The following is a 56,976-nucleotide window of genomic DNA, read 5'->3' on the forward strand; positions in this document are numbered from 1 at the left end:
CACGCCGCCGGACTTCGGATCGATCACGAACCAGGCGACGCCCGACCCATGGCTGCCGTCCCCCAGCAGCACGTCGGTATCCAGCGTGCCCCACAGCTTGCCGTTGGCGAAGCTGACCTGCTGCATGCGCGAGTCGTTGACCGCGAGCGCGCGTGGCGTGGAGTAGACGATGTTCGGGTAACCCAGGTAGGTCGGCGCACATCCGGTCAGCGCGAAGCAGTCGCGCAGCGGTGCGTCGCCGGGCTTCTGCTGCGCGAGGCTGGTGGGCACCGCGTAGGTCTGCACGCCCACCGCCGACACGTCCAGCGTCAGCGACATGGGTGCACTGTCGATCGCGCTGGTGTGGGACACGGACCACAGCCAGATGGTGTTCGACGTGCCTTCGTCGTAGAACACTGCGTCGGAGCTCAGGAGGTACTCGGTGCCGCCATGCGCGCCGGCGTACTGCCCGCCGGTGGAAATGGCCGGCCACACCGTGAACGCCGGTGCCGGCACGCTGGGGTCGCCGGCGTTGAACAGCACCACGTTGGGCGAGGGATCACCCGCCACCAGTGCGCGCTTGGAGATCGCATAGATCTGCGCGCCGTAGAAGCCCGGGCCGAACAGCGCGAACTCGTTGGTGGTCAGGAAGATCGCGTTGGCATCCGCGCCGATGTGCGGATAGTCGCCCAGGCAGAAGCCGGCCGTGCAACCGTGGTCCGGCGTGCCGTCGCTGCCGTTGTTCTGCACCGGCAACTGGTAGACCGTCCAGGCCCCGGTCGGATCGGCCGTCTGGCTGACCGCGATGTCCAGGTGGTTGGTGCCGGAGAGCGCCGAACTGGTGCCGACCCGGTCGAGCGTCAGCACGACGTGGAACCAGCGGCGGGTATCGGCGTCGTAGTAGCACGTCGGGTCGGTGATGCTCGGGCCATAGGCGCCGGTGGTGCGATTGATCGCTGCCGGGTAACCGTAGAAAGTGTTCAGGTCGACCGGACCGACCAGCTGGTTGCCCGCGCGGTCGTAGATCGCAAGCACGTCGTTCACGCTCTCGACGACGAAGCCGTTGCCCGCGCACAGCCCCTGGTCCGGCGGCTCCACGGAAAACTGGTTGCCGCCGTTGGCATAGCGCTGGTCGTGGAAGTTCAGGCCCTCGAAACCACCCTTCAGCTCGGGGTGCGACTTGGCGCGCGTGCCGTGGCCCATGGTGTTGAGGCCATTGTGGTGGCCGCGGCTGATGGTGCGGTTGACCACCGGCTGGTCGCCCAGGTCGTCCTCGCCATCGCCCGAATCGGCGTCGCCCGCCGCCATCGCCGGATCCTGCTCCAGGCTCGTGAGCGGCGCGCCGCCCACGGGGGTGGTGTGGGGTACGGTGGTGCTGCCCTTCTGCAACTTCAGCGTGACGGGGGTTGCCCCCATCGCGCAGGTGGCAAACGTCATCGCCGCGAGGGCGATGAGCAGTCGAGTCTTCATAAACGGTCTCCTTCCATCCGTGAATCGGTTGGCTGACCGCGTCCCCCTGTGAGCGCCGCCGTCGATCAGGCCGACGAGCGTCCACGCAAGTACGCATACGGGGTATGCGCGCGCGCCACGATACGCTCGGGCATCGCGCTATGCCACAGGATTTATGGAAGAGTCCGCCAGCACGACACGCCTTAAACCCACCGCTCCCGGGCCGGGGGCGATCGGCTGAAGCCCACCTAGGTCCGGTGCCCGGCGCCCCCTCGTCATGCCCCGCGTGATCGCCCAGCGCAAGCCCGGCGCCGCCGGCGGCCAGGCCGCCCAACCCCAACCGCCTCCTTTGCCGGGGGCGTCCCTGCCGGCGCCTTCGCCGCGCCCTTGGCCGGCGAAGGTCGGGTCGGCCCCTGTTTCGGCAGCGCCAGTCCGCCAGGGATGGGCGGGAGGTCCAGCGCATGCCGGATGAATCATGCAGCGCGACCACCAGCTCCGCCGTATGCACCGGCCGTCCGGCCGCCAATTCGTTGGCGGCGCGGGCGGCCAGCCGGACCTGCTCGTCGGTGCCCAGCAGCAAAATGTCCGAGAGCGCCGCCTCGACCGCATCGCGGATGCGCCGCGAGCAATCCGAGCCGGCGCCCTCCTCCTGCGCCGCCTCGCCGCGCTGGCGCAGGTGGCGAAGGTGCGTGGGGTCGACCGCCAGGTCGCCGGTGAACGAACCGCCCAGGGTCTTGTACGCAGCCATCAACGTGCGTAGCCGCTCGTTGATCTGCCGGTTCTCCCGCTGCTGCCGACGCTGCACCGCCTGCATCGTGAGCAGGCGCATGCCCACGCCCAGCAGCGTGACCAGCACCAGGCCGAACAAGGTCGGCCACAGCGCGTGCCAGGAGCCGAAATCGAGATTGCGCACGCCACCGCTCCGGAGGGTGGGCGTCAGCATGGCAACGCGCATGCAGGCAAGGCGTCATGGCAGCGCCCGTAACGGCATGGACCACGGCATCGCACGGGCGGACGGCGGACGCCTGGCATACGGCCATCGCCACTGCCGCTTTCACGACGGCCCCACAACCGTCTGCCTAGTGTCCATGCCGTTGCCCGCGGGGAGGCCGCGGTCAGGGTTTGGCTGGAGGCAGGGGTTCTCCGGCTCCGAGGTTTCCTGAGACAGGACAGCGCCATCCGGCGCTGTCGTCGCTTGACGCGCCGAACGCCCGGCGCCCACCACCGGAGGACCACCGCATGACACACCGCTACGCGATCAAGGCGCTGCTCGGCGCTTCCATCGCCCTTGCCCTGTCCCTCTCCGCCCATGCCGCCACGCCATCGGGACCGGCCGGCGTGCGCTACGACGTCAGCAACCTCGCGCCCGGCGGCCAGTACGACCGCTTCATCGTCACTTACCGCGACGGCAGCACCGAGCGCAGCAACCACGCGGCGCTGTTGCAAAACGTGGGCGCGGCGCTCAGCCGGGCAGGCCTGGACCGCGCCACTGCGGCCGGCGGGCGGAGCGCGGGCGTGCAGGCCGCCTACCAGCGCAAGCTCGCCACCGGTGCGGACCTGGTGCGCACCTCGCGCAAACTCGACAGCAGCGAAGCGGCCACCCTGATCCGCCAGATCGCGGCCGACCCCGCGGTGGCCTTCGTGGCGCCGGACGTCATGCTGCACCGCGTGCGCGACATCCAGGCGCCGGCCAACCTCGCGCCGGCCACGTTCAACCCGAGCGACACCTACTACCCGTTCTACCAGTGGAACCTTAAGGCCCCCGACGGCAGCATTACCGTGTTCGGCGACGCCAACCATGGCGGCACGCGCGTCAACGACGCCTGGGACCTCTCCGACGGCAAGGGCGTGACCATCGCCGTGCTCGACACCGGCATCACCCGCCACGTCGACGTCAACACCAGCCTGGCCGACCAGGGCTACGACTTCATCACCGACGCCTTCGTCTCCGGCCGCGCCACCGACGACCGCGTGCCGGGCGGCTGGGACCTGGGCGACTGGACCACCACCGAACCATGGCTGTCGGCCTGCACCAACGAGAACAACCCGCCGGAAGCAAGCTCCTGGCACGGCACGCACGTGGCCAGCACGGCCGGCGCCGAGATCACCGACAACGCCCTGGGCATGGCCGGCATCGCCTTCCACGCCCGCGTGCTTCCGGTGCGCGTGCTCGGCCACTGCGGCGGTTACACCAGCGACATCGCCGACGCGATCGTCTGGGCCGCCGGCGGCAAAGTGGACGGCGTGCCGCGCAACCGGCATCCGGCGCAGGTGATCAACCTGAGCCTGGGCGGCGAAGGCCGCTGCAACCCGAGCGACGTGACCGCCAAGGCGGTGGCCAAGGCGAATTCGCTCGGCGCCGTGGTGGTGGTCTCGGCCGGCAACAGCGGCGACGACGCGGCCAAGTACACCCCGGCCGGCTGCCCGGGCGTGATCACCGTTGCGGCCACCGGCATCACCAGCCAGCGCGCGTACTACTCCAACTACGGGCACGCGGTGGAAATCGCCGCGCCGGGCGGCGGCGTCTATCAGGACGACGATCCGAACACCGGCGTGATCTCCTACGACGGCTTCATCTGGCAGGCGCTCAACAACGGCGATACCACGCCGGTGCCCGAGGGCACCACCTACGGTGGCTTCGCCGGCACCTCGCAGGCGGCCCCGCACGTCACCGGGACGGTGGCGCTGATGCAGGCCGCACGCAAGGAACTGTGCCTGCCGCCGCTCAAGCCCAGGCAGGTCCTCAAGCTGCTGCAGAAGACCGCCTACGAGCCGATGGTCCGGCCCAAGGGCAAGTACTCCATCGGCGCCGGCATCCTCGATTCGGCCGCCGCGGTGGAGGCGGCCGTGCAGTTCGATCCGCACAAGTAGGCAAGCCTGCTCCCCGGAGAGAGGGGGCTGCGGCCCAGGAACCAGAGCCTGCCGCAACCGGCCCCCCTCTCGCCGCCGGGGAGAGGGCTGGGGTGAGGGGCCAAGGCTTGCGGCAAACCACAGCGACCCTCGCAACGATCTTCAGCTCTCCCCACCAGGACAGAAAAAGGCGGGCACCGCCCGCCTTCGCCTCGCATCCGGACACCTGGCCTCAGGAGTGCACAGCCGCCTGCGCAGCAGGCTTCACTCCAGCCCGGGCGAGCATGCCCCGCGCCAGGAACAGCTCCACCCGCTCCAGCGGAATGCGATCGCCCGCATCACCCCCGTAGTACGCCTCGGCAATGTTGCCGTCTTCGTCGATGAGGAAATCGGCCGGCATCAGGTTGGTGGTGTTCAGACCCGCCAGGCCAACGATGCGCAGTCCCTTGATCAGCGTCGGCACGCGCGTGACGATGCCCTTGAGCTTGCGCCACAGCGAACGCTCGATGCCGTAGGTTTCATGCGCGTGCGAACTGGGGTCCGCGATCACGCTGAAGGGCCGCGGCTTGCGCGCAACGAACCGCTGCACCGCCTCCGGCGTGGAACTGAACACGGCCACGATGTCCAGTCCCAGCGTCGACAAGGCCGGGTGGTGGTTGGTCAGCTCGTAGATGCGGAAATTGCAGAACGGACACGCCGCGTCACGGAAGAAGCAAAGCAGCGTGCGCCGCCCCGAGCCGCCGATGTCCACGCGGCGACCGTAGATGTCGACGAAATGCAGCAGCGGCGCCCTGGAAGGTGCGTTCAGTCTCATCGTTGTTCCCCCTGTTCCTGCCTGGTTGGACCTGCAAAGCAGCGTGTGCGCGTCGAGCCAACACCGTCGGATGCCGGGAACCGGCCTCGGGTTGAATCAATCCGCCCACCCGCGCTGAATCCTGCCGGTTACAACTGTAGACCACCTTCCGCCGCGCGCACCCGTCGTCCGGGCATCTGCCCGCGCATTTATGGCGTATAACCGACACACCTTTCCGCACCCCAGGAGCCCCGCCATGAAGTCTCCGCTCAAGCTTGCCGCGCTCGCTCTCGCCGGTACCGCCGTCCTGGCCTCGCCGGCATTCGCCGCACTCAAGGAAGGCACGCAGGCGCCCGACTTCAGCGCGCCCGCCTATCTCGCCGGCAAGGCGTTCACCTTCAATCTCGCCGACGCCCTGAAGAAGGGGCCGGTGGTGGTGTACTTCTTCCCCGCCGCGCACACCTCCGGCTGCAACCTCGAAGCCCACCTGTTCTCGCAGGCCATCGACCAGTTCAAGGCGCTGCACGCCACCGTGATCGGCGTGACCGCCGGCAACACCGACCAGCTCGCCGATTTCTCCAGGGAAACGGAGCATTGCAGCGGCAAGTTTCCGGTCGCCGCCGACGCCGACGCGAAGATCGCCAGGGAGTACGACGCCCTGCTGCCGATGCGCCCCGGCTGGTCGGACCGCACCTCCTACGTGATCGCGCCCTCGGGCAAGATCACCCACGTCTATTCGGACCTCAAGCCGAACAAGCACGTGCAGGAAACGCTCGACGCGGTGAAGGCGCTGGAGAAGTAGCGCCGGCCGACCACCGAAGCGTGAGGGCGGCCCGCGCCGGGCCGCCCGTGACGGGGTCCACAGGGAGGGAAGACCATGCTGCGCTTTGCAAGCCACCTGGCTGGATGGGCGATCGTGCTGCTGCTCGCAGCCTGCGCCGGTGCTCCCGACAGGACGCCTGCCGCCGGGGCGGGCACCGCGCCGCCGAACGCTGACGCCGACGTGCAAGAGGTGATCAGGGGCGTGCAGATGATCCAGCACGGGCAGGTCATGGCGGCGATCGACGGCCCCCTGGACAGCGTGGTCGCCAGGTACGAAGCGGCCTATGCGCATACCGACGCGATCGTCTACAGCGCCCGCGGGCCGTCGGACGCCCTGCTTTACTCGTCCATGGGCGCCACCGCGAAGGCGCGGCAGCCGCAGAAGGTGCTGGTCCTTGGACCGGCCTGGGCGATGGCCTATTGGGCGCGTGGTTTCGCCTACAACGAGATGGCGCGCTACGACGATGCGATCGCCGAGTTGCAGAAGGCGCTCGAGCGCGCGCCGATGGACAGCCAGTACCAGCTGGAGATCGGCTTCGCCTATCAGGGCAAGCACCAGTGGGACGCGTCGCTGGCGCACTACAAGGAGGCCCAGACCGACGCCTCCTTCACCGCTGCGGACGTGCCCGACGCCACCTGCAAGGCCCTGCGCGGCCAGGGCTTTGCACTGACCGAGATGCACCGCTTCGACGAGGCCCGGGCCGCCTACCACGGCTGCCTGGAACTGATCCCGGACGAACCGCGCTCGCTGGCCGAGCTGAAGTACATCGACCAGCAGGCCGGAAGCACGCCGAGGGAAGAGGCGGGCGAGCCCGGCTCGCCATAGCCATGATTCGGTGCGGTCACTCGCCAGCGGCCTGCGATCGGTGGGCTGAGGCGCCGGTCGCGCCCTTCCCATGCTGACGTTCGCCGGCCTGCTGCTCCTGTCCAACCTGCTGGGCGTCGTCGGCCTGATTCTGGGGGCGCGCCTGGCGCGCGTGCTCAAGGCCCGCTACCCGGCGCTGCATGCGAAGGCGCGCGCCGGCAACATGACGTGGTTCATCTTGGGGCTGGGCTCGTGGGCGCAACTGGCGCCCGAGGACCTCGCCAGCGTGCGCAGGATCCAGGGCGTCTGGTTCCTTTGCCAACTCGTCTTTCTGGTTGCCATCGCGAGCGTGATCGTGGGCGAGGCCCACCGCCAGGTCGATGGCTGGCGCGGTCGCCACGACCGCGCCAGCCAGTAACGCTAGGGCGAGTGGCGCCAGCTGTCGAAGTCGATGCGCAGTACCTGCCCCATGCCCGGCGGCAAACCGAAGCCGGCGTTGGAGACGTAAAGCGCACCGTCCGGCCCGAACGTCATCGCCGAGGGCAACACCAGGCCCGTGACCACCGCGCGCCGTGCGCCGGACGGATCGATGCGCACCACCTTTCCGGTGCCTGGCGTGGGAGCCAGGTTCTCCTTGCCGGTGGTGTTCTCCAGCACGTACATGCATCCGTGGTGGAAAGCGATGCCCAGTACGGTCGTCAACCGGTCCGCGGCCGGCCACAGCTGCCCGTTGCGGGTCAGACGCAGCACCTTCTCGGAACCGGCCGCGATCGGGAAGGTGCCCAGGTTGCCGATGAAGAATCGGCCGTGATACGCCAGCGCCGTCGGCACGATATGGCCCTGGGTCGCCGACACGTCGACCACCCGCCGGACCTTGCCATCCAGGCTCACCTTCACCAGCTCGCCGTGGTTGGGTTCGAGCGCGTACAGGTGACCGTCCAGCGCCACCATGCTGTACCAGGTGCCGTCCGGCTCGAAATCCTCCTCTTCGGGGTTCTGCACCGGATGGTTCCGCTGGTAGCGGCTCAAGTTTGCGATCCAGTGGATCGAGCCGTCCGTGTCGACGCGCGCGATGCCGTTGTAGGTGCCCTTCAGGCCGTGCGAGCAGCCGGCCCCGGCGGTGATCGCGTAGAGGGTGTGGCCGATGAAGGCGACGTCCGCCACGCCGCTGACCAGCGCGCCGGTCTCGGCGGTGGTCTGGCTGGACGGGAACTTGTTGGTGATCGTGACGCGGTGCCCGTGGTGGTCGATCCGCGAGATGCGCCCGCCGGTATAGCTGCCGCTGTACGGCCCGACGGCCGGCACCTGCGTGCAGTCCATGGCGGTGGTCATGTGGCTGCCGCCGCGGCCGCCCTCGGCCACGTAGAGGTAGCCGTCGGGCCCGAACTTGAGACCGCGCGGGTTGTTGAGCCCGGCGGCATACACCGACACCTTCGCCGGGTAGCCGGTATGCGTCTGCACCAGGCTGGCGATGTCCCGGATGCCGGGTGGCGCGGTGGTACTCGCGGCGAGCGCCGGCGGAGCGGCGGCCAGGGAAAGGCCGAGCGCCAGTGCGCTGGCCAGCAGTCGATTGCGAGGAGTCATGGGAAGACCCTCCAGGGAGAGTGCGGCAGGATCGGGCGGTGCCGCGTGCGCCTCGCAGGCCGCGGGCCACCGGTGCCCGCGAGCCCTGCCGCCGGCCGTCGCCGGCGTTGCGCGAAGCCGATGCCGATGCCGCGCTCCCGGCCACGCACATGGGGAACTCCACGGTGGTGCGGACCCAAGGTGCCAGGCGCCCTGCGCCCGCCCCCTGTCGGCTCGGCTCGTCGTGTCGCCGCTCCCGCACCCGGGCGGCGATCCTACTGAGGAACGGTAAGCCGCGCGTGACATCCGCGTGGCAAGAGGTGAAGCCGTGCTCGACGTGGTCCGGCAGGCACGAAGACAACGAAGCGGCGCCACTGTGCTCCTCGTGCACGCGCGACAGGTATCGCGCGCCCTGCTCTGTCGTACGCCGCAGGGTCGCTGGTTGGCTCCCGTCGAAGACGGTGACCAGGACAGCGATCACGGCGCAGGCGTTCTCGGCATCATCCGATGGTCAGCTTTTCTTCATTCGTGACGCCGGGGCTGGCCACCGGAGGACACGGCAGGACCGAGATGACCGGCCGGATGCGCGGACCGGCGGCGACCACCCCTTTGCAGCGGAAATCGTTGCACCTCAAGACCCCGGGTGCCGCGGAACGGCCACCCACTCACCGCAACGCCTGTCCGCGTCGCGGAGCGGGACATATGGAAGACAGCCGTTTCCGCGCGGCTCCAGTGGTGGAGTCCGCTCACCCCGATGACACACCCAATTTACCGCCTGCTCCCTAGCGTGGGGTGCTTCCGGCCCAAGCCATGGCCGGGCTCAGAGTGCGGGCCGTCCCCGCATGGCGACCAACCAGGAGGAACGCATGAAACACGCATTGCCCAGGCCGCTGGCCGTGGGAGTGTTCGCAGCGCTCGCGGCAAGTACCGGCGCTTTCGCGCAACAGGCCACGCCCATGCAGTCGCCACCCGCGTCCAGCCAATCGACCGCCGGCGTGACCGGCGAGGATGCCGACAACACACGCCTCAACCGACGCGACCGCAACGACGCCTCGGTCACGCCCACGGACCAGTCCAACAGCTCCTCCGCGGTCGACCTGGTCGCCAGGATCCGCCAGGCCATCGTCGACGACAGCAACCTTTCGGTGAAGGCCCGCAACGTGAAGGTCGTGGCCAACAACGGGATGGTGACCCTGCGCGGGCCAGTGGCCAACGCACAGGAAAAGGCGCGCGTGGAGCAGGATGCCGCCAGCGTGCGCGGCGTGACCCACGTCGACAACCAGCTCGACATCGAAACCGACTCCGACTGAGGAAATCTCCATGTACGCATCCGTGTATTGCACCGTACCCAACCAGGACAAGGCCGAGGCCGTCGTCGACGATCTGAAGGACGCCGGCTTTTCCAGCAACGACATCTCCGTGCTGATGCAGGACCGCCGCGGCACGCGCGATTTCGCCACCGAGCACAACACCAAGGCACCCGAGGGCGCGACCACCGGCGGCGTGATCGGCATGGGCGCCGGCGCCGGCCTCGGCTGGCTGGTCGGCATCGGCACGCTGGCCATCCCGGGGCTGGGGCCTTTCATCGCCGCCGGCCCCATCATGGCCGCGCTTGGCGGCGCGGCAGTCGGCGGTGCGACCGGCGGCATCGTCGGCGCGTTGATCGGCATGGGCATTCCCGAGGTCGAGGCCAAGCATTACGACGAGCGCATCCGTGAGGGCAACGCGCTGATCACCGTGCATACCGAGGACATGGTCGAGCGCGACCGCGCCCGCGCGATCTTCGAGCGCCACGGTGCCACCGACATCGCCACCGGCACGGGTGCAGGACTGGGCTCCGCGGGTCGGGGCACCACCGGCGCCAACCTGCAGAACGGACCGCGCTACTGATCCGCTGAGTCGGCACTCCGGGCCGGGTGCCCTGCCCGGCCCTTTGCCTGCGCGCGGCCGGCGCTCCGCCGGGCGTGGTCGGGGGGCAGCTCGCAGGTGTCCGGCCAACCGAATTTGGCACCGAGCGCGGCATCCCAGTGCGGCGGCGACAGGGCGTACATGCCGGCGCCCGGCGTGACCGTGAGCTCGCCGACATAGACACGGCCTGCGTAGTAGTAGCAATCGACGCGAAGGAACCCGAAGGGAGCGGCGAGCTTCCGGGCGATGTCCATCATCTCGTCCAGCCCGTCCACCACCGGCAGCGGCTTGCCGCTGGACTTGAGGCCGCGGAAGCGGAACGGCGCGGGAGTGCGGTCGGCCAGGTAGAAGTCCTGGGTCATGGCCTCCTGGAAGCGGTCGTGCACGTACTGGATGAACACGAATGGCTCCTCCCCGCCTCCCGGGTTGAGCACGTTGAACTTGTAGTCGTCGGGGGGCTCGCCCGCGGGGCCAAGCAGCGCCTGCTCGAAGAGAATCCGCGGCCTGATCGTCCGGTAGTGCTTTTCCCGCTGCCTCACCGAGAAGTCGGACTTCATCCAGCCGTTGGCGAGGTCGGCGAGCGCGTCGAGGTCTTCGACGTCCTTGTCGAGCACGATCCGCGTCTGCCCGGCGCTGTGGTTGGCCTTCATGACGAAGGTTCGGGGCAAGGCGGCGAACGTCTCCCGCATGACCTTGTCGCACGTGAGATAGACGGGGACCAGGTACTGCTCGCCCACCACGCCGGCGATATAGCTGCGGACCGCCACCTTGTCGGCCAGCTGCGAAAACACCGGCAGCGGATGGCGCATCCGGTAGAAGATCTTTTCCGAGTAGCGTTCCGGTTGCGCAAGACTCCCCACCCGGCCATAGATCTGCAAATACCGGTAGGGGTAGTAGACCGGGTCGGGCATGCGTTTGACGATGGCCCTTCTTATTTTTTTTATGCGAGCGACGAGGCTTGCCATCCAGGGTTTTCCTGTAGGTACCGGCGCGGAACCCAGGGAGCGGGCCGACCGCCGGGAAACACCGTTGCCGTCCAGAAAGTCGACGGCCCAAGGCCGTGAAGCCTGTTTCACCCGCCGTGAAGAGTCCGGCAAGCCGCGCATGGATCAGGCGTTCCTACGTACACACTGTGCGCTGGCACGCAGAATCCGAAGGGACGTCAGTCACCGCCACCCATGCGCGGCTGCCGCCCGGGTTCTCCGGCGTAGCAGCCCAGTACTCGCGTCGCAAGGCGGCAAGCTGCCAGCGCCGGCCCTTTGGCGCAGCCGGCTGGATGCGGAAGGCGCACACGTGCGTCGGCACCAGCGCCAGTCCGCACAACGGCCCGTGCACGGTATCCAGCTTCGGCCGATACATCTGACCCTGTTCGGCACGGAAGGTTTCGTGGCCGCCAGTGCCCTCGTAGTCGTTGGAAGTTACCGCAGCCGTCTACGAGAGGCGGATCGGACCTCGACCGCCTTGCGGCGGTGTAAGGAATGGCCAGGGATGCACGCCCGCCGCGCCCACGAGCGCGTGGGTGAGCGCACGCTCCGCCTTCGCCCTTGGCAACCGTTTGCGGGGGTTATCGGGTGCGCGGCGCGATGATCTCGCTCAGGTAATCCGGCGTGCCTTCGACGCGCACCAGGTGCGGGTACTGCAGGCCACCGTGGTAATCGACCGGCACGGTGCGGTAACCGCCCTGGAACTTCAGCAGCAACTCGATGGGGGCCTTGCCCTGTTTCGCCGCGGCGATCGCGCCCTTGAGCACGTCGGTCGAATAGTCCTTGCCGTTCACGGCGACGAGCGTGGCGCCGGTGCTGACGCCCGCCTGGAAGGCCGGGCCATCCCAGCGCACGTCGTTGACCTGGCCATGGTCGTCCAGCGTCAACCCGATCGACCAGGTGAAGTTGTATAGGTGCCGGGGCGACTGCGGACGGCTGTTGTACTGCTGCTCGTAGTCGCTGGGCTGGTCGGTGTAGACCAGCTTCCAGCCGGTGCCTTGCAGGCCGTCGAGCAGCGGCGGGTCGAGCGTATCGACGTGCGCGTGCAGGAAGCGCGCCCAGTCGTACGGGGCGACGCGGTTCAAGGCCGCGGCCACGTCGTCGAAGGTGTAGGTCCGGGTCACGAAACTGCCGTTGTCGACGCCGAAGAACGCACGCGCGAAATCGTCCAGCGACTTGCGGTCGTGCGTCAGCGCACGCAGCTTGGCGTCGACCTCCAGCCACATCATCTGCCCGGCGCTGTAGTACTCCTCGCTCATCTGCCAGCTGCGATACGGCAGGCCGGTGCGATGCGCGGCGGTCGGGTCGTTGGTGGTGTCCTCCAGGGTGCGCCAGTGGAAGCCTTCACGATTGCGGTCGTAGTTGGCCGCGGTCATGGCCAGCGCGTCGCGGAACTGCTCGGGGGTCCACAGGCCGGCGCGCGCGGTAAGCACGAAACCCCAATACTGGGTCTGCCCCTCGTAGACCCATAGCAGCGAGTCGCCCATCGGCACGTTGAAGCTGGGCGTCCACAGGTCCGCCGGCCGGCGGAACTTGCCATTCCAGGAATGGGTGTACTCGTGCGCGAGCAGGTCGCGTCCCGGCGCGGCCTCCTTCCACGCGGTGAAGTAGTCGGCCTCCAGTCCGTTCTCGCTGGACTGGTGATGTTCCAGCCCATTGCCGCCGAGCTGGTCGGACAGCGAGAACAGGAAGTCGTAATGGTCGTAGTGGTGCGAGCCGAACAGCGTCGTCGCCTCCGCCACCAGCGCGCGATGCGCCTGCAGCTGCCCGGGCGTCATCTCCAGGTACTTGGGCGCATCCGCGACGACATCCAGGTGCACCGGCGCGCCACCCTTCGGCGTGAGGTCGACGCGCTTGAAATACTGGCCCGCATAGATCGGCGAATCGACCAGCGTGTTGAACGGCACCGGCTTGAACGTGGTGGTGTCGCCCGTGGACGACAGCTTCGCCTGGCCGATCGGTTCCAGTGCGCTGCCGAGCTGCCAGCCGTGCGGCAGTGTCACGCTGGGCGCGAAGGTGATGTCGCGCGAAAAGTACCCCGCCGGGTACAGCGCCACCTTGTTCCACTCCAGGTCCAGCATGCGATCTGTCATCTCGTAGCCGCCGTCGCGGCTGGAGAGGTACTGGAAGTCCGCATCGATGCTCGAGACGCCGGCAGGCACGTCCACATGGAACGCGTACACGTCGTATTCGTCCCGGGTCCACTTGAGCGGCTTGCCGCCCGCACTGAGCTTCAGGCCGGCAAGCATGGCGACCGGCCCGCTCGGCGAATGGTCACCGGGGATCCACTCCGGGTAGAGCAGCGTCAGCGCGCCGGCCCGCACCGGCAGGGTTTCGCGGACACGGAAAATGCCCTGCCGCGTGTCGCTCGAATCCACGTGGATCGCCACGGTGCCCGGATAGGGCGTGTCCTGCGGCGGCGGCACGTGGGCACCGGACGATGCCTGGGCGCTGGCCACGCCGGCCGCGAGGGCCATTGTCACGGCGAGGGCGAGGCGCCACGGCCTGCGGCATGCGATGACCGGTGAACCAGCGATTGCGACACGGGACATGGCAAACCTCCGGCAGACGTGTGGACAGCCTGGGAACTTAGCAGCAAACGGAGCCGCAAGTTCCTGCTGGCCAAGGGCGCGACGGCTTGCGTGCCAGCGGATTTGCCTGCGGGCGTGTCGCCAGCCAGAGGTCGCGAAAAGGCGCACGGGCGCTCAAGCGCATCCGCCGGCAGGTCGGGCAAATCGCCCCGGGACAGCGCCTCTACCGGATTTCCTGCAGCGCCGGCTGGGTGAGCGTCTGCTGGTGCGACATCACCCGCGGCTCCGCGAGCGACGGTGGCGAAACCGCCTCGAAGTCGCGGCTGCTTTGCGCCAGCGGCGTTGCAACGGCTCGGAGGATGTCCACGGCAGCGAAGTGCCTGAACGGCGAATCGAGATCCCCCTGCACGGCAAACGCCCGCGTCGCATTCTCGCCCAGCACCACGTGGTCGATGCGGACAAGCCCCTGCGCCTGCGCCGCCGCAGCCAGCGAACCGGCGAGGTTGTTCGAGAGTTCGTCGGGCGTGCGACCGCACTTTGCGTCTATCAGGTGGACCTTTCCCAGCGCCTGGCAGAACAGCGGATGCCCGGGGTGGCTGCGATCGGCCAGGCTCGCGGCTTGCTGCTGGATGGCGTCGCCCAGCGTTTCGAGCGTCTTCGGGCCGGCCAGGCCGTCGTCCTTCAAGCCATGCGCGCGCTGGAACGCCTGGACGGCTTCGCGCGTGCTCGGGCCGAAGGCCCCATCGGACTGCAACGCATGGCCATGCGCATCAGTGATGCCCAACGTGGCAAGGCGGGCCTGGAGAGACACGACCTGCTCCCCATGGGAGCCCTGGCGGAGGACGTGGATCGACTCCCCTCGGCCTATGGCACTCAAAGCCTCCTGCAAATCCGTGTCACGGGCGAAGTCCGCAGGATTGAAGTCTGCGCTCCCCACCTTGGCTTGGGCGCGGTCAAGCGCGCCGGCCCTTTCGGGATCGCTGTAAGCATGGAGGTAGCGGCCGGCCGATACGACGGCGGCGACACCCGCGTATCCACGGTGGTGGCTCGCTATTTCCCTGGCCTTGGCCAGGAGTTCCTCGTAACCGCCGCCGCCCGAAAGGACCTCTCGGAACTCGATCATTTCCGAGGGTCTTTGGTTTGCCGTCTTCGTGAGGAGCGCCAAGGTTTCGAACCGACGGGCTTCGGGAATGTTCCTGCCGACGTCATCCAGCATAACCAGCGCCTGCTGGGCGGCATGACGAACCTGCGGATAGTCGATGTTTCTGTGGATCCATGGCTGTCCCTCGTCGGACCCAGCCCATGCGTTGAAACTGTCACGCGTTCCGGGAGCAATGAAACTCAGCGCACTGTGGCGCCCCTTTCCGTTGCCATGGGTCAAGAGCTGGTCACGAAGCTCCTTGGTGTCCGCAGGAAACTCCAGGTTATGCGCTTTGGCGTACTTGGCTGCCTGTGCGATGAGGGCGTCCACAAAGGTGGACTGGCCAGGTTCAAGCGGCGCGTCTTCCGTTGCACCCAGCGGCCATGTTCCACGCTGCCCCAGGTCCACCTGGATTGCCCCGAGGGAGTAACCGCTGTTGGCGATGACGTTTTCCGCTTTCCCCCAACCCCGGTCGCCTCCTTGCCGCGTGACGCCCGCGATGGACAGCCGATACGAATGGGGGCCGCCTTCGGTAGCGCGACCGACAACAAAATACATGGCGCCCGCGATTGCATCGATGTCGTGCGTATCAGGTCCCTGCATACCGTCATTCCTTTAACGGGTCGGTCAAAAACGCATGTACTAGAGGCCTCTGGCGACCGCCAGGTACTCAGCCAACTGGTCGGCTCGGCGCGTGATCGCAAAAAGCTCGTTTTGCGCCAACTGAAGGTTATCGATGATCTCGTGACCGTAAAGCGCTTCCTCGAACGGCCCCGTGGTGTCCTGCAGCTTGATCCAGGCGCGCTCTGCTTCGACCAGATCCTTCTTCTGGTTTCGATCCAGCGTGCGCAACAAAGCCTGATAGGTCGCGTTAAGCCGTCTGTCCTGACGCTCGCGCTCCTGCGACGTGCAATAGGCTTCATCGATCTCGTTGAAGTTCGCCTTGTCGACGCACGCGTAGAACGCCCCGGAAATACCTTTCGGTGCGTCGCGCCGCACCGGATCACTCGGGCGCTCGGCTGCTGTCGCCGCGCAGGTGCAGGCAAGGAGAGCGAAAGCGATGACGGTCGTCCTGATGCGGTCCATGGCAGCTCCTGGGCTTGGGTACGAAAGCCAAGCTTGCCGCGCACAGGAACGCCTGTCTGTCGGCCGATGACTACGCCTTGCGGCCGGTAGGGCGACCGGCTGCGAGGCGCTTCCCACTTCCGCTCGCTTTCCGCGTCACGCGCACGTGCGCCGCGCGTGGCTTCCGGCACTGCGACGGCGTCGCGCAGCCCGCTACCTTGGCGCTCCCGAACTGCGGAAGCGTGCGATGCGTTGGTGGATGCTCCTTGAGGCCTGGTTGGCGCTGCCGATGGCGGCGATGGCGCAGGCCGCGCCGGCGACGGTGGTCGTGCTCGACACGCTGCACCAGATGCATGCCGAGGTGCCGGTCTACGACAACACGGCGCTCGGCCGCGCCATCGAGCGGCTCAGGCCGGACGTGTTGTGCGTCGAACTTCAGCCGGACGATCTCACCGCGCGGCCGGCGGAGCAGACCAAACAGGAATACCCCGCCGTCATCTACCCGCTCATCGATCGCCGCCATGTCCGCGTCTACGCGATGGAACCGGCCGAGCCGCTATACGACACGCTGCTTGCGCCCTATCGGGCCAACACCGTGGCGTTCAACCGCCAGGAGCCGGAACAGGCCAAGGCCTTCGGCCAATACGTCGATGGACTGTACGCCGTGCTCAAGGCACGCTGGACGTCACCCGCCGCCGTCAACGACGAGGTCACCGACGCCGCGCTGCGCGCCAAGCACGCCCTGCAGGAAGCGTTGATGGGTCCGGCCGAGCGCGCCGGCTGGGAGGCGTGGAACGGGCATTTCCTGGAGGTCATCCAGCGTGCGGCACGGGAAAACCCCGGCCGCCGGATCGTCGTTCTGGTGGGTGCCGAACACGGTTACTGGCTGCGCGGGCATTTGCTGCACGCGCCGGGCGTGGTTCTGCTCGATACCCCCAAGGCGCTCGAAGGCCCTGGCGCGGACTGATCGAGGTGCCCGTCCCAACGGCTCATGACACGGCCGATGAAGGGGAGATCTTGGGGGCAGCGCGCAGCGGATGTGGGCGAGACCGTAGCCGCACGCCAGCGGCTGGCGCGCGGGGCCCTTGCCGCTAGCCGCAGTGGCCGCAGCAGGTGCTTCCACCGCTGATGTGCACCGCCTTGTCCAGCGGCGTCGCCACGCAACCGATGTCCTGCAGCGCGTCCAGGATCTGCGCGCTGCTGGCGCTGGCCACCACCTCCAGGCGACCGCGGGCGGCATCCAGGATGACCCTGGCATGAGGATCCAGCGCGCGGATGGCGGCGGTCAGCGGGGCCGCATCCGGGTGGGCGGTGGACAGTTCGAATTGCATCGTGGACTCCGGTTAAGGTCCCGGCTGCTGCCGGGTCCCGCGCATGGTCGGGACACGCGCGCTTCGCCGCCTTGATCCGGATCAACCGCGCGACACCTGGAACGCGGAGACCCGGTCGGCACGGAGGCGGGCGCACCCTGGCGGGCAGCGCGGCACGGGCCCCGCTGCTCCGCGCGCCCCGGATCCGAATGAGGGACCGCGCGGCACGCCACGACGGCGCCTGTGTGCACTGTGCTGCGGCTGGCTCGAACGTGACAACGGTCCACGCAAGCACGCGTCAACGCGCGATACGGACCACAAGCGCCTGGATCCTCCCGGTCACCGGCCCGGTGCCGAACCGCGCGGTCATGGCGGCGGTGGCCGCGTCGGTGGCTTCTTCCAGCCGCTTCGCGTCGCGGGCGACGATCTCGTTGCGCAGCGGCGTGCCCTGGCAATAGGCCAGGGCCACGATGGTCGGTGTTTCGCCCAGGCTCTGGGCGGTGAGGGTCTCGATCGCGGGCGTTCCGGCGAAGCCGGCCTCAGCCAGGTCACGAGCAATCGCCGACGCGGAGAAATACCCGTGTGGCAGGCGCTGCAGGAAACGCGGCGGGTCGTCCGGGAAAACGCCGGCAACGGCCTCCTGGATGACCCATGCGAAATCGTTGGTCTCGATGCGGTCCCACACGTTGAACAACAGCGTGCCACCGGGCCGCAGCACACGCCTCGCCTCGGCGAAGGCATGCGCCCGGTCGGGAAAGAACATCGCCCCGAACTGGCAGACCACCGCATCGAACGCGGCATCGCCGAAGGGCAACGTCATCGCATCGGCCTGGCGCCAGGCCACGGGCCTGGACGTGCCCTGCTTCCGCGCCACCGCCAGCATGGTCTCGTTCAGATCGGTGGCGACCAGTTGAACCTCCGGCGCCAGGCGCAGGGCCAGCTCGCGCGTCACCACGCCGGTACCCGCCGCCAGCTCCAGCACGCTGGCCACCGGCAGCGATGCCAGCCGGCCGGCGAGGTCCACGGCGTAGGGCGCGAAGATCATGGGTACCAGAAGGCGCTGGTACAGCGTGGCGATGTCCTCGCCGAAGCGCCTGTCGTTCCCGGGCGTCTGCATCGCGTGCGCTCCTGCGGTCACCGGATGCACGAAGCCTACGCCGTTCCGGGACGGGTGACCTAGGCCATCCGCCTGGCCCCGACTACGACTTCAGGCACACGACCCGAAGCGGGCGGTGGGCGACGATGCCATCCTCGCCGCACGCCATCCGCAAGCACCGCACTCACTGGAAGGAACCAGCCATGGGAACAGAACAGGCCATCGCCGACGACGCCATGAAGGCGATGTTCGGGGACGACATCGCCAAGATCCAGACCTCGCCGCTTGGCCAGACGCCCAGGGGCAAGGAGATCGTCAAAGTGCTCAGGAAACTCAACGACGCCGGCAGGATCGCCTACGGCGGGACCCTCGAAGGCGGCAGGGCGGACTGGGACGGGTCCTACATCAGGATCAACAGTGACTTCATAGGGAAGATCATCCAGACCACCGGCGAACTGGTCCACGAAGCCGTGCACGTCCTGGCCCGCCAGAAGCTGCCCGCGCATCGCAAACAGACGCCCGCGGAAATCCAGAAAGAGGAAAAAGAGGCCGAGCGGGCACAGGCGGAAATGTACCTCTGGCTGATGACCACCCAGTTCAAAGGGGCGGCCGAGGATCCCGAAATGGAACGGCGCCTGCGCAACTTCGGCCTGGTAAAGCCCGCCGCCCCCAGCCACAAGCCCAGGCCCACCACGCACAAGCCCAAGGTCATCTGGGTCAACCCCGCCCGGTAGTGGGGGCCCCGGGGGCGCGGCAGCATCGCCCCCGCGGGCGGCGGCGACCGGACGCCCGGCCTATGGCTCGTCTGCCGGCTCCGGCGCCGCGAACGCCTTGCTGTAGTAGCCGGAGGGGTCGAAGCAGCACACCCGTCGCTTGCCCGACGCCAGCATGTCGCAGGCGTCGGCGACGCGCTTGGTGCGGGTGGCGGACTGCTTGGCCGACGTCAGCCAGTGGATCCAGTCCACGCGCGCCAGGGTGGTGGTGCCCTCCCAGGTCGCGCGCGCCCCGGGCGCGTCGTCGAGTGCCTTGCGCAGGTCCGGCGGAAGCTTCGGTTCGGGCTCCCTGGCGACCGGCGCGACCTCCAGCACCACGGTGTCGCCGGCCCTTGCGCCGGCCGCCTTGCACAATGCCGCATCCACCTTGAACCAGTGGCTCAGCCGGCCATCGGGCTCCAGCGTGGCCTGGAACGGCTGGCCGTTGAGCGTGCCCTCGGCCGTCGTCCTGCCCCGTCGCGGGAATTGCGCGCTGGCTTCCTCGGGAAGCACCACGAATGCCCAGGATGCATGGCGCGGCTGCGCCGGGCGCTGCAGCCTCGCCTCGAATCGGTAAGCGCTTTTCTTGCTGGCCATGCCGGTGGGTCCTCGGGGGAATCCAGAGGGTAACTGGCCCGGGCGGCGGGCAGGTAGCTGCCCTCGACTACCCGCGCCAGTTGGCGTGCGTGCGCCAGAACTCCACGCTGCGGCGATACGCTTCGCGCTCCAGCGGCACGCCGGAGCCGCCCTCTTCCACGCCCAGCGCATTGCGCATCATGGTGATCGGTGCCATCGGCGTTTCTTCCGGTTCGGCGGTGTACATGCAGCCGACCACGCCCCAGTCGGCCTGGATGAAGGAACCCTCCTTCGCCAGTTGCTCGCGGCTGTAGAGGATCGGGATGAGATAGCCGGCCACCGGCGGCTCCAGCCCTTCGAACCAGCGCACCAGCACCGGCAGTTCGTCGCGGGTGCGCGCCTCGTAGTCCGAGCGCAGCAGGTGCCGGTTGGCGTCGGTGATCGGCACGGCCAGGCATCGCGTGGACGTCCAGTTGCGATGCACGTGCAGTTTGCAGAACGGCGCATAGCCGTCGAGCACCTTCAGCGGCGGCACCGTGTTGAGATGGTGCTCGAACTGCCCGGGCGTGCAGTCCTGGATGGTGTTGCGGCGCGGGTCGCGCGGGAACAGCCGGGGGATGGCGAAGTCGGTCAGTACGATGGACATGCGGCGGGCCATGGCTCGGGAAGCGCGGATTATCGCGTGCCGCGCAGCGCCATGCGCCGGCGCCCCGCGATCACCCGCGGCCGTCCAGCATCGCCCGCACCTTCCGCGCCAGCTCGTCGATGGTGAACGGCTTGCCGAGCAGTTCCACGTCCGGATCGAGTACGCCCTGGTGGACGACCGCGTCGCGCGTGTAGCCGGTGGTGAACAGGATCGGCAGATCCGGGCGGCGATGGTGCACTTCGTCGGCGAGTCTGCGGCCGTTGACCTCCGGCATGACGATGTCGGTGAACAGCAGGGCGACGTCCGGATGCCGGTCGAGCAACCGCAGGGCGGCGGGCGCACCGTCGGCCTGCAACACCCGGTAGCCGAGCTCCTCCAGCGCATCAACGCTGAACTGGCGCACCGACGGCTCGTCCTCCACCACCAGGATCAGTTCCTGCAGTCCGCCGGGCGCGATGGCCGCATCGCCCTCGGCGGCCCCGCCGGCGGCCTCCTCCTCGCGCAACCGCGGCAAGTAGATCCTGACCGTGGTGCCGTGGCCCGGCTCCGAATACAACTTCACGTGGCCGCCGGACTGCCGCACGAAGCCATAGACCTGACTCAGTCCCAGCCCGGTGCCCTTGCCGACCTCCTTGGTGGTGAAAAACGGATCGAACGCGCGCGCCAGCACGTCCGCGGGCATGCCGCTGCCGTTGTCGGTCACGGCGATCAGGACGTAGTCGCCCGCGCGCGTACCGTTGGCAGCGGCATAGCGCCGGTCGAGCTGCACGTTGCCCGTCTCGATCGTGAGGCAGCCGCCTTCCGGCATGGCGTCGCGCGCGTTCACCGCCAGGTTGAGCAACACGTTCTCAAGCTGGTTGGCGTCCACGCGCGTGCGCCACAGGCCATCGGCCAGCGTGGCATGCAGGCGGATGCCCGCACCGATCGAATGGCGCAGCAACTCGGACATTTCGCCGACCAGCCGGTTGAGGTCGATCGGCTGCGGGTTCAGCGCCTGCTGGCGCGAGAAGGCGAGCAGGCGCCTGGTCAGCAGCGCGGCGCGGTCGGCCGCGTCGGTCGCGCTTTCGATCTGGCGCAGCGCGCGCGGGTTGTCACCCACGCGCCGCTTGAGCAGATCGAGCGAGCCCATCACCACCGCCAGCATGTTGTTGAAGTCGTGCGCGATGCCGCCGGTGAGCTGGCCGACCGCCTCCATCTTCTGGCTCTGGCGCAGCGCCTCTTCGGCCGCCGCGAGCGCCTGCGCCTGTTCCTTCTGCTGCGTGACGTCGCGCCCGCTGGCGTAGAGCACGCCCTGGTCGGCGGACTTGACCCAGGACAGCCAGCGATAACTGCCGTCCTTGTGCAGGCAGCGCACTTCTTCCGGGGGAAACTTGCCGGCCGAGGCCATCGACATCGCTTCGAGATGGATGGCCACGTCATCCGGGTGCACGAACGCCTCGGCGCTGTGGCCGATCAGCTCCTCCGGCCGGTAGCCGAGGATGTCGGACGCCTCGTTGGCGGCCAGGATGATCCCGGTGGCGTCCATGACCAGTTGCAGGTCGCGCGACATGGCCCAGGCGCGGTCGCGCTCGCGGGTACGCGCCTCCACGCGCGCCTCGAGTGTTTCGTTGAGTTCGCGCAGGCGCTCCTGCGCCATGCGGCGTTCCTCCACCTCGCGCTGCGCGGTGGCCAGCAATCGCGCGTTGTCGATGGCGATCGCGGCATGCGCCGCCACGCCGGCCATCAGGGGTTCGTGGCGGGCCTTGAAACGCGCCGCCTCCGGATGACCGAACACCAGGATGCCCAGCGGTTCGCCTGAGCGTGAGGTGACGGGCACGGCGAGCACGCTGCGGATGGTCGCCGTTGTCGCCGCATCGGCGCGCGGCAGGCGCGGGTCGCTTGTGATGTCCCCGGAACGGAACATCTGGTTGTGTTCGATCACCGGACCGAACAGGCGGTGCACGCCCGACCTGGAGGTGCCGGGCTCGACTCCGGCCAGCGCGCACAGCCGGGTGCCGCCGGCGGCTTCGTCGAGCGTCTCGGAGAAGAATGCGCCCACGCTGGCGCGGGTCAGTTCGACGCCGGCGTCCGTGGCCAGTTGGGCGACCTGCGTCAGGTCCAGCTCGGCGGCCATCTCGGCGGCCGTGCGGTTGAGGATTTCGAGCGTCCGGGTGCGGCGGCGCAGCGCGCGCTCGGCCCGCTTGCGCTCGGTGACGTCGACCATGGCGCCGATCATGCGGACGGCGCGACCGTCGGCATCGCGTGCCACCAGGCCGCGATCGCACACCTTGGCGTAGCTGCCGTCGGCACGACGGAAGCGGTACTCGTCGGACCAGTGGGTGCCACCGTCGCGTATCGCACGCCGCAGCCCGCTATCGATGCGCTCGCGATCGTCGGGATGAATGTGTGCGATGAACCAGTCGTAGGTGGCCTCCCTCAACCCATGGCCGTAAGCGCCGTGCAACTGCTCGTTCCACAGCGTGCGATCGGTCTGCAGGTCCCAATCCCAGATCGCGTCCTCGGTGGCTTCGACCGCAAGGCGGAAGCGCAGCTCCGCGTCTGCCAGGGCCCGCTCGGCCTGCACCCGGGCCGTGTCGTCGTGGAAGGTGAGTACGGCGCCGGTCATCGTGCCGTCGGCATCGAATAGCGGCTGTGCCGCGCCACCGGCGATGCGCTGCGTACCGTCGCGGCGGATGCTCCAGCGCGCTTCGGCCACCGTTTCCCCACGCACCGCGCGCGCCAGGGGCAGCTCGAAGGTCGGGTACGGCTGGCCGTCCTCGGTCAACACGTGGAAGACGCGGCTGTAGTCCTCCGGCAGCACGCCCAGTCGGGACGCATCGAGGAATTCCGCGGCCGCTTCGTTGATGAAAGTGATCCGCCCCTCGCGGTCGGCCAACACCACGCCTTCCCGCAACTGGCCCAGTACCGTGGCCTGTTCAGCGGGCAACTGGCCCCCCAGGAATGGGGTGAGGTTTCGCATGGGCTGGACACCCTCGGGCACCGCCGGGGCATGCGGGCAGGGATCCATCCCGCATCGGCGCGGATGTTGCTTCCCTTACGCCGATGGACGTGACGGAGGCAGGAAGGGAATGTCGCCGGACACACCATGCGTGCCCATGGCCGGCCGTGGTGCGTCCGCCGCGCACCGCTTCAGGGCCGGGCGGCGACCGCCGCCTGGGCGGCGTAAGCCCGCCGGTAGGCCGGTCGCGCTTCGCCGCGGGCGACGTACGCGGCCAGGCCGGGAAATTCGTCGAGCAGGCCCGAGGGCCGCAGCCGCAGCAGGACCGACACCATCATCAGGTCGCCCGCGCTGAACGCGCCTTCCAGCCATGCGCCGTCACCCAGGCGGGCGGCGAGCTGGCGCAGCCGGGTGCGGATGCGATCGGCGATCAGCGGCAGCCGTTCCTGCATCCACGGCTTGTTGCCCTCGATGAACCGGGCGACGACCAGCTCGAGGATCGGCGGCTCGATCGTGTTGATCGCAGCGAACATCCAGCCGATCGCCCGCGCGCGCGCGTCGGCATCCGCAGGCAGCAGGCCGGCATGCCGTTCGGCGATGTGCAGGACGATCGCGCCGCTCTCGAACAGCGCGAGCGCGCCCTCCTCGTAAGTCGGGATCTGGCCGAAGGGATGGACGGCCAGGTGCGCCGGTTCCTTCATCGCCTGGAACGAAACCAGGCGGACCTCGTAGGGCTGCCCCACTTCTTCGAGCGCCCAGCGGACCCGCGTATCGCGCGCCAGTCCCTTCCCGCCGTCGGGCGAGCGCTCGAAAGCACTGATGGTGATGGTCATCTCACACTCCTCATGGCAACTGCAGACGAAAGGCTCGGGGGCAAAGACTGCCACCTCCACGACGATCCGGGCCGCTGCGGATCGACATGGTTCGGCTTGGCCTTCTTGAGAAAGCGCATACCGCCCCGATCCATGGAACGCCACGACTTCCTCCCGCAGGGGGGCCATGCTCGACAGGATCAGGACCTGGCGCGCGCGACGCATCGTCGCCCGGCGCCCGATTGCCGAGCCGCTCTGGCAGGACGCGCTGCGCCGCTGCGCCCCGGCCCGCCGGCTGGGCGCTTCGGACCAGGCCGCGTTGCGCGTGCTGGCCACGTTGTTTCTGGAACGCAAGTCGCTGGAGCCGGCCCAGGGGCTGGAGCTCGACGATGCCGACCGGGTGTTGCTGGCGGCCTACGCCTGCCTGCCGATCCTGAAGCTCGGTCTGGACTGGTACGAGGGTTGGCACAGCATCATCGTCTACCCGGATGCCTTCATTCCCCGGCGCACCCACACCGACGAGGCCGGAGTGGTCCACGAAACCCGCAGCATCATGGCCGGCGAGGCATGGGGTCGCGGGCCGGTGATCCTGTCGTGGGCGGACGTGCTCGAAGCCGGCAGGCAGCCGGGCCACAACGTGGTCATCCACGAGATGGCGCACAAGCTGGACATGCTCAACGGGGAAGCCAACGGCTTCCCGCCATTGCACCGGCGCATGGACCGGCGCACATGGACGCGGGTGTTCTCGCGGGCGTGGGAACGCCTGCGCGCCGACCGCCGCCACGGGCTGCCCCTGCCGATCGACCCCTACGGCCTGGAAAACCCGGCCGAGTTCTTCGCGGTGGTGAGCGAACACTTCTTCGAGGATCCGGCAAGCCTGCGGGAACACCTGCCGGAGGTGTACGGGCAACTCGAACAGTTCTACCGACAGCATCCCTACTGAGCGGCCGACGCCGTGTGCGGCAGACGGGAACGTCGTCGACCGCCGGGCCCGCCCGCAACCGGTCCTGGCGGCGCCCGCCATCGCCTCCCTGAAGCGCAATCCCGCTAGACTTTGCCGATGAGCACCACCGACCTCACCCTTGTCCGCCCCGACGATTGGCACCTGCACCTGCGCGACGGCGCCATGCTGGCCGCCGTGCTGCCGCATACCGCGCGCTGCTTTGCACGCGCCATCGTGATGCCCAACCTCAAGCCGCCGGTGACCACGGTGGCGCTCGCCCGCGCCTACCGCGAGCGCATCCTGGCCGCCTTGCCCGCGGGGGCGCAGTTCGAGCCGTTGATGACGCTCTACCTGACCGAGGCCACCACGCCGGACGACATCGCCCAAGCGAGCGCCAGCGGTTTCGTCCACGCGGTCAAGTACTACCCGGCCGGTGCGACCACCAACGCGGCCAGCGGCGTCACCGACCTGCGCCGCTGCTACCCGGTGTTCGAGGCGATGCAGAAACACGGCCTGCCCCTGCTGATGCACGGCGAAGTCACCGACCCGGCGGTCGACGTGTTCGACCGCGAGCCGGTCTTCGTCGAGCGCCACCTCACCACCCTGCTGCGCGATTTCCCGGCGCTGCGCATGGTGCTCGAACACATCACCACCAGCGAGGCGGCGCAGTTCGTGCGCGAGGCGCCCGCGCACGTCGGCGCCACCATCACGCCGCAGCACCTGTTGATGAACCGCAACGCGATCTTTGCCGGCGGCCTGCGCCCGCACAGTTACTGCCTGCCCGTGCTCAAGCGCGAAAGCCATCGCCAGGCGCTGGTTGCGGTGGCCACCAGCGGCGACCCGAGCTTCTTCCTGGGCACCGACAGCGCGCCGCACCCGCGCCACGCCAAGGAGAGCAGTTGCGGCTGCGCCGGCATCTACTCCGCGCACGCGGCCATCGAGCTGTACGCCGAAGCCTTCGAGGACGCCGGCGCGCTGGACAGGCTGGAAGCCTTCGCCAGCTTCCACGGTCCCGACTTTTACGGGCTGCCCCGCAACACCTCGACCATCACACTGCGCCGGGAGCCGTGGGTGGTGCCGGAGGAGATGGATTTTGGCGGCACGCCGGGCGTGCCCATGCGCGCGGGCGAGGCGATCCGCTGGCGTTTGCTGGCTTAGGCCCGCCCGCAAGCCGCGCCCCCAGCGCCACGCAAGCGGCCGGGGCGAACGGAGCGTTGCTGCATCCATTGTCTCAGGGGCCGCGTAAGACCACGACTGTCGCATCTCGTGGAAAGCCGCCATGCGGGACCTGGTCCAGATCGTCTACGTCAGCCGCTCGACCTTCACGCCCATGCCCCCGGAGCGCGGGATCGAACCGAGCGTGGCGCGCATCCTGGCGCAGTCCAGGATCAACAACGCCAGGCGAGGGCTGGTCGGCGCGCTGTACTTCGGCGACGGCTGTTTCTTCCAGTGCCTGGAAGGGCCCGTGGCGGCGGTGGATGGCCTGTGTGCCGCGCTGTTGCGCGACCCGCGCCACACCGACCTGAGGGTGCTGAGCCGGCGGGCCATCGAGCGCACGAGCTTCAGCGCGTGGTCGATGAAATACGTGCCGCTGGATGCCCCGATGCAGTCACTACTGCGGCAATTGGGCCTGGCACGGTTCGATCCCTACCGTTTCGACGAGGCCGCGGTCGCGCGGGTGCTGGACATGCTTCGCAATGCGGGCGGGTTGGCCGATTCCGGCCAACCCGCGGCGCCCCGATGGACGGCCCGTCGTGCCGTCTGGGCCGCGGGCCTGCTGGCGGTCGCGCTGGTGGCGGTCGCTGCGGCGTGGATGCGGCGGGCCTGAGGCGGCGACGCTCCGTACGCGTTCCGACCGAGCATGCACCGCAAGGCCCACCTGCCCTCGAGAACCTGCCTCGTCTGCGGGCGCCCGTTTGCATGGCGCAGGAAGTGGGCACGCGTGTGGGACCAGGTGCGTTACTGCAGCGAGCGTTGCCGCAGGCGGCGCACGGGCGGGCCGGTCGCATGACGTGCCTGCGGCTGATCCTGGGCGACCAGTTGAACGCCCGGCATCCCTGGTTCCGCCACGTGGACGAGGGCGTGGTCTACGTGCTGATGGAAGTGCGCAGCGAGACCGACTACGTGCGCCACCACGCGCAGAAGGTGCTGGGCATCTTCGCGGCCATGCGCCGCTTCGCCGGGGCGCTGGCCGCCGCCGGCCACCGGGTGGACTACGTGCGCATCGGCGACCCGCGCAACGAGCAGAGTCTGGGCGCGAACCTGTCCTGGTTGATCGGGCACTGGCAGGCGTCGCGGCTGGAGCGGATGGAGGCGGACGAATGGCGGGTCGAGCAGGCCCTTGGCGAGGCCTTCGACGCCAGTGGCCTGCCTCATGCGGTGGTCAGCGCCGGGCATTTCCTGCTCGAGCGCGACGAGGCGGCAAAGCGTTTCGCCGGCAAGGTGCCGCGCATGGAGTTCTTCTACCGCGAGCTGCGCCGGCGCCACGGGATCCTGCTCGAGCCCGACGGCGAGCCGCGGGGTGGCCGCTGGAACTTCGACGTGGAGAACCGCGCGAACTGGCCGGGCGACCCTCCGGCACCGGCGTGGCCGTGGCGCCGCCACGACCTGCGCGGGCTGTGGGAGGAGATCCAGGCGGCGGGCGTGCAAACCTTCGGCGACCCCTCCGCCGAAGCCTTCGGCTGGCCACTGACCCGACGCGAGGCACGCGCGTGGCTGGCCGATTTCGTGGCGCGGCGGCTGGCCCATTTCGGGCGCTACCAGGACGCCATCAGCGCCCATTCGCCCACGCTGTTCCACGCCGGCCTCTCGTTCGCGCTCAACATCAAGATGCTGCACCCGCGCGAGGTGATCGACGCGGCGCTGGCTGCCTTCGAGCGGGGCGATGCGTCACTCGCGGCGACCGAGGGCTTTGTCCGGCAGATCCTCGGCTGGCGCGAATACGTGCGCGGCATCTATTGGGCCCGCATGCCCGGCTACGCGCGGCTGAACACGCTCGACGCCCGGCGCCCGCTGCCTTCGTGGTACTGGGACGCGGACACCCGCATGGCCTGCCTGCGCGCGGCAATCGGGCAGTCGCTGGCGACGGGGTACGCGCACCATATCCAGCGGCTGATGCTGACCGGCAACTTCGCGCTGCTCGCCGGATGCGATCCGGACGCGGTAGACGCCTGGTACCTGGGCATCTACGTCGACGCGTTCGAATGGGTGGAGCTGCCCAACACGCGCGGCATGAGCCAGTTCGCCGACGGCGGCATCGTCGGCAGCAAGCCGTACAGCGGCTCGGCCGCCTACGTGAACCGGCAGTCGGATCATTGCCGCGGCTGCCACTACCGGCACAGCCGCCGCCACGGCGAGCGCGCCTGCCCGTTCAACAGCCTGTACTGGCATTTCCACGCACGCCATCGTGGGCAGCTCGGGCGCAACCCGCGGCTGGCGATGGCCTACCGCAGCTGGGACCGCATGGACGCCGCCGAGCGCGCGGCAACCCTGGCACAGGCCGAGTACTACCTGGCACGGCTGGACGCGCTGTAGGGACAACCGATAGCCCCGTCGCGGCAGCCGCCCAGGGGCCTCGCCAGACCGTGCCTGGCGCACTGCTACCGCCGGCACGGACAAGCCGCGCGGCCACACACGCGCGCGGTCTGCTCACCCGCGCTTGCCAGCGAGTTCACCCCTCGCCTGCCAACGTGGCGTCGAGCCCGCTCTGCGGGTCTTTCACCCAGCCAAGGAGACGACCATGAAAGCCGATTCCCTTTCCCGTATGCCGCGATCCGCCCTGCTGGGCCTGGCACTGGCGGTGGGAGCCGCCACGATGGCGGCCGGCTGCGCCAGTGTCGACCAGGGCGTGGCGGGCTCGACCGAGCCGGTGAGCGACACCTGGATCACCACCAAGGTCAAGACCGACATCGCTACCCTGAAGGACGTCGACGCCACCGACATCAGCGTCGAAACCAACAATGGCGTGGTGACCCTGAGCGGCAGCGTCGATTCGGCCGAGAAGCGCGACCGCGTCGTGACCGCGGTGCGCAACGTCGAGGGCGTCAAGGACGTCGACACCTCGCGGCTGAACATCACCGGCCAGTAAACAGGCCGCTTCGTACCACGCCTGCAAGCACCTGGCTTCGCGCGCCGCTGTGCGGCGCGCGAGCCACCTTGCGGTGGGTTGCCCACCTCCGCACAACGGCGGCTCGCACACTGCGGCCGGTCGCCATACGCGTTCGGCTACCGGGAACGCGTCGGCGCAGTCATTCGGCGCACCCGCGGCGTACGGCGACAGGTTCCGCCCCGGCATCCGGGCCAGGGCGGCAACATGCCCGGTCCGAGCGGCGGGGCACGGGCCACATGAAGGTCGCCGGGCAGAGGCGGCACGCTGGCGCTGCGGCGGCCCGATCCATGGACGGGGCGTGCGGCCCTGGCCCAGGGCCCTGCGCAGCGGACCGGCCGTTGCCCTCCGGCGCCGAACCGCCTCACGTCCGCTTCCCGCGCACTGCACGCTGCGGCACCTAGGCTCGCGCGACAACCTGATCCACGTGCACCGGCCGCGCGACCGGAGGAGAGCCGATCCCATGAGTTACGTTGCTCCGCTACGGGGAGCCCCTGTCGCGAACGCCGTCTACGACGTGCTGAACCCGATTCCCTACGGCTGCTTCGTCGCCACGCTGATCTTCGACATCCTCTACGCGAGCACCGCCGCGATCCTGTGGGTGCATGCAGCCGCCTGGCTGGTGACCATCGGCCTGCTGTTCGCGATCATTCCGCGGCTGGTGAACCTGGTGCAGGTGTGGATCACCGGCCGTCGCGTCGCACTGCGGGCGGACAAGCTGGATTTCTGGCTCAACCTGGTCGCGATCGTGCTCGCCATCTTCAATGCCTTCGTCCACTCGCGCGACGCCTACGCGGTGGTACCGGCGAACGTATGGCTGTCGGCCTTCACCGTCCTGCTGCTGGTCATCGCCCAGGTGGTGATGGCGCTGGCCCCGTATCGCAGCGGGAGGGTCCTGCCATGAACAAGTGCCTGTGCATGGGCGTTCTCGCGCTGGCATCCGGGCTGCTGGCCGGCTGCGGCAACAAGGCCGACTACACCATGGCCGAACAGTCGGGCACCGGCAAACCGCCCTTGCCCGAGCCGCGCAACTTCCTGCTGCCGCCGATGAAGGTGCCCGAGGGCGTGGGCTGGAAGGACGGCCAGACGCCCAAGGTGGCGCAGGGTCTGGCCATTGCCCGCATCGCCAGCGGCCTGATGCACCCGCGCCAGCTCTATACCCTGCCCAATGGCGACGTGCTGGTGGTCGAGGCGAACAGCCCCGGCACGGAGGAGGTGAGCACACCCAAGCAACTGATCGCCGGCAAGATCAAGAACGGCTCGGGCAAGGGTGGCAAGGGTGGCAACCGGATCACCCTGCTGCGGCCCACCGGCGGCCCCGGCGAATGGGAAAAGCACGTCTTCATCGAGCATCTGAACTCGCCCTTCGGCGTGCAGCTGATCGGCAACACCCTGTACGTGGCCAACACCAACGACATCGTGACCTTCCCCTACACCCCGGGCGAAACCCACATCGACGCACCGGCCAGGTGGTTCACCGACCTGCCCGACACCGTCAACCACCACTGGACCAAGGCGCTGCTCGCCAGCCCTGACGGGCGCAAGCTCTACGTCGGCGTGGGCTCCAACAGCAACATCACCGAGAACGGCCTGGCGGTGGAGTACCGTCGCGCCACCGTTCTGGAGGTCGATGCGGCGACCGGCGCCAGCCGGATCTACGCCGCGGGCCTGCGCAACCCCACCGGGCTGCAGTGGGAACCGCAAACCGGCGCGCTGTGGGCAATCGTCAACGAGCGCGACGAGATCGGCGCCGACCTCGTACCCGACTACCTCACGTCGGTACGCGATGGCGGCTTCTACGGCTGGCCCTACAGCTACTGGGGCCAGCATGTGGACCGGCGCGTGCAGCCGCAAAAGCCGGAGCTGGTGGCCAAGGCGATCGTGCCCGACTACGGCCTGGGCTCCCACGTCGCGCCGCTGGGGCTGCTGATGACGCAGACCAACGCGCTGCCCGCGCAGTACCACAACGGCGCCTTCATCAGCGAACACGGCAGCTGGGACCGCCGCCCGCTCAGCGGCTACCGCGTCACCTTCGTCGCCTTCCCGCAGGGCCACCCGGTCGGCAAGCCGCAACCGGTCGTGACCGGCTTCCATTCGCCGGACGAGTCGCAACTGTATGGCGCGCCGGTCGGACTGGCGCAGGACCACCAGGGCGCCCTGCTGATCGCGGATGACGTCGGCAACGTGGTGTGGCGGGTGACGCCGGCGTCGCGTTGAGGACGCTGCAGCTCAGGCATCCAGCGCCCGGCGCAGCACCGCGAGGTCGCGTACGAAGGCGGGCCACGCGACCTCCCGCTCGCTTGGGGTGAGGCGCAGCAGGTAGGAAGGGTGGACGGTCGCCAGTGCCTGCGTGCCATCGCCGAGCGCATGCCAGCGGCCGCGCGCCTCCAGCAGCCGGACGTCCTTGCCGAGGATCGCCTGCGCCGCCATCGCGCCGAGGCAGACGATCCAGCGCGGCCGCACGCGGAGCAGTTCGGCCTCCAGCCAGCGGCGGCAGGCCGCCTGCTCGGCGGCATTCGCGCGCGCGTGCAGGCGCCGCTTGCCGCGCGGTTCGAACTTGAAGTGCTTGACGGTGTTGGTCACGTACATCGCGCGGCGGTCGAGCCCGAGTTCCTTCAGCGCGCGGTCGAGCAGCTGCCCGGACGGCCCCACGAACGGCCGCCCGGCGAGGTCCTCCTGGTCGCCCGGCTGCTCGCCGAGCAGCATCACGCGCGCGTCCGCCGGCCCTTCGCCGAAGACCGTCTGGGTCGCCGGCTGCCACAGCGGGCAGGCGCGGCAGGCGGCCGCCTCGGCGCGGATCGTCTCCAGCCCGCCCGCCGCCGCCACCGGGCGCACGGCCGGCGCCGGATACGTCTTGCGCGGCACGGTGGGCGGCGCCTGCACCATCGCCTCCATGCGCGCACTGGCGTCGCGGATCAGGCCGGGGATCAGGGTCGCTTCCGGCAGGTTCTTCCAGTAGCGCACGGGCATCTCCTTGACCATCGCGTCGACCTTCAGGCGCGCGGGATTGAAGATGTTGGCGAAGTACGTGCGCCAGAGGTCTTCCAGTGCATCGGCGCCGGGCGCGTCCGCCCGGCTGGCACCACCGCCGAGCGTCAGCGCCTGGCCGTCCCAGTGCGCGCTGCGCGTGGGGGTGAGGATCGACCAGCGCATGCCGGCAAAGCGCCGCACGAAGAACGGCGCCACCTGGGGCAGCACGTCGTGCTCCGGCTCGAACCACGCGATGAACACGTTGCCCTGCGCCTCCTGCACCTCGCGGAAGCGCACGAACGCCTTCATCTTGTGCTTTTCGCGGCTCACCGCCTTGGCCGCACGCAGAGCCCAGGCGACGTCGTCGTCGGTGACGATACGCAGCAACGACCGCTCGCCGTGCGCAAGGCGCCACAGCAGGCGGTACAGCACGGCGTGCCGACGCGCGTCGGCATGCGCCAGCACCCGCGTGGCGAGCACGAGGAATCCCCGCGGCACGCTGCCGGCCACGCCAGCGGGCATGGCCGCCGCTGGCGCGCCCGTATCGACAGTCAGCAGGCCCGCCTGGCCGCCGACCTGCCACGCCACCTGCTCGGGCGGCACGCCCCCGGCCAGCAGCGCACGCGCCCGGCCGCGCCATTCGGCCAGGTCGGCGCCGTCGGCCAGTTGCACCAGGCGCATCAGTGGCCGAACAGGTCGGCCTGCCGCGGCGGTTCGCTCGCGGTGGCGCGCAAGGCGCTGGTCTCGCCCTCGGCGCGGGGGCGATGGTCGAGCGTGGCGACGAACGGTGCCACCTTGCGCATCGGCACGCGCAGCTTGACCAGGTCGTCGTAGCGCACGCGCCGGTGGCGGCGCATCGCCAGCAGTTTCTTCACCGTGGTGACGCCCAGCCCCGGTACCCGCAGCAGCGTCTCGCGCGGCGCGGTGTTGAGGTCGACCGGGAACTGCTCGCGGTGGCGCAGTGCCCAGGCGAGCTTCGGGTCGATGTCCAGGTCGAGCATGCCGCTGGCATCCGGCGGTGCGATCTCGGCCACGTCGAACCCGTAGAAGCGCATCAGCCAGTCGGCCTGGTAGAGCCGGTGCTCGCGCACCAGCGGCGGCGGCCGCAGCGGCAGCGCCCTGGAAGCATCCGGGATCGGGCTGAAGGCGGAGAAGTACACGCGCTTGAGCCGGTAGTTGGAATACAGGTTGCCGCTGGTGGTCAGCACGTCGCGGTCGCTTGCGTCGTCCGCGCCGACGATCATCTGCGTGCTCTGCCCGGCCGGCGCGAACCGCGGCGCCTTCTTCTCGGCCTTCGCCTCCTCGATGTTCAGGCGCATCCGGCCCATCGCCCGGCGGATGTCGCGCTGGTCCTTCTCCGGCGCGAGCGCCTTGAGGCCGCCCTCGGTCGGCATCTCGACATTGATGCTGAGGCGGTCGGCCCAGCGTCCGGCGGCGGCGAGCAGCTCGGGCGAGGCGTCGGGAATCGTCTTCAGGTGGATGTAGCCGCCGAAACGCTCTTCCTGGCGCAGGCGGCGAGCGACCTCCACCAGCATCTCCATGGTGTAGTCGCTCGAGCGGATGATGCCCGAGGAAAGGAACAGGCCCTCGATGTAGTTGCGGCGGTAGAAGTCCATCGTCAGCTGCACCACCTCCTCCACCGTGAAGCGCGCGCGCCGCACGTTGGAACTGCGCCGGTTGATGCAGTAGGCGCAGTCGTAGATGCAGAAGTTGGTGAGCAGGATCTTCAGCAGGGAGATGCAGCGCCCGTCCGGTGCATACGCGTGGCAGATGCCCATGCCCTCGTTCGAGCCGATGCCGCCGCTGGACCGCGCATCGCGCTTCTGCCCGCCGCTGGACGAGCACGAGGCGTCGTACTTGGCCGCGTCGGCCAGCAGGGCAAGTTTCTCGCTGAGCTTCATCGGGTGATTATCCTGCCCACCGCCGTCTCACCGCGTGAGAACCGGGCGACCGGATGCCGCAGGCCTGCGCGCCATTCAGGGGGTGTTCCCTGGCCGCGCCGCTGCCTGCGCTGGAAGTCACGACCATGACCGATGCCACAGGCAGCGCGCCGTGCACGCCGACTAGCGTCGCGGTTCCCGACGTCACAGGTATCCCGCATGGCCGGCACGCCTCCCGCACCGTTCGTTCCGCTCGTCGCCTCCTTCGTGCTGGCCCTCGCCGCGCCCGCGCACGCCACGCCACCGACGACCACCCACCCGCACCCGGGCTGCACGAGCCTTCCGGCGCAGGCGTGCCTCGCGCAGGCCATCGAGGCGATGGGCGGGCGCGCGCGGCTGCAGTCGGTCAGGGAGGTCGAGCTGCAGGGCATGGGCCACACGCTGCTGATGGAACAGTCCTACCGGCAGGCACCGTTCCTCGCCTCCTACCAGCGCTTCCACGAATGGCTGGACTTCGACGATGGCCGCGTACGCAGCGAGCAGACCATCACCTGGCCACAGGCGGGCGGCACCAGCCCTACCGAGGTCGCCTCCACCCAGGTGATGACGCCGTCCGGCGGCGACTACCGCGCGGGTGGCCGCTCGCTGCCGCTGCCCGCCTCGGCCCGCGCCGCGAGCGAGGAACGGCTGCAACTGGATCCGCTGCGGCTGCTGCTCACCGCCGCCGCGGCGCAGGACCTGCAGGCCGCCCCGCCGGTGTCGCTGCACGGCACGCCGCACGACGTGCTCACGTTCGTCTATCACGGCCGCCCGCTCGCCCTCCTGCTCGACCCGGTCAGCCACCTGCCCGACGCCGTGGAGCGCACGCGCACGTTCGACGATTTCTGGTACGCGTGGGGCGACGTGCGCGAACGGATCTACTTCGACAACTGGATTCTCGTCGACGGCATCAGCTATCCGACCACCCGCATCGAGGAACGCAACGGCGCGGTCTGGCGGTCCACCCAGGCGCTGTCCGTGCACTTCAACGGGACAGAGGACCCGGCGCGCTTCACCACGGAGCATGCACTCGCGGCGGACGCGGCAGCTGCCCCGTCGCGCTGGGAGCGGCCCTTCGATCCGCAGGGGCATGTCGAAGTGGCTCCGGGCGTGGACTTCTACCCGGGCGCGTGGAACACCGCGGTCATCCGGCAGGACGACGGCGTGGTGGTACTGGAGACGCCGATCTCGCCGGTCTATACCCGGGGCCTCCTGGCGCAGGCGCACGCGCGTTATCCCGGACTGCCGATCAAGGCGGTCCTCACCAGCTCCGACGCCTGGCCGCATGCCGCCGGCGTGCGCGAGGCGGTCGCCGGTGGCCTGCCGGTGTACGCGCTGGACCTCAACCTGCCCTTGCTGCGGCGGCTGCTCGACGCACCCCACGCGCTGCACCCGGACAGCTTGCAGGACCATCCGCGAACGCCGGTCTGGCGCGTAGTGTCCGGACGCACGGTGATCGGCCGGGGCGACAACCGGATCGAACTCTACCCGCTGCGCGGTGCCGACACCGGGCGCCAGTACATGGTGTATTTCCCGGCCCGGCAGTTGCTCTACGCCAGCGACACGCTGGTCCTCGATCCCAAGAGCGGCGAGCTGTACCAGCCCGAGCTGATGCACGAGGTCATGCAGGCGGTGGCGCGCGAGCACCTGGCGGTGCGTACCGTGTTCGCCATGCATCAAGGGCCCACGCCCTGGAGCCAGGTGGTGCAGAAAGTGGAAGCGGCGCGCCGCGGCCCCTAGTCGGGCCAGCGGAGCCTGGGCGGCCGTGCGCGAACGGCCGGTCCTGGACCGGCCCTGCGCCGATGGCCGGGTGAGACGCAGCACGCAGATTCGGGCGCGCGGTACGCAGCGTCGATTGCCCTGCGGCCCGAACCGCGCCACCGTGGAAGAACGGCTGCGGCGCGGCATGCGCTTCGAAGGTACGCGCGCGTTTCGCAGCGCGTGGACGCCGCGCGGTCGACCCTGACTTCAAGTGCCCACAACCCGCGGAGCCGCCCGATGACCCTCCTGCCACGCGTTTTCCTGATCTGCGGGCTTGCGCTTGCGTCGGCCACCGTGCGTGCCGGCGAGCCGCCCGGCGCACACGACCTGCGTGTGATGACGTTCAACGTCCGCTACGGCGAAGCGGACGACGGCATCAACGCATGGCCGCATCGCCGCGACCTGATGGTGCGGGTCATCCGCCAGGCGCACCCGGACATCATGGGCACGCAAGAGCTGCTCTCGCCCCAGGGCGAGTACCTCGAGCAGCACTTGCCCGGCTACACCTGGTTCGGAATGGGCCGCAACGGCAACGAGATCAACCGCAACGGCAACGAGCACATGGGCGTCTTCTACGACACGGCGCGGCTGAAGCTGCTCGACTCGGGCAATTTCTGGCTCTCGCAGACGCCCGACAAGCCCGGCAGCATCGGCGCCGGCCTGTTGATGCCGCGCATGGTGACCTGGGCGAAGTTCGAGGACCGGCGCAGCGGCAGGCAGTTCTACTACTACAACACCCACTTCCCCTACCGCGACGGCAAGGAGGCCGAGGCGACCCGTGAGCGCTGCGCGGAGCAGATCCGCCAGCGGATGGCGCAACTACCCGCGTCCGTGCCCTTCATCCTCACCGGCGATTTCAACACCACGCCGGACAGCCGGACGCATGCGTCGCTGACGCAAACCCTGCACGACACGCGCACCTCCGCGGCACGGCACGAAGGCCCGGAAGGCACCTTCCACGACTTCACCGGCCAGGCGACCCGCCGCATCGACTGGATCCTCTACCGCGGCCTCAAAGCCGACGACGTGCGCACCATCACCACGCACGACGGCAAGATCTATCCGTCGGACCACTTCCCCGTGGTGGCCAATTTCAGCTGGTAGCGGGAACGCATCGGCCCCTGCGGAAGCGCACCCTGTACGCGACCGCCCTTAGCGGCACGCCCGGATCACGCACCCGGCGCACCCTGCGAACAGGCGCCGAGCGCGATCAACGCGTCACGTCGAAATCCGCCTGCCCCGTCGCCTGCGAGCTGCCTCCGACCCATACCGTGTAATGCGTGGGCTCGACCACCTGGCGGCTGTGCACGTCGTAGAAGGACAGCTCCGGGAAACCCAGCTCGAAGCGCAGCTGCCGCGACTCCCCCGGCTTGAGCGTCACGCGCTGGAAGCCCTTGAGGCTGCGCACCGGCTGCTCGACGCTCGCGCCGAGGTTGCGCACGTAGAGCTGCGCCACCTCGGTGCCCTCGCGCTTGCCCGTGTTGGTCAGCGTGGCGGTGACCGTGACCAGCGAACGGGCTTCCGGCCGGTTCGCCTCGGCGAGCGGCACCGTGGCGCGCGACACGCGCACGTCCGAATAGGCGAAGTCGGTGTAGCCGAGCCCGTAGCCGAACGGGAACAGCGCATCGTTGGGCACGTCGATGTAGCGCGAGACGAAGCGCGTTTCGCCGCCGCTGGGCGGCTTGCTCAGGTCGGCATCGCCGGCCGGGCGGCCGGTGGGGAACTGGGCGTAGTACAGCGGCTCCTGCCCGACTGCGCGCGGGAAGCTCATCGGCAGCTTGCCGCTGGGTGCCGCATCGCCGAACAGCACGTTCGCCAGCGCGTTGCCCGCTTCGGTGCCGGGGAACCACACCGCCATGATGGCCGGCACATGCGTGGCCGCCCAGTCGAGCACCAGCGGACGACCGGAGAACACCAGCAGCACGACCGGCTTGCCGGTGGCCACCACCTGCTCGAGCAGTTGCTGCTGGTTGCCCGGCAGGTCGAGGTGGGCGCGCGAGCCCGCCTCGCCGCTCATCTCCGAAGACTCGCCCAGCGCCATCACCACCACGTCGGCCTGGCGCGCCGCCTGCAGCGCGGCGTCGAAGCCGGCGGTCGAGTCGCCCAGCACATCGGCGCCATGCGCAAAGAGTACGCGACCACCGCGCTGCTGCATGCGCCGCTCCAGCGCCTGGCGCAGGGTCACCACGTCGGACGCCTGCGTGCCGCCGCCCCAGGCGCCCTGCATCTCGTTGGCGGCGTCAGCCAGCGGGCCGATGAGAGCAACCGACTTCACGCCATCGGCGAGCGGCAGCAGGGCCTTGCCCCCGACGCCCGCGTTGCGCAGCAGGACGAACGACTCCTCGGCGGCGCGGCGCACCAGCGGCCGGTGGGCCGGCACCGCATGCGTCACCTCGGTGCCCTGCGCGTAGGGATGCTCGAACAGCCCCAGCGCGAACTTCACCCGCAGCACGCGGCGCACCGCTTCGTCGACGGTGGCCATCGACAGCCGGTGTGCGGCCAGCAGCTTGGGGATCTGCGTGTCGTAGAAGTGGGACATCATGTCCACTTCCACGCCCGCCTCCAGCGCCTTCTCCGTCGCCGTGGCGGCGTCGAGCGCGATGCCGTGGTGGGTCAGCTCCATCACCGCCGTGTAGTCGCTGACGACGAAGCCGTTGAAGCCCCATTCCTTGCGCAGGATCTCGTCCATCAGGTACGGATTGGCGGTGGCCGGCACGCCGTTGAGCGCGTTGAACGAGCTCATCATCGTCGCCGCGCCCGCTTCGACCGCCGCCTTGTACGGCGGCAGGTAGACCTGGCGCAGGCGGATGTCGGACATGTCGGTGGTGTTGTACTCGCGCCCGGCCTCCGCCGCGCCGTAGGCCGCGAAATGCTTGACCGAGGCGGCAACGCTGTCCGGCTTCGACAGGTCGGTGCCCTGGTAACCGCGCACGTAGGCGCGCGCCATCGCCGAGCCGAGGTAGGGGTCCTCGCCGGCGCCTTCGGTGGAGCGTCCCCAGCGCGCGTCGCGCGAGATGTCGACCATCGGCGAGTAGAACCACTTCACGCCGGCGGTGGTGGCTTCGGTCGCGGCCATGTGCGAGAGCTGCTCGACCAGCGCCGTGTCCCACGATGCGGCCAGGCCCAGCGGTACCGGGTAGATGGTGCGATAGCCGTGGATCACGTCCGCGCCGAACAGGATCGGGATGTGCAGGCGGCTGTGCATCGCCGCCTCCTGGAAGGCGCGCGTCTTCTGCGCGCCGACCACGTTGAGCATCGAACCCAGCCGGCCCTGTTTGGCCAGCGCCATGGCGTCGACCTCGGTCCTGGTCTCCGGGTTCGCCGCCAGGGCCGTGTCGCCGCTGGCCGGGGTCGGCGCACTGAAGCCCTGGTCGTTGTACTGCACGAGCTGGCCGATCTTCTCCTCCAGCGTCATCTGCTTCAGTAGCGCATCGACTTTCTTCTCGATCGCCGGCGAAGCCAGTTGGGCGTTCGACGGCGCGGCGGCGTGCGGCAGCGTATCGGCGGTGGCACATCCACAGGCGAGCGTGGCGGCCAGCAGCAGTGCGACGGGATGCAGGCGGAACAGCGGTAATCGTTTCATGGCGGCATGGCATGCGGGCGGCAGCGCCCGCTTGGACGTGAAAACGTTTACACGACCGGGTGTGAAAAGATCCGGAGCTGACCCGAGGGTTCCGCTTCCGATCGAGGCCACGCACCATGCCCCACGCCCGCCCTGCCCGTTTCCGTGTTGTCCTCGCCCTGCTGGCCGGCAGTCTCGCCACGCACGCGGCCGCCGCGGCAGTGAACCCGCACGGTCGTACCTGGGCCAACCCGGTCGACGTCGACTACCGCTACAACTACGAGCAGATGAACCAGGGCATTTCCTACCGCACCGGCGCCGACCCGGCGGTGGTGCGCTATGGCGATGCGTACTACCTGTTCCTGACCCTGGCCGACGGCTACTGGCGCTCCACCGACCTGGTGCACTGGACGTTCGTCAAACCCGACCGCTGGCCGTTCGACGGTCCGGTGGCGCCTGCGACGCTGGTCGCCGACGGCAAGCTGTTCCTGATGCAGTCGGCGATGCAGCCGGTGCCGCTGCTCTACTCCACCGATCCGGCGCACGGCCATTGGAATTTCTGGACCCGGTTGCTGCCGCCGATCCCCGGCGCCGTCTGGGCCGGCCACGAGAGCGAGATGAAGCCCGGCGACCTGCCCCCAGGCCCGTGGGACCCGGGCCTGTTTCGCGACGAGGACGGCAAGACCTACCTGTACTGGGATTCCTCCAACGTGTTCCCGCTCTACGGCGCGCAGATCGACCTGGCGCTGGAGCACGCCGATGAAGGCGAAGGCAAGCGCGTCACCTTCGTGGGCAAGCCCAAGGCCCTGCTGCGCCTCCATCCGGACCAGCACGGCTGGGAGCGCTTCGGGCAGGACCATACCGACGACAGCATCGATCCCTATGTCGAGGGCGCCTGGATGAACCGCCACGGCGACACCTACTACCTGCAGTACGGCGCGCCCGGCACCGAGTTCAACGTCTACGCCACCGGCGTCTACACCAGCGACAAACCGCTCGGTCCGTTCCACTACGCGCCCTACAACCCGGTCGGCTACAAGCCCGGCGGTTTCGTGGTCGGCGCCGGCCACGGCTCGACGTTCGATGACGCGTACGGCAACACCTGGAATACCGGGACCATGTGGGTGGCGGTGAACTGGCGGTTCGAACGCCGCGTCGACCTGTTCCCGGCCGGCTTCCACGACGATGGCCAGATGTGGGTCGACACGCGCTTCGGCGACTTCCCGCAGCGCATGCCCGACCACAGGCTCAAGCCCGGCGAGAGCACGTTCACCGGCTGGATGCTGCTGTCCTGGCACAAGAACGCCACCGCGTCGTCGCAGTTGCCCGGTCACGGGCCGGCCGAGGTCACCGACGAGAATCCGCGCACCTACTGGGTCGCGGCGAAGGACAACCCCGGCCAGACGCTGACGGTCGATCTCGGTGCCACGCGCACGGTGCGCGCCGTGCAGGTGAACTACACCGACTACAAGGCGGGCCGCTACGGCGACGCACCGGACATCGTGACCCGGTTCAGGCTCGAAGGGTCCACCGACGGCACGCACTGGACCGTGCTGGCCGATCTGTCGCACGAAACGCGCGACCGGCCCAACGCGTACCTGGAACTCGACCAGCCCGCGCACATCCGCTACGTGCGGTACGTGCACGGGCACGTCGGTGCGAAACACCTGGCGATCTCCGACCTGCGCGTGTTCGGCAACGCAGACGGCGCGCCGCCGCCGGCACCGCAACTGGTGTCGGCCACGCGCGATGCGGACGCGCGCAACGCCGAGATCGTCTGGAAGCCGGTACCGGGTGCCGTGGGCTACAACGTGCGCTGGGGACTGTCCGCCGACCGCCTGCACGAGACCTATCAGCGCTTCGCCGACCAGCCCACGCACCTTCAGTTGCGCTCGCTCAACAAGGGCGTGCGCTACGTGGTGGCCGTGGAAGCGTTCGACGAGCGCGGGGTGTCGAAGCTGTCGCGGGTGGCGACGCTCGAGCCCTGACCGAAACGCGGTCCGCCTAACCGCCCCTGTGCCACCAGGCGCTTCGCTCTCCTGCACCGGCCAAGCACGCGCGAAGCGGGATACCCCGTTGTAGGAGCCCACCTGTGGGCGACCGCCATGCAGCCTACGGAGCAAACATCCCGGTCGCGCACAGGTGCGCTCCTACAGCGGACATGCGAGTGCGAGGCGGGATACGCCATTGTAGGAGCCCACCTGTGGGCGACCGCCATGCAGCCTACGGAGCAAACATCCCGGTCGCGCACAGGTGCGCTCCTACAGCGGACATGCGAGCGCGAGCCGGGATACGCCATTGTAGAAGTCCACCTGTGGGCGACCGCCATGCAGCCTGCGGAGCAGACATCACGATCGCGCACAGGTGCGCTCCTACAGCAGACATGCGAGCGCGAGGCGGGATACCACGTTGTAGGAGCCCACCTGTGGGCGACCGCCATGCAGCCTGCGGAGCAGACATCCCGGTCGCGCACAGGTGCGCTCCTACAGCGGACGTGCGATCGCGAGGCGGGATACGCCATTGTAGGAGCCCACCTGTGGGCGACCGCCATGCGGCCTGCCGAGCAGACATCACGGTCGCGCACAGGTGCGCTCCTGCATCGACCATGCGAGCGTGCGGTCGTGCCTCAGGGCGTGGGTGCGTCCAGCCAGCCGCCGGTGAAACCGGCCTTCTCCAGGCCCGTGCGGATGTACGGGTTGCGCCGCATCACCTTCCACACGAAATCGCTGCGCCAGTTCTCGATCATCAGCACGATCGGCCCCTGGTCGATGCCCAGTTGCACGTTGTCGACCCAGCCCAGCCCCGGGACCAGTCGCCCGGTGCGCAGCTCGGTCTGGGTGTGGAAGCTCGGGTTGAAAGCGTCGACGAAACCGTAGCGGCCGTAGATGGACTTGCCGTAGCGCTGCTTCATCGTCGCCAGCGCGGGAATCACGATTTCCGGGGCGAAGGCGATCGATCCGCCCGCCGCCGTGGGCGCGATCGTGCCGTCGTCGGAGATGTCATCCAGGCCCGCGCCGCGTGCGGTGTAGCCCTCGAACCTGAGTGTCTTGTCGCCCTCCTCCACCACGATGCCGCCCGGCCCGTTGCAGGCGGTAAGGCCCCACACGTCGGCGCCGTAGCCGGTCCAGTGCCCGGGGTTGGCGATCGCGTAGTTGCGCTGGCTGTAGGTGGCGCGCCGGCTGTTCTCGAAGTAGTCCAGGTCGTGCTCGCGGTTCCAGTCGTCGCGGATGCCCCGGAAATCAACCCACACGTGGCTGTACTGGTGGCCGAACATGGGCGCGAAGTTGAGGAAGGTCTGACCCTGGAAGGTGCCCCAGCTGTCGTCGTTGGTCGACGCCCAGGCCTTCCATGCCGCCGGTTCCACCGGATGGGTCGGTGAGCCCAGCGCCAGGATGTAGACCAGCATGCCCTCGTTGTAGCCCTTCCAGTCGCTCGGGATGTACTTGCCGCCCGGCGTCCAGCCCATGCCGATCAGCGGCGCGCGCGGCTGCATCCAGGGCCAGTCGACGCGCCGGTAGAGGGTGTCGGCCAGTGCGCGGATCTCGCGCTCGCCAGGCGTGTCGCGATCGAAGTAGGACTGCGCGAACAGCACGCCGCCGAGCAGCAGCGTGGTGTCGACGCTGGACAGCTCCACCCAGCGCCCGAAGCGCTTGCCGGTCTGCATGTCCAGGAAGTGGTAGTAGAAGCCATGGAAGCCCGCGGCATCGTCCTCGCTGCCGTTCTGCGGGGCATCCTCGAAGAAGCGCAGCGTCGCGAGCGTGCGTTCCACCGCCTGGGCGCGCGTGATGTAGCCGCGCTCCACGCCCACGCCGTAGGCAGTCAGCGCGAAGCCGACCGCCGCGATGCTGGAGAACGACTCGCCCGGATAGTGGTCGGGCACCAGTCCGGTCTTCGGGTCGGCGCTGTCCCAGAACCAGTCGAAGGTGCGCCGCTCCAGGTCGTCGACCATCCGCTGCTGCGAGGACGGCAGCGAAGCATAGGTGGTCGCCGCGGGCGCGGGCGCCGCCGCACGGGCCGGCGAGTTTGCCGCCAGGGCCATGGCCAGCAGCGCGGTCGTCAGGGTGAAATGGAAGCGACGAGGCATCGGAGTAGAGAGTCAGGCAGTGGAAGCATGGGCAGGCCTGGCGGGGGCGCAGGGTGTCCGGGTCCCGCCCCGGCAAGCGCTTCGGGACAGGACGATGCGCGCGGCACACCCGGCACGGCGCACCGAGGTGCGCACAGCCTTGCCAGCGACCGCCGGACAAGGCTGTGCACCGCCCGCCATCAGAAGGTCAGCCCGACCTCGAACTTGAACGTGCGCGGCACGAAGGTGATGTTGCCCAGGCGGTTGTACTCGACCGTCGCGCGGCCATCGGCGAAGGTGGGGACGTAATCGACGAAATTGTCCCAGTTGAATACGTTCAGCACGTCGAACCGCCCGAACAGGGTGACGCCATGGCCCAGGTCGAAGTTCTTGGTGGCCTGGAAGTCGATGTCGCGATAGCCCCAGATCTTGCCACCGACGAGGAAGCGCGAACCGCCGGGCGTGGCCGCAGTCGGGATGCAGTTGTTGCCCGCCGGGAATACCGCCCCGTCATAGCAGGCGATGCCGTTGTAGGGCAGCGGCGTGGCCAGCGTCAGCTTGGCTGACAGCGTGGTTCCCCACGGCCCGTCGACATTGCCGGTGGCAACGAAGCGATGCTTGGCCGCGGCGTTGGAGGTGATGAACGGGTACTGGCCGATCGTGGCCTCGTCGAACGCGTAGTGCTCGTTGATGTCGCGGTTCTGCTTGGCATGGGTGAAGGTGTAGGCGAAGGTCGCACCCCAGTGCGATTCCTTCGTATAGGGCTTCTCGGCCGAGAGCAGCACCTGCGTGGTACGCGTCTCGATGCCGTTGTTGCCGACGATCAGCGCACCGAAACCAGGCACGCCGTTGCCCCAGGGCTGGATGTTGTTTTGCCAGAACGAGCCGTCCGGGTAACGATTGCCCAGGGTGAAGGCAAAACCATCGTGGCTCAGGATGCGCGAGACGGTGGCGCTGGTGTTCCACTCTCCGATTGCATTGCGCATGCCCAGGCTGAACTGGTCCGAATAGGGCGCCTTGAGGTCGTTGTTGAGCAGGTCAACCTCGGTGCCGGCATTGCTGCTGGGGCCAAGCAGCGCCTGCAGGTTGGGCAGTCCGTTGAGATAGGCCGGGTTCCAGTCGTAACAGGGGGTCGAGTTGCGGTGGCACAGGCCGGTCGCCGGATCACGGAAGTACACCGTGTACTGCGGCAGCGCCGATTTGGTGGTCTCCAGCTGCAGGTAGTCGTACAGGTCGCGGTCGTAGGCGCGCCCGGCGCCGCCGAAGATCACGTGCGCCTCGTCGCCGAACAGGTCGTAGGAGAAGCCCAGGCGCGGCTGCCACTCGCCCTTGTAGGCCGAGCGGTTGGTGCCGGTGCTGATGTAGTCGTTGACGTCGATCCCGCCGAGCGCCAGCGACTGCGCGTAGGTCTGTCCCGGCGGTCCGTTGGGATCCTGGCTGTTGAGCGCGGCCACCACGTTCGCCGGCGTGACGAAGTTGGTGTACGAGGGCGTGCGCTCGTAGTCCCAGCGCACGCCCAGGTTGAGCGTGAGCTTGTCGGTGACGTCCCAGTCGTCCTGGATGTACGCGCCGAACTGGTGGCTCTTGGTCTCTACCGTCGGGGACAGGCCCAGGCCGGTCACCGGCTTGGTGAAGAATGCCTTGTACGGCGTACCGGCAGTGCCCGCGGTAGTGACGTTGTAGTAGAACTGCGGGTTCACGTCGGCCGCATCGGCCGCGTGCAGGGTGACCATCTTCTTCTTGAAGCCGAGCTTGATCACGTGGTCGCCGTGCCACTCCAGGTCGTTGAAGGTGAGGTCGTCCTGGATGGCCGGGCCCTTCTGGCCCTTGTCCTGCGTCGCCAGCGGGCTGGCCGCGCCGGTCTGGATGATCACCGGATCGTCGGTCGGGCGTTCCCAGGTGTAGATCACGCCGTTGCCATAGTTCAGCGCGGTCGGCGCGTTGTACGCGTCCTCGTAGGTCAGCAGCAGTTCGTTGTAGTACGCCTCGCCGCTGTGCTGCCAGCGCAGGGCATAACGCTTGTCGTTGTTGCGGGTATTGAATCCGGAGCTCGGAGCGTTGGTGTCACCGATGCCGCCGAGCTGGTTCTCCTTGCGGATCTGCGCGCTGGCTTCGAAGCGGTCACGGTCGGTCGGCTCCCAGTCGAGCTTGCCGAAGTACAGGTCTTCCTTGAAGTTCAGCCCCGCGGGGCCGAACAGCCCGGCCACGTCGGCGGGCAGGTAGGGCACGCCCGGAGCACCGTCCGCGCTGGGCACCACGGTGATCGGCGTATCGAAGCGCTTGGCTTCGTACGCGGCGAAGAAATGCATCTTGTCCTTGATGATCGGGCCGCCGATGGCGAAGCCGTATTCCTTTTCCTCGGACGGCGTCTTGGTGCCGGAGTCCCGCTCGGCCGGGGTGCGCTCGCGGAAGGCGTCGTTGGTGTAGCGGTAGTAGGTCTCGCCGTGGAATTCGTTGGTGCCCGACTTGGTCTGCGCGGTCACCGCGGCCGAGGAGATCTGGTCGTACTCGGCCTTGTAGTTGGAGGTGATCACCTTGTACTCGCCGATCGCCAGCTGCGGGAACGGGTTGCCCTGGCTGCCGAACTGGCCGCTGACGCCGCCTTCCTTGACGTAGCTCTTCTGGCCCACGCCGTCGATGTAGACGTTGACCGAGCTGTTGTTCATCGCGCCGCCGCGAAGCGAGGTGTTGCCCTTGGAGTCGACGGTGAACACCATGCCCGGCACGGTGTCGGCGAACTCGAGGAAGTTGCGCGAGATCTGCGGGATGGTCTGGATCTGGCGCAGCGAAATCGTGTTGCCGACTTCGGAGGTCTTGACCTCCTGCAGGGTCGTGGCGGTGACCGAGACCCCGGTCAGCGTGGTTGCGTTGGCGGCCGACGGCGCGACCGGTGCCGCGGGCGCGCCGGCGGGAACCGGCTGCGACTGGCCCAGGTCGAGCGTGGCGGTCGAGGCTACGGTCAGGGTGACGGTGCGCTCCGTACCGGGGCCGGCATCGACCTGGTAGGTGCCCGGCTGCAGGCCGGGCAGCGCATAGCTGCCGTCCGCGCCGGTGCGCGTGCGCCGCACCGCGCCGGTCGCCACGTTGCGGGCGGTGACCTCGGTGTCGGCCGGGCCGGTGCCGCGCAGGGTGGCATTGGCGGTCTGCGCCCACGACAGGTTCGGGGCAGCGGCGAGCGCCGCTACCGAGCCGGTGATCAGGCTCGCCAGCAGGCGCTTGTTAAAGCGTGACATCATTTTCATGTTTCCACCCTCAAAAGACGCGGCGTTTGGGTGGATGGTTGTTTCTGCGCGGTGATGTGCCTGTGAGTTTTTCCGCGGGAGGCGTCGAGGGCACGAAGACGCGCGGGCAACGCCGGGCTGCCATCGCAACGAGTCCGTCGGGATGGCACCCGCATTTCCGCTGCAGGTCGCGGGTCAGCCGAACGGCTGTTCGATGGACGGACTCTGCGGCGTGAACCAGCGCGCACCTTCGGCCGTGACGTGCATGTCGTCCTCCAGCCGCACGCCGAATTCGCCGGGGATGTAGATGCCGGGCTCGTCGCTGAAGGTCATGCCCGCTTCGATGCGGCGCGTGTTGCCCTGCACGAGGTAATACCACTCGTGCATGTCCATGCCGATGCCGTGACCGAGGCGGTGCGAGAAGTACGTGTAACCGGGTCCGTAGCCGGCATCCACGATCACCTTGCGTGCCGCGGCATCGACCGACTCCATCGTCGCCCCCGGATGCGCGGCGGCCAGCGCCGCCAGCTGCGCCTTGCGCACGATGTCGAACACCCGTTTCATCTTGTCGCTGGCCTTGCCCAGCGTGAAGGTGCGGGTGAGGTCGCTCATGTAGCCCTCCACGTAGCAGCCGTCGTCCAGCATCACCGGCGTGCCCTCGCGGATCACCTGAGGCTCGCGCGAACCATGCGGCTGCGCGGTGTAGCTGCCGACGTTGATGCTGGCATCGCCCTCGAGGCCCATGCGCGCGTAGCCGGCCTCTACCCACGCGGCGATGTGCTGCTGGGTCATGCCCGGCTGCAGCCCCTGCCAGATCGCCTTGTACAGGGCCAGCGTGGCGTTGCAGGCCACCTGCATCAGCGCCAGTTCCGCCGGGCTCTTGATCGCCCGGCAGCCGGCCGTGACCGGCGTGGCCGGAACCAGCCTGGCCTGCGGCATGGCTTGCGCAAGCCCGGTCGAACGGAAGAACGGCACCTTGTCGCCGATGCCCAGCACGCCCGTGCCGGCACCCTTCTCGCGCATCACCTGCGCGACCAGCGCATAGGGACTCTCGTTCTCCTGCCAGGTGCGCACGTCGTGGCCGAAGCGGATCTGCTCCAGCGCGCGGCTGCGCTCGAACGCCGGCACCACGTACACCGGATCGCCCGAGCGCGGCAGCAGCATCCCCATCAGGCGCTCGCTGGTCCACCAGCGCATGCCGGTGAAGTAGTCCAGTGTGGTGCCGCCATCGAGGTAGATCGCGTCCATCCGGGACTTCGCCATGAGCTCCTGCGCCTTTGCCAGCCGGGCGCGGCGCTCGTCGTCCGTGATGGGCACGATCTGCGACTTCACCGACTTCAGCGCCAGGATCGACGGCGGCAACGCGAGGCCGCCCGGCGCGGCCCCGGAGGCGAGCGCATCCGAACCCAGCATCGCCACCGGCAGTGCGGCAGCACCCAGCGCCGTGGTCTGCAGGAAGCGGCGGCGGCCAGGGTGCATCACGTCGTCACGGGGGGTCATGGGCGCGTTCTCGTTCGGGGCAAGGCGACCAATTCAGCACGATGGCGTGGCGCTCCGCCACTGGCAAAAGGCATGGCGCCCGAGCCCTGTCCGATCAGCGGCGTTCCAGTTCGGCCAGGTTCCACTGCCCGAGCTCCGCCGCCTGGTGCCACGTGCTTTGCATGAACGCGCGCAGCGCAGCCTCGGGCGAGGACGCCGTACGCACGGCTTCATACGGCAGGATGAATTCGCCCAGCGAAGGGTGGAAGTACGCCCCGCCTGGCTGGACCGCCGCCTCCGCCAGGCCGGGCGGTGGCGGTACGGCGTAGGCGTAGAACGCCGGCTCGAGCAACGGCGCGCTGCCGGGCCAGAAGCCGTGGCTGATCACTTCGTGCGAATACGCGTCGCGCTCGAATGCCGGCCCGTCGCGCGCGGGCGCCGGGCGACCGGAGAAACGCGTCACCGCAAGGTCGAAGCTCCCCCAGAAGAAATTCACCGGGCTGCTCTTGCCCACGTAACCACAACGCCACCGTGCGAACTCGCGCCCGACCTGCATCAGGATCCGCCAGAACCGGTGCGCCCATGCCGGCTCGTACGTTTGATGAAGGGTGTCCTCGTCCAGCCGCACGGGCGAAGGCATCTCCACCGCCACCGGCCAGATCCGCACCGCCAAGCCCATTTCCCGCAGCGTGCCCATCAGTGCGTCGTGGAAGTCGGCGACGCTGCGCGGCCCAAGCGGCAGGCGGCGGGTCTGTCCGTCGGTGCAGTCGATCACCAGCACGTGGTCGATGAAGTCGAACGCCAGCGTGAGTGCCCGGCTGCCGTACGGCAACAGCCGAGTAGACAGACCGCGCGCCGTGAGGTGGAGCGCGATGCCCCAGCCGTGGTTGAGCGGCGGCGCAAGAGCCAACGCGATCTTGCCCACCACCTGGGACCAGAGGTGCAGCGTGGCGTAGGTTTCCCGCCACGCCTCATACGGAAGCTCGGGCCAGGCCTCGTTGACCGCCACGCGGGATCTCCTGCGAGCCGCCGTGGCACGCCGCCACAGGGCGAGACACGACGTTAGCCGCGGAGCCATTAAGACGGGCGCAAGGTGCCGTGAGCCGAAAGGCCGTCGGAGGGCTTGCCAAATCGAAGCCACTTTGGGTTGGGGGCTGCGCCATGGAGCCCCAGGTCCGGAAGCGGCTCCGCAAACGGCCTGGCCGGCATCGGTACCTGACCCGGGGCTTGGCCTGCCCGTAGTCAGGCCTTGTGCCGCAGGACAGCAACCTTGGCCATGAGCTCGTTTATGGCCACGATCGCCGTCGGCTTGCCGCCCGATGCATGCTGCCTCGTGAAATCGAAATCCCTGTAGCCGTTGCTCGTCTGGATGCGGATGCGGCAATCCCTGGCTGCGGTCATCTGCTCCAGCACGGTGTACGGAATGACGATTTCGTTGATCCCGTACAACCGGTTGGAGCCTGCCGCGCCACCGCCTGCCACCGAGGGACTGCCTGGCTGGCCCGCCGAGTACTGCGAAACCCTGCCATCGATATTGATGAAGAATGCGCGCGTGTCGCTGAAGACCGAGGTGCCCGTGATCCCCGGGTCCCAGCCCATGACCAGCGCGACGCTGTCCGGTGTTGCGCTCGACCAGCGCGCGCCGAGCTCCAGCGGCTCGGTCCATGTGCCGTCGACATTGGCCAGCGCGTTGGGCGAAGCTTCCACGAGTGTGGCGTTATCGAAACCGGACGTCCTCTGTGTGACTACGCCGTGTCCGGTGAGGTGGTCCAGCGTCGTGCAACCGGACAGGGCAAATGCAACGGCGAGCCCAAACAAGGGCTTGCTGGTCATCCCGATCATGGATATCTCCTTTTTTTTCGATGGGGGACGGCGAGCCTGCCGGTCCCGGTCACCCGGAAGGCGCCACAAAGCCGCCTTTCTTTCCTGCTCGTGGGCGCCAGCTCGGTCAAACCGAAACCTGGGAGCGCAGCCGGGCCTGACAGGATCACCCGACGCGGTGGCGGCAAGCATCAGCGCGAGGCACGCGATGGCGTCATCGCGTGGACCCATCCTCTGTCAGTGGACATCCTGCACCGCTCCCAAACCGTCTGATCCGCAACCCGGCCGGATGACGGCAACAGCCGGCGGGGCGTCGCCCGCAGGGAACCTGGCCGCCCTGAGTGACGGGCGCCATGCCAATGGTTCTTGCACGCATGCCCGAGTGGCTGCTGCCCTCGGCACGCTTGTTGCGATCGCGCGCAAGCGTTGCCCTCCAAGGCACGACGCGTAGCGTGGCAAGCGCCTGGCAAGCAGGCGCTCGCCTTACACCCGAGTGGTCGACGGGCCAGCGCAATCGACTCGCGCTGCACCTCCCGGCCGGCCTGGGTCTACTTCCGCACATCCACCACTGCAAGCCGCACGGGCGCCGCCTGGAATGACGCCAGACGCTCGCCGGACCGGCTCCCCCTGATCGACTGCGGCGCCAGCCGGCACCGCGGGCCGTCCGACGGCGCGGCCCGCTTGCAGTACACGTTCACGATCGCCACCGTCTCGCGGTCGGCATTGAGCAACTGGACCTGCCGCGCCACGCCGGGGCCGGACGAGTTGTCGATGGCCACGGAAACCAGGGGCTGCATGGCGAGGCCCTGCCTGCGCAGGGATTCGGACCGGTCGGCCGCCCGCCGTGCCTGCATGTACTGCCTGTGCGTATGGCCGACAAGCGCCTGCAACTGGTAGCCGGTCTGCAGGTTGGTGACGTAGGTTTCGTAGGGCGCGCGCACCCCGGTGACGACGACATTCTGCAGTTGGGTGGTCTGCGCCTGGTCCTGGGCGAGGCCGACGCCGCCGACGCTGGCGAGACCGAGTGCAGTGGCCGTGGCAATGATTAGCTTTTTCACAGGAGCCTCCAGACGGACGCCGATGTCCGTGGGGCGATCCTGGGCTTGTGCCCGGGCATTTGCTTGAGGGATTCCGGTGGAATGTGCGCGGATTCGATGAGGTTTTCTTCGGTTCACCGGCGGGTGCGAAGGCCGGGAGCGCCCGTTCACCGGATGAGGGGCCACCGACCGCGCGGTTGGCGGTGCTGAAGCAGGCGGGGCACGCACTCCCTGTCTTTGCAATCACGCACCCTCGCCCACCGCTGTGCTAATGCCGCGCCCGTGGCTCCGGAATCGCACAGCCATCGGGTGGATTACGCGTTCGGCGACATTCGCGTCGAGCCGACAGCGCACCGCGTGCTGCGCGATGGGCACGAGCTCGACCTTGAACCGAAGGCCTATGCCGTACTGCTGCAGTTCCTCGACCACCCCGGCGAACTGATCAAGCACGACGAGCTGCTCGAACGCGTGTGGGGCCACAAGTACGTCACCGCGGCCACGCTCAGCCGGGTCATCTCGCAGCTGCGCCAGCGGCTGGGCGACGAGGCGGCGGAACCGCGCTACATCCAGACCGTGCATGGCCTGGGCTATCGCCTCGTCGCCAGCGTCGCGGCGGCACAGGCAGCGGACGCCGTTGCCAAGGTCGAGAGCCCCGCTCCGGCCCACCATCCGGACCGGGACCGCGACCGGCACGGCATCGCCGTGCTGCCCTTCGTCAACATGAGCGGCGAAGTGGAAAACGAGTACTTCAGCGACGGCATCGCCGAGGAGATCCTGAGCCTGCTGACCAAGCTGCCGCAGCTGAAGGTCTCCTCGCGCACCTCCTCGTTCTTCTTCAAGGGCAAGGAGGCCGACCTGCAGATGATCGCGGCCAAGCTGGACGTCGGCACGGTGCTCGAGGGCAGCGTGCGGCGGGCGGGCAACCGCGTGCGCATCACGGCGCAGTTGATCGACGTGGCGTCCGACTCGACGCTGTGGGCGGAGACGTACGACCGCGAACTGCGCGACGTGTTCGCGATCCAGGACGACATCGCCCAGAGCATCGTCGATGCGCTCAAGGTGACGCTGTCGCCGAAGGAGCGCCGCGCGATCCAGTACGTCGCCACCGCCAACGTGCAGGCGTACGACGACTACCTGCGTGGCCGCAGATATTTCTACGCCTGGAACCGCCGCGACTCGCTGCGCGCCATCGAGATGTACGAACGTGCCATCGCACGCGATCCGAAATACGCCGCGGCCTGGGCGGGCCTGTCGGATGCGTACGTGATGCGCCATCGCTTCCTGGACCGCAATCCCGAGCACGTCGAGCAGGCCATGGAGGCAAGCGAGCGGGCCCTGCAGATGGACTCGGACTCGGCCGAGGCGCACGCCTCGCGCGGCCTGGCGCTGTTCATCAGCCAGCGGTTCCAGGAGGCCGAGCGGCAGTTCGAGACCGCCATGATGCTCAACCCGAACCTGCTCGAAGGCTGCTTCATGTACGGCATGATCTGCAGTTCGCTGGGCAACTTCGAGAAAGCCGCCTGGCTGTACCTGCGCGCCGCCGAGGTCAGCCCCACCGACTACCTGCCGCTGGTCTACCTGTCCCAGGCGTACAGCGAGATGGGCCGCAAGGACGACGAGAGGAAGGCGCGGCAGCGCGCGCTCGAACTGATCGAGCGCGCGCTGCTTGCCAATCCCGACGACGCGCGCGCCCGCTACATGGGCGCGGCCAGTTTCGCGGCGCTGGGCGAGAAGGCCAAGGCGATCGAATGGGCCAATCTTGCGCTGCAGTCGAGCGAGGACGAGCCCATGATCTTCTACAACGCCGCCTGCACGTTCGCCGTGCTGGAGGAACACGACCGCGCCATCGACCTGCTCGAACGCGCGGTGCAACTGGGCTGGGGCGACCGGGCATGGATGGCGAACGACAGCGACCTGGCCTCGCTGCGTGGCAAGCCCCGATTCGAGGCGTTGTTGACCAGCCTGAACTGACGCGCGCCGGCGGCGGCTTGCCTCCCGCCTGGGCGGGAATCGCGTTCGGGCCGGCGCTTTACGGCGTTCGCGCAGGTTACCGCCCATGAAGTCGTTCGTGGGCAGCGCGGCGCGGCTTCCCAAGGCTTCAGGTCACCCGCTCCCCCGCGACCACGTGAGCGGCCGCGACGTCGCTCCGCACGGGATGGAGCGTAAGGCGCCATTGTCCGGCGACCCTGTGCAGCCGCAGCTGGCGATGCCTGACGAGGTAACCCAGCGCCACCGCGGCGGCCGAAACGCCCGCCAGCGCGCCGACGCCCATCGCCCAGCGTGCGCCGAAACGGTCGACGACCCAGCCGACCAGCGGCGCCCCGATCGGCGTGCCGCCCAGGACCACGGCGATACGCAGCGCCAGCACGCGGCCGCGCATGGCGCGTTCGGTGGTCAGCTGCATCATCGAGTTGCTGGCGGTCATGAAGGTCAGCGCCGCCAGGCCGACGAGGACCAGCACCAGCGCAAAGAGCAACGGACCGGGCATCACCGCCGCGATGGCCACGCAAACGCCGAACGCCGCCGCGGATACCGCCATCAGCACCATGCCCGGATGCGGGCGGCGGGCCGACAGCAGCGCGCCGCCCATGGTGCCCACCGCCATCGCCGAGGTCAGCAGCCCGTACTGGCTGGCACCGCCGTGGAATACGGTGACCGACATGGTCGAGATGAAGATGGCGAAGTTGAAGCCGAAGGTGCCGATCAGGAACAGCATCACCAGCACGGCGAGCAGGTCCGGACGCCGCCCCACATAGCGGAACCCGGCCAGCACGCTGCCGCGCGTGCGTTCGGGCCGCGCTTCGGTGTGCAGCTCCTGCACGCGCAGGAAGCAGAGCGAGATCAGCACCGCGGCGTAGGAACCCGCGTTGACCACGAACAGCCAGCCCTCGCCCACCGCGGCAATCAGGATGCCGGCCACCGCCGGGCCGATCATGCGCGCGCCGTTGAACGAGGCCGAGTTGAGCGCCACCGCATTGGCCAGGTTGTCGTCGGTGACCAGGTCGGACACGAACGCCTGCCGCGCCGGCGCGTCGAAGGCGGTGACACAGCCGAGCAGGAGCGCGAAGGCATACACCTGCCACAACTGCACCGCCCCGAAGATGGTGAGCAGCCCCAGGCCCAGCGCCAGCACGCCCGATGCGCCCTGCGTCCACAGCAGCAGCTTGCGCCGGTCCAGGTGGTCGGCAGCAAAGCCCGACAGCGGCAACAGTACCAACGGCGGCCCGAACTGCAACGCCATCACCGTACCCACCGCGGTGGCGTTGTGATGGGTCAGCACCGTAAGCACCAGCCAGTCCTGCCCGATGCGCTGCATCCAGGTGCCCACGTTGGACACCAGCGCCCCCACGGCCCACAGCCGGTAGTTGTAGCTGCGGAGGGAATGGAACATGCCTTTCATCGTGGCCTGGGAACTCCGTCGGTGGCTTGGGGGACAGCACGGGAACATGGCGGCCCACGTCAGGTGCGCTCGAATCCGCGGCCAGCTTGCGCACCGGGTGTCGACCGCGATCGGGACGCATCGGCGCAACGGTGGGCCCGGGCCGGCGCAGATCGGGGCGGCACCGCTTCCGGGCAAGGCAGGCTAGCGGGCGAAGCAGGAACGACGCGTGAGCCGGCATGTCCCGAGGATAGACTGGGCGCCCTTGATTCCCTGGCGCTGATCCATGTCCGATCCGGTTCGACTGGCCAAACACGTGGCCGACCTGGCCCGGTGCTCGCGCATCGAGGCTGAGCAGTACATCAAGGGCGGCTACGTGTCGGTCGACGGGCGCGTGGTCGAGGATCCGGCCTACCCGGTATCGACCGAGTTCGTCGAACTCGATGCCGCGGCGCGGCTGGAAACCGTCGAGCCGGCCACGATCCTGCTGCACAAGCCGGTCGGTTATGACGCCATCAAGGGCCGCAAGGCCGCGGCGGGGCTGGTGCAACCGGGAACACGCTGGCCCGATGATCCTTCCGGCGTGCGCCTGCTCGAGCGTCACTTCCACCACCTGACGCCGCTGATGCCGCTGGATACGGACGCCAGCGGCTTGATGGTGCTGACCCAGGACGGCCGCGTGCGGCGCCAGCTGACCGAAGACCGCGATGAGATCGAACAGGAGTTCGTGGTCGAGGTCAGCGGGCAGATCGCGCCCTATGGCCTGTTCAAGCTCAACCACGGCCTGCAGTTCCGCGGCCGGCCGCTGCGGCCGTGCAAGGTCAGCTGGCAGAACGAGATCCGCCTGCGCTTCGCGCTCAAGGGCGTGCAGGAAGGGCAATTGCGCGACATGTGTTCGCAGGTGGGCCTGGACGTGGTGGCGATCCGGCGCATCCGCATCGGCAAGGTTCCGCTGGCCAGGATGCCCGTCGGCGCGTGGCGCTACTGGCCCGCCGGCGAACGCTTCTGAAGCATCCGCGGATCAGGGGCCGCGCACGCGCAGCGTCAGGCCCTTGAGGAAATTGCGCAGCAACTGGTCGCCGCATGGGCGGTAGTTCTTGTGCCCGGGCTGCCGGAACAACGCCGACAGTTCCGGCTTGGAGACGGGGAGCCCCGCATCCGCGAAAACCTGCTGCATGTCCACGTCCTTGAGCTCGAACGCCACCCGCAGTTTCTTCAACACCACGTTGTTGCTCACGCGCTTCTCCACCGGCCGCGGCGGCACGCTCTCGTCCCTGCCCCGTCGATAGACGATCAGGCCGTCGAGGAAACGCGCGAGCACCTTGTCGTTGCACGGCTGGTGTCCGGGCTCGTCTTCCCTCAGCAGGTAGGCACGTACGTCGTCCTTTTCGACCGCGAAGGACGGATCGGCCAGGCCGATGATGTCGGCCACCTTGTTGTCGCTGAGATCGAGCATGTAGCGGATGCTGCGCAGGATGTCGTTGTTGATCATCGGTCACAAGGCGGTGGAGGCAAGCCGGCGAGTTTACCGGTGGGGCGTGCAGGCCGGGGGCAACCGTCCATGGGCCATTCGCTGGCCGGCCCCGCAGCCGATGGCTCCGCGGCCGACGAATCAGCCGGGATTGCGCCCCAGTGCCGACAGGATCGTCGCGGCCGCCACGGCGGCGCCATCCTCGCGCGCGACCTGCCGGCCGATCTGCGCCGCCGCGCACGCGTACCCCGGCTGATCAAGCAGCGCACGCAGGCTGGCGGCGATCTCGCCACTGCGCCAGCGCCGCCGGGGCAGCTCCCGCCCGACCCCGAGCCGCACCACGCGCGCGGCGTTGTCGGGCTGGTCGACCAGATAAGGCGTGATCAGCTGCGGACGACCCGCGCGCAGGGCCTGGGCAGTGGTGCCGATGCCACCGTGGTGGACATTGGCGGCCGCCCGCGGGAACAGCGCCGAGTACGGCGCGTAGCCGGTCACGTGGATCGTCGCCGTGGCTTGCGATGACCAGCGGCGCGCCTGCTCCTCGTCCAGCACCAGCACCGCGCGCATGCCAAGCAGGTCGATGGCGGCAAGGCTTTCGCGAACGAAGTCCTCGGCGTCATGGATGGCCGAAGTACCCTGGGTGAACACCACCGGCGTGGGGCCGGCCTCGAGGAACGCCCGCAAGCCGGGCGTCAGGCCCGCCGGACCACCCTTTTCGCTGTCGTAGAAGGCAAAGCCGGCGATGGTCGTGTGCGGCGGATGGTCGGCCTGCGGCGGCCCCAGCAGCGGGGAATAGAGGCCGATCGCGCCGGCGCTGCCGAACTGGCCTTCGAACAACGGATGGGCGGTGGCTGGCGGCAGCCCGATGTGCTGGCGGAAGCGATCAATCGGCCTCGCCCAGCGCCGCGCGACGCGTCGGCCCAGGCCCAGGAATGCACGCGTCCAGGCAGGCCCCTGGCGGTAGATCCAGCGCGACAGTTGCGGCATGTCGGCCAGCACCGGCGGATCAGTGACGGAGGCAAACAGCATCGGCTGCAGCACGATGCCGACCTGCGGCAGGCCGCGCTTCTCCGCCGCCAGCCGTGCGCCGTAGGCCGCCGAATGGGTGACCACCAGGTCGGCGCCGCCCATCGCCGCCATCGCATCGTCGTAAGCCTCACGCAACGACGGCAGGATGATGCGCTGGAGCAGGAACTGCGGACGCGCAGCCACCGCGCGCGCCAGCT

General features: G+C 68.8%; 46 protein-coding genes and 1 pseudogene (2 of these 47 running past the window's edge). 21 read left to right on the top strand and 26 right to left on the bottom strand.

Annotated features, from left to right (window positions below; genetic code table 11):
• Together ACFWZU_RS10050 and ACFWZU_RS10055 are read right to left on the bottom strand one after the other, a co-directional pair.
• On the bottom strand, positions 1-1,449 hold the 5' portion of the coding sequence (locus tag ACFWZU_RS10050) for a hypothetical protein (RefSeq protein ID WP_439701370.1). The gene continues 414 nt to the left of window position 1, outside the view; 1,449 of the gene's 1,863 nt are visible here — the first part of the coding sequence; the start codon lies at positions 1,447-1,449; its stop codon lies off the left edge, out of view.
• Positions 1,450-1,675: 226 nt separating this feature from the next.
• Positions 1,676-2,341, bottom strand: a pseudogene (locus ACFWZU_RS10055) (hypothetical protein); the annotation flags it as partial.
• A gap of 326 nt (positions 2,342-2,667) precedes the next feature.
• On the opposite strand from ACFWZU_RS10055, the gene ACFWZU_RS10060 reads away from it, so the two are divergent.
• A complete protein-coding gene (locus ACFWZU_RS10060) occupies positions 2,668-4,299 on the top strand; it encodes a S8 family peptidase (RefSeq protein ID WP_439701371.1) in 1,632 nt (543 codons plus the stop codon).
• Positions 4,300-4,510: 211 nt separating this feature from the next.
• Here ACFWZU_RS10060 and ACFWZU_RS10065 read toward each other — a convergent pair whose 3' ends face one another.
• A complete protein-coding gene (locus ACFWZU_RS10065) occupies positions 4,511-5,092 on the bottom strand; it encodes a redoxin domain-containing protein (protein ID WP_439701372.1) in 582 nt (193 codons plus the stop codon).
• Between the two features lie 235 nt (positions 5,093-5,327).
• On the opposite strand from ACFWZU_RS10065, the gene ACFWZU_RS10070 reads away from it, so the two are divergent.
• The 3 genes from ACFWZU_RS10070 (at position 5,328) to ACFWZU_RS10080 (ending at position 7,116) form a co-directional block, all read left to right on the top strand.
• Positions 5,328-5,873 carry a peroxiredoxin gene (locus ACFWZU_RS10070; protein ID WP_439701373.1) on the top strand — a complete coding sequence of 182 codons (546 nt, stop codon included), beginning with the start codon at positions 5,328-5,330 and terminating at the stop codon, positions 5,871-5,873.
• 75 nt (positions 5,874-5,948) lie between these two features.
• Positions 5,949-6,719 (top strand): hypothetical protein, encoded by a 771-nt coding sequence (locus ACFWZU_RS10075; protein ID WP_439701374.1) that lies wholly within the window; start codon positions 5,949-5,951, stop codon positions 6,717-6,719.
• Positions 6,720-6,789: 70 nt separating this feature from the next.
• Positions 6,790-7,116, top strand: a complete 327-nt coding sequence (locus ACFWZU_RS10080) for a hypothetical protein (protein ID WP_439701375.1) — start codon at positions 6,790-6,792, stop codon at positions 7,114-7,116.
• Positions 7,117-7,118: 2 nt separating this feature from the next.
• Here ACFWZU_RS10080 and ACFWZU_RS10085 read toward each other — a convergent pair whose 3' ends face one another.
• Positions 7,119-8,282 carry a ScyD/ScyE family protein gene (locus tag ACFWZU_RS10085; RefSeq protein ID WP_439701376.1) on the bottom strand — a complete coding sequence of 388 codons (1,164 nt, stop codon included), beginning with the start codon at positions 8,280-8,282 and terminating at the stop codon, positions 7,119-7,121.
• A gap of 845 nt (positions 8,283-9,127) precedes the next feature.
• Here ACFWZU_RS10085 and ACFWZU_RS10090 point away from each other — a divergent pair.
• Complete coding sequence (locus ACFWZU_RS10090; protein WP_439701377.1) at positions 9,128-9,571, top strand: BON domain-containing protein; 444 nt, start codon at positions 9,128-9,130, stop codon at positions 9,569-9,571.
• A gap of 10 nt (positions 9,572-9,581) precedes the next feature.
• The gene (locus ACFWZU_RS10095) at positions 9,582-10,151 is read left to right on the top strand and encodes a general stress protein (RefSeq protein WP_439701378.1); all 570 of its coding nucleotides are present in this window, start codon (positions 9,582-9,584) and stop codon (positions 10,149-10,151) included.
• Here the strand turns inward: ACFWZU_RS10095 and ACFWZU_RS10100 are convergent.
• The 4 genes from ACFWZU_RS10100 to ACFWZU_RS10115 all read right to left on the bottom strand — a co-directional run bounded on the left by ACFWZU_RS10100 (position 10,145) and on the right by ACFWZU_RS10115 (position 15,910).
• The gene (locus ACFWZU_RS10100; protein ID WP_439701379.1) at positions 10,145-11,134 is read right to left on the bottom strand and encodes an ATP-grasp fold amidoligase family protein; all 990 of its coding nucleotides are present in this window, start codon (positions 11,132-11,134) and stop codon (positions 10,145-10,147) included. The genes ACFWZU_RS10095 and ACFWZU_RS10100 overlap by 7 nt on opposite strands.
• A gap of 599 nt (positions 11,135-11,733) precedes the next feature.
• Positions 11,734-13,629 (bottom strand): M61 family metallopeptidase, encoded by a 1,896-nt coding sequence (locus ACFWZU_RS10105; RefSeq protein WP_439701436.1) that lies wholly within the window; start codon positions 13,627-13,629, stop codon positions 11,734-11,736.
• Positions 13,630-13,906: 277 nt separating this feature from the next.
• Positions 13,907-15,427, bottom strand: coding sequence for an XVIPCD domain-containing protein (locus ACFWZU_RS10110; RefSeq protein ID WP_439701380.1), 1,521 nt, complete (start codon positions 15,425-15,427; stop codon positions 13,907-13,909).
• 39 nt (positions 15,428-15,466) lie between these two features.
• Positions 15,467-15,910, bottom strand: coding sequence for a lysozyme inhibitor LprI family protein (locus tag ACFWZU_RS10115; RefSeq protein WP_439701381.1), 444 nt, complete (start codon positions 15,908-15,910; stop codon positions 15,467-15,469).
• A 226-nt stretch (positions 15,911-16,136) separates the two neighbouring features.
• Between ACFWZU_RS10115 and ACFWZU_RS10120 the strand changes: the two genes are divergently transcribed.
• Entirely contained in the window at positions 16,137-16,856 is a 720-nt protein-coding gene (locus ACFWZU_RS10120) for a hypothetical protein (RefSeq protein ID WP_439701382.1), read from the top strand.
• A gap of 124 nt (positions 16,857-16,980) precedes the next feature.
• Here the strand turns inward: ACFWZU_RS10120 and ACFWZU_RS10125 are convergent, their stop codons facing one another.
• Together ACFWZU_RS10125 and ACFWZU_RS10130 are read right to left on the bottom strand one after the other, a co-directional pair.
• A complete protein-coding gene (locus ACFWZU_RS10125; RefSeq protein WP_439701383.1) occupies positions 16,981-17,220 on the bottom strand; it encodes a hypothetical protein in 240 nt (79 codons plus the stop codon).
• 277 nt (positions 17,221-17,497) lie between these two features.
• Positions 17,498-18,316 carry a class I SAM-dependent methyltransferase gene (locus ACFWZU_RS10130; protein ID WP_439701384.1) on the bottom strand — a complete coding sequence of 273 codons (819 nt, stop codon included), beginning with the start codon at positions 18,314-18,316 and terminating at the stop codon, positions 17,498-17,500.
• Between the two features lie 125 nt (positions 18,317-18,441).
• On the opposite strand from ACFWZU_RS10130, the gene ACFWZU_RS10135 reads away from it, so the two are divergent.
• Positions 18,442-19,029: a hypothetical protein gene (locus ACFWZU_RS10135; RefSeq protein ID WP_439701385.1), complete on the top strand. Its 588-nt coding sequence runs from the start codon at positions 18,442-18,444 to the stop codon at positions 19,027-19,029.
• Positions 19,030-19,089: 60 nt separating this feature from the next.
• Here ACFWZU_RS10135 and ACFWZU_RS10140 read toward each other — a convergent pair whose 3' ends face one another.
• From ACFWZU_RS10140 to ACFWZU_RS10155, 4 genes are all read right to left on the bottom strand, one after another.
• Positions 19,090-19,644 carry a YdeI/OmpD-associated family protein gene (locus tag ACFWZU_RS10140; RefSeq protein ID WP_439701386.1) on the bottom strand — a complete coding sequence of 185 codons (555 nt, stop codon included), beginning with the start codon at positions 19,642-19,644 and terminating at the stop codon, positions 19,090-19,092.
• A gap of 67 nt (positions 19,645-19,711) precedes the next feature.
• Entirely contained in the window at positions 19,712-20,269 is a 558-nt protein-coding gene (locus ACFWZU_RS10145) for a DUF3228 family protein (protein ID WP_439701387.1), read from the bottom strand.
• Between the two features lie 70 nt (positions 20,270-20,339).
• On the bottom strand, positions 20,340-23,228 hold the full coding sequence (locus ACFWZU_RS10150; protein ID WP_439701388.1) for a PAS domain S-box protein: 2,889 nt from the start codon (positions 23,226-23,228) through the stop codon (positions 20,340-20,342).
• Between the two features lie 170 nt (positions 23,229-23,398).
• Entirely contained in the window at positions 23,399-24,040 is a 642-nt protein-coding gene (locus tag ACFWZU_RS10155; protein WP_439701389.1) for a glutathione S-transferase family protein, read from the bottom strand.
• Positions 24,041-24,206: 166 nt separating this feature from the next.
• Here ACFWZU_RS10155 and ACFWZU_RS10160 point away from each other — a divergent pair, with 166 nt between their 5' ends.
• The 8 genes from ACFWZU_RS10160 to ACFWZU_RS10195 all read left to right on the top strand — a co-directional run bounded on the left by ACFWZU_RS10160 (position 24,207) and on the right by ACFWZU_RS10195 (position 31,284).
• A complete protein-coding gene (locus ACFWZU_RS10160) occupies positions 24,207-24,962 on the top strand; it encodes a zinc-dependent peptidase (RefSeq protein ID WP_439701390.1) in 756 nt (251 codons plus the stop codon).
• 117 nt (positions 24,963-25,079) lie between these two features.
• Positions 25,080-26,120, top strand: coding sequence for a dihydroorotase (gene pyrC / locus ACFWZU_RS10165; protein WP_439701391.1), 1,041 nt, complete (start codon positions 25,080-25,082; stop codon positions 26,118-26,120).
• Positions 26,121-26,241: 121 nt separating this feature from the next.
• Complete coding sequence (locus ACFWZU_RS10170) at positions 26,242-26,790, top strand: BLUF domain-containing protein (protein WP_439701392.1); 549 nt, start codon at positions 26,242-26,244, stop codon at positions 26,788-26,790.
• Positions 26,791-26,823: 33 nt separating this feature from the next.
• Positions 26,824-26,973, top strand: a complete 150-nt coding sequence (locus ACFWZU_RS10175) for a DUF2256 domain-containing protein (protein ID WP_439701393.1) — start codon at positions 26,824-26,826, stop codon at positions 26,971-26,973.
• Positions 26,970-28,496, top strand: coding sequence for a cryptochrome/photolyase family protein (locus tag ACFWZU_RS10180; RefSeq protein WP_439701394.1), 1,527 nt, complete (start codon positions 26,970-26,972; stop codon positions 28,494-28,496). The genes ACFWZU_RS10175 and ACFWZU_RS10180 overlap by 4 nt, the downstream gene beginning before the upstream one ends.
• A gap of 205 nt (positions 28,497-28,701) precedes the next feature.
• Positions 28,702-29,049, top strand: coding sequence for a BON domain-containing protein (locus ACFWZU_RS10185; protein WP_439701395.1), 348 nt, complete (start codon positions 28,702-28,704; stop codon positions 29,047-29,049).
• A 481-nt stretch (positions 29,050-29,530) separates the two neighbouring features.
• Positions 29,531-29,971 carry a DUF2231 domain-containing protein gene (locus ACFWZU_RS10190; RefSeq protein ID WP_439701396.1) on the top strand — a complete coding sequence of 147 codons (441 nt, stop codon included), beginning with the start codon at positions 29,531-29,533 and terminating at the stop codon, positions 29,969-29,971.
• Positions 29,968-31,284 (top strand): PQQ-dependent sugar dehydrogenase, encoded by a 1,317-nt coding sequence (locus ACFWZU_RS10195; protein ID WP_439701397.1) that lies wholly within the window; start codon positions 29,968-29,970, stop codon positions 31,282-31,284. The genes ACFWZU_RS10190 and ACFWZU_RS10195 overlap by 4 nt, the downstream gene beginning before the upstream one ends.
• Positions 31,285-31,296: 12 nt before the next feature.
• On the opposite strand, the gene ACFWZU_RS10200 is transcribed toward ACFWZU_RS10195, so the two are convergent.
• Both ACFWZU_RS10200 and ACFWZU_RS10205 read right to left on the bottom strand, forming a co-directional pair.
• Entirely contained in the window at positions 31,297-32,718 is a 1,422-nt protein-coding gene (locus ACFWZU_RS10200; RefSeq protein WP_439701398.1) for a UdgX family uracil-DNA binding protein, read from the bottom strand.
• Positions 32,718-33,938, bottom strand: a complete 1,221-nt coding sequence (locus ACFWZU_RS10205) for a putative DNA modification/repair radical SAM protein (protein WP_439701399.1) — start codon at positions 33,936-33,938, stop codon at positions 32,718-32,720. The genes ACFWZU_RS10200 and ACFWZU_RS10205 overlap by 1 nt, the downstream gene beginning before the upstream one ends.
• A gap of 198 nt (positions 33,939-34,136) precedes the next feature.
• Here ACFWZU_RS10205 and ACFWZU_RS10210 point away from each other — a divergent pair, with 198 nt between their 5' ends.
• Both ACFWZU_RS10210 and ACFWZU_RS10215 read left to right on the top strand, forming a co-directional pair.
• Positions 34,137-35,696, top strand: coding sequence for a hypothetical protein (locus ACFWZU_RS10210; RefSeq protein WP_439701400.1), 1,560 nt, complete (start codon positions 34,137-34,139; stop codon positions 35,694-35,696).
• A 258-nt stretch (positions 35,697-35,954) separates the two neighbouring features.
• Positions 35,955-36,821, top strand: a complete 867-nt coding sequence (locus tag ACFWZU_RS10215; RefSeq protein ID WP_439701401.1) for an endonuclease/exonuclease/phosphatase family protein — start codon at positions 35,955-35,957, stop codon at positions 36,819-36,821.
• 106 nt (positions 36,822-36,927) lie between these two features.
• Here ACFWZU_RS10215 and bglX read toward each other — a convergent pair whose 3' ends face one another.
• Positions 36,928-39,300 carry a beta-glucosidase BglX gene (gene bglX, locus ACFWZU_RS10220; protein WP_439701402.1) on the bottom strand — a complete coding sequence of 791 codons (2,373 nt, stop codon included), beginning with the start codon at positions 39,298-39,300 and terminating at the stop codon, positions 36,928-36,930.
• Positions 39,301-39,416: 116 nt separating this feature from the next.
• Between bglX and ACFWZU_RS10225 the strand changes: the two genes are divergently transcribed.
• On the top strand, positions 39,417-41,267 hold the full coding sequence (locus ACFWZU_RS10225) for a family 43 glycosylhydrolase (protein ID WP_439701403.1): 1,851 nt from the start codon (positions 39,417-39,419) through the stop codon (positions 41,265-41,267).
• 638 nt (positions 41,268-41,905) lie between these two features.
• Here ACFWZU_RS10225 and ACFWZU_RS10230 read toward each other — a convergent pair.
• The 6 genes from ACFWZU_RS10230 to ACFWZU_RS10255 form a co-directional block, all read right to left on the bottom strand.
• Entirely contained in the window at positions 41,906-43,363 is a 1,458-nt protein-coding gene (locus tag ACFWZU_RS10230; protein ID WP_439701404.1) for a glucoamylase family protein, read from the bottom strand.
• Positions 43,364-43,542: 179 nt separating this feature from the next.
• Positions 43,543-46,584, bottom strand: coding sequence for a TonB-dependent receptor (locus ACFWZU_RS10235; RefSeq protein ID WP_439701405.1), 3,042 nt, complete (start codon positions 46,582-46,584; stop codon positions 43,543-43,545).
• A gap of 174 nt (positions 46,585-46,758) precedes the next feature.
• Complete coding sequence (locus ACFWZU_RS10240; protein WP_439701406.1) at positions 46,759-48,063, bottom strand: M24 family metallopeptidase; 1,305 nt, start codon at positions 48,061-48,063, stop codon at positions 46,759-46,761.
• A 94-nt stretch (positions 48,064-48,157) separates the two neighbouring features.
• Positions 48,158-49,051, bottom strand: coding sequence for a DUF5996 family protein (locus tag ACFWZU_RS10245; RefSeq protein ID WP_439701407.1), 894 nt, complete (start codon positions 49,049-49,051; stop codon positions 48,158-48,160).
• A 233-nt stretch (positions 49,052-49,284) separates the two neighbouring features.
• Positions 49,285-49,884, bottom strand: coding sequence for a hypothetical protein (locus ACFWZU_RS10250; protein ID WP_439701408.1), 600 nt, complete (start codon positions 49,882-49,884; stop codon positions 49,285-49,287).
• Between the two features lie 527 nt (positions 49,885-50,411).
• Positions 50,412-50,921, bottom strand: a complete 510-nt coding sequence (locus ACFWZU_RS10255; RefSeq protein WP_439701409.1) for a hypothetical protein — start codon at positions 50,919-50,921, stop codon at positions 50,412-50,414.
• Positions 50,922-51,182: 261 nt separating this feature from the next.
• On the opposite strand from ACFWZU_RS10255, the gene ACFWZU_RS10260 reads away from it, so the two are divergent.
• Positions 51,183-52,871, top strand: a complete 1,689-nt coding sequence (locus ACFWZU_RS10260; protein ID WP_439701410.1) for a TPR end-of-group domain-containing protein — start codon at positions 51,183-51,185, stop codon at positions 52,869-52,871.
• 127 nt (positions 52,872-52,998) lie between these two features.
• On the opposite strand, the gene ACFWZU_RS10265 is transcribed toward ACFWZU_RS10260, so the two are convergent.
• Positions 52,999-54,291 carry an MFS transporter gene (locus tag ACFWZU_RS10265; RefSeq protein ID WP_439701411.1) on the bottom strand — a complete coding sequence of 431 codons (1,293 nt, stop codon included), beginning with the start codon at positions 54,289-54,291 and terminating at the stop codon, positions 52,999-53,001.
• 274 nt (positions 54,292-54,565) lie between these two features.
• Between ACFWZU_RS10265 and ACFWZU_RS10270 the strand changes: the two genes are divergently transcribed.
• Positions 54,566-55,288 (top strand): rRNA pseudouridine synthase, encoded by a 723-nt coding sequence (locus tag ACFWZU_RS10270; RefSeq protein ID WP_439701412.1) that lies wholly within the window; start codon positions 54,566-54,568, stop codon positions 55,286-55,288.
• Positions 55,289-55,300: 12 nt separating this feature from the next.
• Here ACFWZU_RS10270 and ACFWZU_RS10275 read toward each other — a convergent pair whose 3' ends face one another.
• Positions 55,301-55,771, bottom strand: a complete 471-nt coding sequence (locus ACFWZU_RS10275) for a DUF1456 family protein (RefSeq protein ID WP_439701413.1) — start codon at positions 55,769-55,771, stop codon at positions 55,301-55,303.
• A 120-nt stretch (positions 55,772-55,891) separates the two neighbouring features.
• Positions 55,892-56,976, bottom strand: the 3' portion of a protein-coding gene (locus ACFWZU_RS10280; RefSeq protein ID WP_439701414.1) for a glycosyltransferase. It continues 238 nt past the right edge of the window; only the last 1,085 of its 1,323 coding nucleotides appear in the window; the start codon falls outside the window, past its right edge — the gene reads right to left on this strand; its stop codon occupies positions 55,892-55,894.

The organism is Frateuria sp. GZRR33 (genome assembly GCF_051900425.1).
Lineage (GTDB): Bacteria > Pseudomonadota > Gammaproteobacteria > Xanthomonadales > Rhodanobacteraceae > Frateuria_A.

Bases quoted from the DNA above. Each gene is read 5' to 3' on its own strand.
- ACFWZU_RS10060 (WP_439701371.1), top strand. From the start codon at position 2,668: ATGACACACCGCTACGCGATCAAGGCGCTGCTCGGCGCTTCCATCGCC.
- ACFWZU_RS10065 (WP_439701372.1), bottom strand. From the start codon at position 5,092: ATGAGACTGAACGCACCTTCCAGGGCGCCGCTGCTGCATTTCGTCGAC.
- ACFWZU_RS10070 (WP_439701373.1), top strand. From the start codon at position 5,328: ATGAAGTCTCCGCTCAAGCTTGCCGCGCTCGCTCTCGCCGGTACCGCC.
- ACFWZU_RS10075 (WP_439701374.1), top strand. From the start codon at position 5,949: ATGCTGCGCTTTGCAAGCCACCTGGCTGGATGGGCGATCGTGCTGCTG.
- ACFWZU_RS10080 (WP_439701375.1), top strand. From the start codon at position 6,790: ATGCTGACGTTCGCCGGCCTGCTGCTCCTGTCCAACCTGCTGGGCGTC.
- ACFWZU_RS10085 (WP_439701376.1), bottom strand. From the start codon at position 8,282: ATGACTCCTCGCAATCGACTGCTGGCCAGCGCACTGGCGCTCGGCCTT.
- ACFWZU_RS10090 (WP_439701377.1), top strand. From the start codon at position 9,128: ATGAAACACGCATTGCCCAGGCCGCTGGCCGTGGGAGTGTTCGCAGCG.
- ACFWZU_RS10095 (WP_439701378.1), top strand. From the start codon at position 9,582: ATGTACGCATCCGTGTATTGCACCGTACCCAACCAGGACAAGGCCGAG.
- ACFWZU_RS10100 (WP_439701379.1), bottom strand. From the start codon at position 11,134: ATGGCAAGCCTCGTCGCTCGCATAAAAAAAATAAGAAGGGCCATCGTC.
- ACFWZU_RS10105 (WP_439701436.1), bottom strand. From the start codon at position 13,629: ATGGCCCTCGCGGCCGGCGTGGCCAGCGCCCAGGCATCGTCCGGTGCC.
- ACFWZU_RS10110 (WP_439701380.1), bottom strand. From the start codon at position 15,427: ATGCAGGGACCTGATACGCACGACATCGATGCAATCGCGGGCGCCATG.
- ACFWZU_RS10115 (WP_439701381.1), bottom strand. From the start codon at position 15,910: ATGGACCGCATCAGGACGACCGTCATCGCTTTCGCTCTCCTTGCCTGC.
- ACFWZU_RS10120 (WP_439701382.1), top strand. From the start codon at position 16,137: ATGCGTTGGTGGATGCTCCTTGAGGCCTGGTTGGCGCTGCCGATGGCG.
- ACFWZU_RS10125 (WP_439701383.1), bottom strand. From the start codon at position 17,220: ATGCAATTCGAACTGTCCACCGCCCACCCGGATGCGGCCCCGCTGACC.
- ACFWZU_RS10130 (WP_439701384.1), bottom strand. From the start codon at position 18,316: ATGCAGACGCCCGGGAACGACAGGCGCTTCGGCGAGGACATCGCCACG.
- ACFWZU_RS10135 (WP_439701385.1), top strand. From the start codon at position 18,442: ATGCCATCCTCGCCGCACGCCATCCGCAAGCACCGCACTCACTGGAAG.
- ACFWZU_RS10140 (WP_439701386.1), bottom strand. From the start codon at position 19,644: ATGGCCAGCAAGAAAAGCGCTTACCGATTCGAGGCGAGGCTGCAGCGC.
- ACFWZU_RS10145 (WP_439701387.1), bottom strand. From the start codon at position 20,269: ATGTCCATCGTACTGACCGACTTCGCCATCCCCCGGCTGTTCCCGCGC.
- ACFWZU_RS10150 (WP_439701388.1), bottom strand. From the start codon at position 23,228: ATGCGAAACCTCACCCCATTCCTGGGGGGCCAGTTGCCCGCTGAACAG.
- ACFWZU_RS10155 (WP_439701389.1), bottom strand. From the start codon at position 24,040: ATGACCATCACCATCAGTGCTTTCGAGCGCTCGCCCGACGGCGGGAAG.
- ACFWZU_RS10160 (WP_439701390.1), top strand. From the start codon at position 24,207: ATGCTCGACAGGATCAGGACCTGGCGCGCGCGACGCATCGTCGCCCGG.
- pyrC (WP_439701391.1), top strand. From the start codon at position 25,080: ATGAGCACCACCGACCTCACCCTTGTCCGCCCCGACGATTGGCACCTG.
- ACFWZU_RS10170 (WP_439701392.1), top strand. From the start codon at position 26,242: ATGCGGGACCTGGTCCAGATCGTCTACGTCAGCCGCTCGACCTTCACG.
- ACFWZU_RS10175 (WP_439701393.1), top strand. From the start codon at position 26,824: ATGCACCGCAAGGCCCACCTGCCCTCGAGAACCTGCCTCGTCTGCGGG.
- ACFWZU_RS10180 (WP_439701394.1), top strand. From the start codon at position 26,970: ATGACGTGCCTGCGGCTGATCCTGGGCGACCAGTTGAACGCCCGGCAT.
- ACFWZU_RS10185 (WP_439701395.1), top strand. From the start codon at position 28,702: ATGAAAGCCGATTCCCTTTCCCGTATGCCGCGATCCGCCCTGCTGGGC.
- ACFWZU_RS10190 (WP_439701396.1), top strand. From the start codon at position 29,531: ATGAGTTACGTTGCTCCGCTACGGGGAGCCCCTGTCGCGAACGCCGTC.
- ACFWZU_RS10195 (WP_439701397.1), top strand. From the start codon at position 29,968: ATGAACAAGTGCCTGTGCATGGGCGTTCTCGCGCTGGCATCCGGGCTG.
- ACFWZU_RS10200 (WP_439701398.1), bottom strand. From the start codon at position 32,718: ATGCGCCTGGTGCAACTGGCCGACGGCGCCGACCTGGCCGAATGGCGC.
- ACFWZU_RS10205 (WP_439701399.1), bottom strand. From the start codon at position 33,938: ATGAAGCTCAGCGAGAAACTTGCCCTGCTGGCCGACGCGGCCAAGTAC.
- ACFWZU_RS10210 (WP_439701400.1), top strand. From the start codon at position 34,137: ATGGCCGGCACGCCTCCCGCACCGTTCGTTCCGCTCGTCGCCTCCTTC.
- ACFWZU_RS10215 (WP_439701401.1), top strand. From the start codon at position 35,955: ATGACCCTCCTGCCACGCGTTTTCCTGATCTGCGGGCTTGCGCTTGCG.
- bglX (WP_439701402.1), bottom strand. From the start codon at position 39,300: ATGAAACGATTACCGCTGTTCCGCCTGCATCCCGTCGCACTGCTGCTG.
- ACFWZU_RS10225 (WP_439701403.1), top strand. From the start codon at position 39,417: ATGCCCCACGCCCGCCCTGCCCGTTTCCGTGTTGTCCTCGCCCTGCTG.
- ACFWZU_RS10230 (WP_439701404.1), bottom strand. From the start codon at position 43,363: ATGCCTCGTCGCTTCCATTTCACCCTGACGACCGCGCTGCTGGCCATG.
- ACFWZU_RS10235 (WP_439701405.1), bottom strand. From the start codon at position 46,584: ATGAAAATGATGTCACGCTTTAACAAGCGCCTGCTGGCGAGCCTGATC.
- ACFWZU_RS10240 (WP_439701406.1), bottom strand. From the start codon at position 48,063: ATGACCCCCCGTGACGACGTGATGCACCCTGGCCGCCGCCGCTTCCTG.
- ACFWZU_RS10250 (WP_439701408.1), bottom strand. From the start codon at position 49,884: ATGATCGGGATGACCAGCAAGCCCTTGTTTGGGCTCGCCGTTGCATTT.
- ACFWZU_RS10265 (WP_439701411.1), bottom strand. From the start codon at position 54,291: ATGTTCCATTCCCTCCGCAGCTACAACTACCGGCTGTGGGCCGTGGGG.
- ACFWZU_RS10270 (WP_439701412.1), top strand. From the start codon at position 54,566: ATGTCCGATCCGGTTCGACTGGCCAAACACGTGGCCGACCTGGCCCGG.
- ACFWZU_RS10275 (WP_439701413.1), bottom strand. From the start codon at position 55,771: ATGATCAACAACGACATCCTGCGCAGCATCCGCTACATGCTCGATCTC.